This is a genomic window from Mycobacterium tilburgii (assembly GCF_902168065.1).
Lineage (GTDB): Bacteria > Actinomycetota > Actinomycetes > Mycobacteriales > Mycobacteriaceae > Mycobacterium > Mycobacterium tilburgii.
This window is the reverse complement of the sequence record NZ_LR655712.1, coordinates 1-49,862: the sequence shown is the minus strand read 5'-3', so window position 1 is coordinate 49,862 and position 49,862 is coordinate 1. Positions and strand designations below refer to the sequence as shown.

Here is a 49,862-nt window from a genome sequence, read left to right as displayed (position 1 = left end):
CTTTTTCGGCACGGTCCGGCTTACCCGGCGTACAGGTAGCCGACCGCCGCGGCGATCACACCGACACCACGAATTACAGCAGCGGCCAGGCCTTCTCGAATCGGTACTCGGCGTCGATGTAGCCGAACAGCGGATCGAAGCCAAGAAACGCGCCGAGTACCGCGTACGCCGTCCCGAGGTGATGAACTCGGGCAACAGGCAGCGGTAGTCGAAGTCGTCTCGATAGGTGATCGACGCGGCAAGCACCGCGCCGATTTTCGCGCCAATGCCGAGCGCCACAGCGATCCGGCCGTCCTCGTCGGAATCGCCGTGCGCGCCGGACCCCCGGCCCGCGATCAATCATTATTTCTACAGCAAGCGAGTGCTGTATCGTGAGGTGTTGAGCCAGACCGCGGATCAGTTGTTCGCCGCCGGGATCGCCCAGGCCGACCGGAGACGACGCTGCTGGCACGGCTCACGGGTTCATCTCGGGCGCGGTGGCGGTCAATTCCGAACACTCGGCGGCGTCGGCGTTTCTGATCAGCTCGGTGCTGGAGTCGCAACGCCACCCGGAACTGAGCGAAGCCGAGAACGACGCGATCCGGGTCTGCCGCGAGTTTTTGACCCGGGTCCTCAATGACGCCATCGAGCAGGGCGAGTTCGCCACCGCCATCGACGCGAACGCGCTGATCGAGACGCTGCTGGTGGTGCTCTGCGGTGCCGGCTTCTACGCGGGGTACGCGCAGAGAGCTATCAAGAGATGCAGGCCGTCACCGGCATGCTCGGCCAACTGCTGGAGGGTGCGCTGTTCAAGGGGCGCGGGCCGGTCGGCTGACCCCGCGGCGATCGGCAGTGAGATCGCCCACAAAGCGTATAGGCTAACTAACTTATTCGGGTACCATGGGCCTGAAATGACTGATCTCAGCGATTCCTCGGTGCAGCCACCGCTTCCAGCCTCGCTACGAACAGCGGGAGACTCGTGGGCCATCACCGAGTTGGTCGGCGCCACCGCGCTGGCGGTCGCGGCCGCGCGTGTCGCGGAGACCGGCGGACCGAACCCGCTGATTCGTGACGAGTTCGCCGCCAAGCCGGTGTCCCCGGCCGGCTCCGGCGTGGGCGCGACTGACCGATCCCGGCCTGAACTGGCTGGACGGCGACGAGCAGGGTCAGCGTGTGCACCGTCTCGGCATCGACTACCAGGCCGTGCGGACGCACTTCTTCGACGGGTATTTCGCGGACACTGCCGGCGCCGGCCTGCGGCAGGTGGTGATCCTCGCCGCGGGCCTGGACTGCCGCGCCTACCGGCTAGATTGGCCGGCCGGTACCACCGTCTACGAGGTAGATCAGCCCAGGGTGTTGGAATACAAGACCGGCATTCTCGAGTCGCACGGCGCGGTGCCCGCCGCCACTCGTCGCACGGTCGCGGTGGACCTGCGCTACGACTGGCCGGCCGCGCTTACGGCGGCCGGCTTCGACCGCACCCAACCGACGGCATGGCTGGCCGAGGGCCTGCTGCCGTACCTGCCCAGCGACGCCCAGGACTGGCTGTTCGAGAAGTTTACTCGCGCTCAGCGCACCGGACAGCCAGGTCGCCTGTTCAGGATGAATTCCAGCAGCAACACCAGCCGCTGGCAGCGGATGCGCGACCGGCTCGGCCTCGACGTCAACGTCCAGGCGCTTACCTTCCACGAACCCGACCGGTCGGATGTCGCCGAGTGGCTGGCCGGCCACGGCTGGCAGGTGACGCTCGTCGACAACCGCGAGGAGATGGCCCGATTCGGCCGCCCCGTCCCCGAACACCTCACCGACTACGCGGTACACAGCATGCTGCTGCGCGCCTGCCTCGGCGGCGCCCGCAATTGACCTGACGCACATCACAGACCGGAGCACGCGATGAGTTCACTGCGCACCCACGACGACACCTGGGACATCAAGACGAGCGTCGGCAGCACCGCGGTCATGGTCGCCGCGGCCCGCGCCGTCGAAACCGAGCAGCCCGACCCGCTGATCCGCGACCCCTACGCCCGGCTGCTGGTCAGCAACGCCGGTGCCGAGGTGTTGTGGGGGGCCATGCTCGATCTGGAAGTGGTGGCGAAGATCGAGGCCATCGACAAAGAGTCCGCCGCCCGCATCCAGCACATCCGCGGCTACCAGGCGGTGCGGACGCACTTCTTCGACACTTACTTCGCCGATGCCGTCGCCGCCGGCATCCGGCAGGTGGTGATCCTCGCGTCGGGCCTAGACTCGCGTGCCTACCGGCTGGACTGGCCGGCTGGCACAACGGTCTACGAGATCGACCAGCCGCAGGTGCTGGAGTACAAATCCTCGACGCTGGCCGAGAGCGGCGCCACGCCGTCCGCCGACCGGCGTGAGGTCGCGATCGACCTGCGGGACGACTGGCCGTCCGCGCTGCGTGCCACCGGCTTCGACCCCACCCAGCGCACCGCCTGGCTGGCCGAGGGGCTGCTGATATACTTGCCGGCCGAGGCACAGGACAAGTTGTTCACCCTGATCACCGAGCTGAGCCCGGCGGGCAGTCGCGTCTCGGCGGAGACCGCGCCCAAGCACTCCGATGAGCGGCGCGAGCTGATGCGGGAACTGTTCAGGAAGGTGGCCGATGCGATCGGCTTCGAGCAAGAGTATGTCGACGTCAGCGAGTTGATGTATTGCGACGAGCACCGAGCGGACGTCGCCGATTGGCTCAACGAGCACGGTTGGCGTGCCACGTCGCAGAACTCGGTCGACGAGATGGAGCGGATGGGTCGTCGGGTGGATAGCGTCGAGCTGGACGACGACAAGGACTCGTTCTCCGACTTCGTGATCGGTGAGCGGCTGTAAATGGCCCGCACCGCGAACGACTCTTGGGACATTGCCACCAGCGTCGGCGCGACCGCGGTGATGGTCGCGCTGGCCCGCGCGGTCGAAACCGCCAGCGACATCCCGCTGATCCGCGACCAGTTCGCCGAACTGCTGGTGTCCACACCCGAGCTCGAGGGCGTGTGCGCGCGCAGGTTTCGGCGTGGTGGACTGGCGACCCGGGCGACGCCGACGACTCCGGGGACGGGTCCCCGGACGCCAACCACATAGTCGATTACCAGGCGGTGCGCACCCACTTCTTCGACGCGTACTGCACCGACGCGGCCGCCGGTATCCGGCAGGTCGTCCTGCTGGCGGCGGGGCTGGATTCGCGGGCCTACCGCCTGGACTGGCCGGCCGGGGTGACCGTCTATGAAATCGACCTGCCCAAGGTGCTCGAGTACAAGACCCTCGAGTACAAGACCGAGACCCTGGCCGGACACGGCGTCGCCCCGATCGCCGACCGGCGCCCGGTGCCCGTCGACCTGCGCCACGACTGGCCGCAGGCGTTGCGCGACCACGGTTTTGACGCGACCCGGCCGACCGCGTGACTGGCCGAGGGGTTGCTGTCGTTCCTGCCGGCGGATGCCCAGCAGGCCATGTTCGCCGCGATCGACACGCTGAGCAGCCCCGGCAGCCAGGTGGCCGTCGAAAATTTCGGGGTTGACGGCGACAAACGCCGGGAAGCGAGCGTAGCGGTGGCAGGAGCTGCGCGCCAAGCGCGCGGCTCGCGGCCTGGACACCTCGTTCAACCCGTTCGACCTCTGGTTCGCCGACGACGGCTGGCCCGACTGCAGGGACTGGTTCGCCGCACACGGCTAGACCGTGCGCACCATGAACGCCCGCGACGAGGCGGCCCGGCTGGGTCGTGAGGCGCACACCGAAGACCGTCCGTTCGCCAACAGCTTTGTGACGGCAATCAAGGGCTTACCAGGGTGGTCGCGCCGACTCCGCGCCCTCCCCGAGGCTTTCGCCGGCCGTCGGCTTCGCCCGGCGATGTAGCTGTACTGCCCAACCGGCTGGGTGGGTTAGGATCGCGGTTATCGCTGGAAAGTGTCCGCACACACGGTCGTGGGCAACTCTGGGCAGGTGCGAGCAGGGGAAGACAACGATGACTACCGAATCGGTTGCACCGAAGACATCCGAGTCCGCCAACGGGGCCGCGTCGACGATCCCGGCGCGATCCGCAGACATCCCCGCGACGGTGGCCCGGCTGCGCCAGACCTTTGCTACCGGACGTACCCGCGACGTCGAATGGCGGCGACGGCAGCTGCTGCAGCTGGTCAAGTTGATGGAGGAGAACGAGGACGCGATCGTCGCGGCCCTGGCCAAGGACCTTGACCGCCGACCGTTCGAGGCGTTCATCGCCGATATCGCCACCACCGCCGGCGAGGCCAAGTTCGCGGCGAAGAAGGTCCGCAAGTGGACCAAGCGCCGCTACCAGCTTCTCGAGGTGCCACAACTGCCCGGCCGCGGCTGGATCGAGTACGAGCCCTACGGCACCGTGCTGATCATCGGCGCGTGGAACTACCCCTTCTACCTGACGCTGGGCCCCACGGTCGGGGCGATCGCGGCCGGAAATGCCGTGGTGCTCAAGCCTTCCGAGATCGCCGAGGCGTCCGCGCACGTGATGGCCGACCTGGTGCCGCGGTACCTCGACAGCGACGCGATCGCCGTCGTCGAGGGCGACGGTGCGGTCAGCCAGGAACTGATCGCGCAGGGCTTCGACCGCCTGCTGTTCACCGGTGGAACCGAGATCGGCCGCAAGGTTTATGAAGGCGCCGCGCCGCACCTGACCCCGTGCACGCTGGAGCTCGGCGGCAAGAGCCCGGTGATCGTCGCGGCCGACGCCGACGTGGAGGTGGCGGCCAAGCGGATCGCCTGGATGAAGCTGATCAACGCGGGTCAGACCTGCGTTGCCCCCGACTACGTGCTCGCCGACGCCAGCATCCGCGACGAGCTGGTGAGCAAGATCGGTGCGGCCGTCACGAAGTTCACCTCCGACCGGCCGGACGGACTGCGGATCGTCAACCAGTGCCAGTTCGACCGGATCAGCGGCTACCTGGCCAACACCGACGGCAAGGTCGTCGTCGGCGGCAAATGTGCCCCGGCGACCCTGCGTATCCAGCCCGCCGTCGTGCTCGACCCCGACCCGAACGGGCCGTTGATGCAGAACGAGATCTTCGGCCCGGTGCTGCCCATCATCACCGTCCAAAACCTGGACGAGGCAATACAATTCATCAACTCGCGGCCCAAGCCGCTGTCGGCGTATCTGTTCACCAAGACCCGCGAAACCCGCAAACGGGTGATCAGGGAGGTGCCCGCCGGCGGCATGCTGGTCAACCACCTCGCCTTCCAGGTGTCCACCGCCAAGCTGCCATTCGGCGGCGTGGGCGCGTCGGGCATGGGTGCTTATCACGGCAAGTTCGGGTTTGAGGAGTTCAGCCACCGCAAGTCGGTGCTGACCAAGCCGACCCGGCCCGACCTGTCCAGCTTCATCTACCCGCCGTACACCGCTCGGGCCTTCAAGATGGCCCGCCGGATGCTGTTCTGACACACTGGCGCGGCGGACTTTTAGATTTTCAACGTAGAGAGAGGAAACCGATGCCCGGAGTGCAGGATCGCGTCATCGTCGTCACCGGAGCCGGTGGGGGACTGGGGCGTGAATACGCGCTGAGCCTCGCAAGAGAAGGCGCCAGCGTCATCGTTAACGATCTCGGTGGGGCACGTGACGGCACCGGCGCCGGCCACAACATGGCCGACCAGGTGGTCCAGGAGATCAAGGACGCCGGCGGCCGGGCGGCCGCCAACTACGATAGTGTCGCCGAGTTCAAGGGCGCCGAGAACATCATCAAGACCGCGCTCGACGAGTTCGGCGCGATCCACGGCGTGGTGAGCAACGCCGGCATCCTGCGCGACGGCACCTTCCACAAGATGTCGTACGAGAACTGGGACGCCGTCCTCAAGGTGCACTTGTACGGCGGGTACAACGTCATCCGCGCCGCCTGGCCGCACTTCCGGGAGCAGAGCTACGGCCGGGTGGTCGTCGCCACCTCGACCAGCGGGCTGTTCGGCAACTTCGGCCAGACCAACTACGGCGCGGCCAAACTCGGGCTGGTCGGGTTGATTAACAGCCTTGCGCTCGAGGGTGCCAACTACAACATCCACGCCAACGCGGTGGCCCCGATCGCGGCCACCCGGATGACCGAGGACATCCTGCCCAAGGAAGTGCTGGAGAAGCTCACCCCCGAGTACGTCGCGCCCGTGGTCACCTACCTGTGCACCGAGGAAAACCCCAACACCGCTTCGGTTTTCGTGGTCGGCGGTGGCAAGGTGCAGCGCGTGGCGCTGTTCCAGACCGACGGCGTCACCTTCGACAAGCCGCCGAGTGTGGACGACGTCGCCGCGCACTGGGACGAGATCACCGATCTGTCCGCTGCCAAGAAGGCCGATTTCAAACTGGGGTGATCCCTCGGCGATTCAGCTGAGCAGTTCGTCGCGCAGGCGGTCTATACCTGCCTGCGCGATGCCTGCGCTGCTCAGGTAGGCCTGCAGCGACCCGAACTCTTCGTCGATGGTGCGGCGTGCGGCGTCCAGGTACTCCGGGCGCACACCGAGCACCCCGTCGGACAACCGCGCCGCGGTGAAGGTCTCCACCTCCGGGGCCAGTTTGACGTCCGAGCGGTGCTGGATCATGTCGTAGATGTGCTCTCGGAGTCGCGGCACTGCGGCGTTGCTGCGCAGATAGTCGGCGACGATGGTGTCGCGGTCGATGCCGATCGTCTCCAGCACCGTGGCGATGATGAAGCCGGTGCGGTCCTTGCCAGCAAAGCAATGCGTGAGCACCGGGCGTCCGGCGGCCAGCAGGGTGATGACGCGGTGCAGCGCCTGCCGGGCCCCGTTGCGGGTGGGGAATTGCGCGTACTCGTCGATCATGTAGCGCACGGCCGTCGCGTTGATGGCCTCGTCGGATTCGCCCGGCTCACCCTCGAACAATCGCCGGAAGGCGGTTTCGTGCGGGGCGTCCTCATCGCTGCTGGGCGCCTCATCAACGAGGTCGGGGACCGGCAGCAGGTGGATCTCGACGCCGTCGGGAACCAATCCCGGACCGCGGCGGGCGACCTCGCGGTTGGCCCGCAGGTCGGCTACGTCGGTGATGCCCAATTCGCGTAGCGTCGCCCGGCCGGCGTCGTCGAGCCGGCTCAGCTCACCGGACCGGAACAGCCGGCCCGGCCGCAGGGCGCGCGTACCGTCGGCGACGTCGCGAAAGTTCCACGCGCCGGACAGTTCTCGCAACGCCTCGGTCATCCCCCGGTGACCGCCGCGGCGAAGACGGAGGGCTCGCGGCCGAGTTCGGCGCGCGCGATCGTGCGCAGGTGCACCTCGTCGGGACCGTCGAAGATCCGCATGGCGCGGTGCCCGCTGTACATCCGGGCCAGCACCGTGTCGTCGCTGACGCCGGCGGCACTGTGCACCTGGATCGCGCGGTCGATGACGTCGCAGGCGATCTGCGGGGCCGCCGCCTTGATCTGCGACACCAGCAGGTGTGCGGCCTTGTTGCCATGCTGGTCAATCATCCACGCTGCCTTCTCGCAGGGCAGCCTGGCCTGATCGATTTCGTTGCGGGACTGGGCAATTGCCTGCTGCACCAGACCCTGGTCGGCCAGCGGGCGGCCGAAGGCGATCCGGTTGTTCGCCCAATGCACCATCAGCGCGAGCGCGCGTTCGGCCGCCCCGAGTGCCCGCATGCAGTGGTGGATGCGGCCAGGGCCGAGCCGGGCCTGCGCGATCGCAAAGTCGCCGCCCTCCTCGTCGAGCAGATTGGTGACCGGCACCCGGACGTTGTCGTAGACGATCTCGCAGTGCCCGGGCTGGTCCTGGTACCCGAACACCGTCGTCGAGCGGAGCACGGTCACTCCCGGGGTGTCGATCGGCACCAGCACCATCGACTGCTGTTGGTGGCTGGCCGCCTCGGGATTGGTGCGGCCCATCACGATCAGGATCTTGCAGCGCGGGTCGGCGGCGCCCGAGGTCCACCACTTGCGGCCGTTGATGACGTAGTTGGCGCCGTCACGCTGGATGGAGGTCTCGATGTTGCGGGCGTCGCTACTGGCCACCGCCGGCTCGGTCATCGAGAACGCGCTGCGGATCTCGCCGGCCAGCAACGGCTCCAGCCACTGCTTGCGCTGCTCCTCGGTGGCGAACAGGTGCAGGGTTTCCATGTTCCCGGTGTCCGGCGCCGCGCAGTTGATCGCCTCGGGCGCGAGCTCCAGGCTCCAGCCGGTCAGCTCCGCCAACGAGGCGTATTCCAAGTTGGTCAGGCCTGATTCTTCCAAGTTGGTCAGGCCCGATTCGGACGGCAGGAACAGGTTCCACAGGCCAGCTCTTTGGCCTTGATCCTGAGTTCCTCGATGATGGGAGGAACGGTGTGGTCGTCGGGGCCGGCCTCGTGGCGGTAGCTGTCATAGGCGGCTTCAGCCGGAAAGACAAACTCGGTGATGAAGTCGGACAACCGCTTGTGGTAGTCGGTGGCCTTTGCCGACATCGCGAAGTCCATTCAGCCACGATAGGACACCCATTGCGGCGCCCGGTTTCAGGTCGCCACAGCGACCCTTAACTCACGGTAAACAGCGCGGTCCCGGGTACCCGCCGCGGGCCGCGATCCAGCAGGATGGATACATGACCGATGCCGAAGCCCGTCCCCCTTCCCGCCATTCACCCGCGAAACGGCATTGCAGAAGGTCCAGGCTGCCGAAGACGCCTGGAACACCCGCGATCCCGAGAAGGTCAGCCTGGCGTATACGCCCGGACTCGCAATGGCGCAATTGCCACGAGCACGTGGTCGGGCGAGTCGGCATCGTGGCGTTTCTGACCCGCAAGTGGCAACGCGAGCTCGACTACTCGCTACGCAAGTCGCTGTGGGACTTCCACGACAACCGGATCGCAGTGCGGTTTCAGTACGAATGCCACGACGCCGACGGCCAGTGGTATCGCAGCTACGGGAACGAATTGTGGGAGTTCGCGCCGAACGGCCTGATGGCCCGCCGCGAGGCCAGCATCAACGATGTGCCGATCGAGGAATCCGAACGGCGCTACTTCGGACCCCGCCCGGCGTCGGAACACGGGCAGGAGATCCCGCTTTTGGTGACGGCCGCTAGGGTGTTCAACTCAACGTGGTCCGCACGATTGCTCAGCGAGGAAAGTAAAAGTAGATGTACGCGTCATGACAGATGCGCAGACAAAGCTTGTCACGATCGGCGCGGTCGCCGAGTCCGGGATCGATGAACGGCGCGTAGCGCTGGTACCGAAGGCGGTCGCGTCGCTGGTCAACAGCGGCGTAGCCGTCGTCGTCGAGTCCGGGGCTGGCGAGCGGGCGCTGCTTCCCGACCACCTCTACACCGAGGCCGGCGCCACGATCGGGGAGGCCTGGTCGGCCGACGTCGTCGTTAAGGTCGCGCCGCCCACCGCCGACGAGGTCGGCAAGCTGCACAGCGGCCAGACGCTGATCGGCTTTCTGGCCCCCCGCAATGCCGACAACGCGATCGGCGCGCTGCGGGCCGCGGGGGTGCAGGCGTTCGCGCTGGAGGCCATCCCGCGTATCTCGCGCGCGCAGGCCATGGACGCGTTGTCGTCGCAGGCCAACGTGGCCGGCTACAAAGCGGTGCTGGTGGCGGCCTCGGAGTCGACCCGGTTCTTCCCGATGCTGACGACGGCCGCCGGCACGGTGAAGCCGGCCACGGTGCTGGTGCTCGGCGTCGGTGTGGCCGGGCTGCAGGCGCTGGCGACCGCGAAGCGGCTGGGCGCGCGCACCACCGGGTACGACGTCCGGCCCGAGGTAGCCGACCAGGTGCGTTCCGTCGGCGCGCAGTGGCTTGACCTGGGTATCACGGCTTCGGGCGAGGGCGGGTACGCGCGCGAGCTCACCGAGGAGGAGCGCGCGTACCAGCAGGAGGCCCTGGAGAAGGCCATCGGACGATTCGACGTCGTGATAACCACCGCCCTGGTACCCGGCCGGCCGGCGCCGCGCCTGGTGACCGCGGCCGCGGTGGAGGCGATGAAGCCGGGCAGTGTTGTGGTGGATCTGGCCGGCGAGACCGGCGGCAACTGCGCACTCACCGAGTCCGGGCGCACGGTCGTCAAACACGACGTCACGATCGCCTCACCACCGAACCTGCCGGCAACGATGCCGGAGCACGCGAGTGAGCTCTACAGCAAGAACATCACTGCGCTTCTAGACCTGTTGATTACGGACGGAAAGCTGGCCCCGGACTTCGACGACGAAGTCATCGCGGAATCGTGCGTGACTCGTGCCGGCGGAGAGGACTCTTAGTAGATGTACGACGAACTATTCGCGAACCTCGCGATTCTGGTGTTATCCGGTTTCGTCGGGTTCGCGGTGATCTCGAAGGTGCCCAACACCCTGCACACGCCGCTGATGTCGGGCACCAACGCGATTCACGGCATCGTGGTGCTGGGCGCGCTGGTGGTCTTCGGTGAGGTTGAGCACCCGTCGCTGGCGGTGCAGATCATCCTGTTCGTGGCGGTGGTGTTCGGAACCCTGAACGTCATCGGTGGCTTCATCGTCACCGATCGGATGCTGGGCATGTTCAAGGGCAAGAAGGCCGTCCCTCAGGCCAAGGTCAAGGAGCCGGCCGCCAAATGAACTACCTGGTTATCGGCCTCTATATCATCTCGATCGCGCTGTTCATCTACGGCTTGATGGGGTTGACCGGCCCCAAGACCGCGGTGCGCGGCAACCTGATTGTCGCGGTCGGTATGGCCCTAGCGGTGACGGCGACGCTGATCAAGATCCGGCACAACGAATCGTGGGTGCTGATCGTCGCCAGCCTGGTCGTAGGCGTCGCCCTCGGCGTTCCGCCCGCTCGGCTGACCAAGATGACCGCTATGCCGCAGCTGGTGGCGTTCTTCAACGGTGTGGGCGGTGGCACCGTAGCGTTGATCGCCGTCGCGGAATTCCTTGAAAACCAAAGCTTTTCGGCGTTCCAGAACGGTGAATCGCCGACCGTGCACATCGTAGTGGCCTCGTTGTTCGCCGCGATCATCGGGTCGATCTCGTTCTGGGGATCGATCATCGCGTTCGGCAAGCTGCAGGAGATCATCTCCGGCAAGCCGATCGGGTTCGGCAAGGCCCAGCAGCCGATCAATCTGCTGCTGCTGACCGGCGCGGTGGTGTCCGCGATCGTCGTCGGCCTGCACGACCATCCCGGTACCGGCGGGGCGTCGCTGTGGTGGATGATCGGCCTGCTCGCCGCGGCCGGGGTGCTGGGCCTGATGTTCGTGCTGCCCATCGGTGGGGCCGACATGCCGGTGGTCATCTCGCTGCTCAACGCGATGACCGGGTTGTCGGCCGCCGCGGCCGGCCTGGCGCTGAACAACACCGCGATGATCGTGGCCGGCATGATCGTCGGCGCGTCCGGGTCAATCCTGACCAACCTGATGGCCAAGGCGATGAACCGCTCCATCCCGGAGATCGTCGCCGGCCGGTTCGGTGGTGGCGGCGTGGCACCCAGCGGCGGCGACACCGGCGACAAGACCGTCAAGGCCACCAGTGTCGCCGACGCGGCGATCCAGATGGCCTACGCCAACCAGGTGATCGTGGTGCCCGGCTACGGGCTGGCCGTCGCGCAGGCGCAGCACGCCGTCAAGGACATGGCGTCGCTGCTCGAGGACAAGGGCGTGACGGTGAAGTACGCGATCCACCCGGTGGCCGGCCGGATGCCCGGACACATGAACGTGCTGCTGGCCGAGGCCGAGGTGGACTACGACGCGATGAAGGACATGGAAGACATCAACGACGAGTTCGGTCGCACCGATGTCGCCATCGTCATCGGCGCCAACGACGTCACCAACCCGGCCGCCCGCAACGACGCCTCCAGCCCGATCTATGGCATGCCGATCCTCAACGTGGACAAGGCCAAGTCGGTGATCGTGCTCAAGCGGTCGATGAATTCCGGGTTCGCCGGCATTGACAACCCGCTGTTCTACGGCGAGGGCACCAGCATGCTGTTCGGTGACGCGAAAAAGTCCGTGACCGAGGTCGCGGAGGAACTCAAGGCACTCTAGCTGCCCCGGCTTCGGCGGGGTAGCGCCGCGACGACGGGACCGATCCACACGGTGAGCATCCGGCGTAGTTCGGTCCCGTCGCCGGTCGGCGGGGACAAGATGAACGACTGCAGGGTGCGCAGCACGATCTGCAGTATGTCGTCGATCGCCTCGGGCGGATAGGACCGACCAGTCGACGTCGCGGCGGTCCAGGATCGAACGCCCCCGCACCCGCGCGGTCTCATTGATGACGGTGACCTGCTCGGCGAACGCGCCAGTGCGCGACACCCGCAGCAGTCTCCCGCAACCTCAACCGCACCTGAGCTTCAGCGGCAATGGCGCGCACTACTGCATCGGGGCCAACCTGGCCCGCCTGGAGATCAAGTTGATCTTTCGACGAAACTCGCCGCACAGCTGCCCGACATCACCAAGCCGGCCGAACCGCAGCGGCTCCGGTCGGGCTGGGATGCGCAGACCGGGCGGGTGGCAGGCGTGGGGCGGATGTGAGTGCGGCACAGGGAAATACGTGGGACCTCAGCGGGCCGCCCGGTCGGCCGGGCGTGGTAGGCGATGGGCCGGGCGGGAATTGCTCGTGACGCGAATAAAGGGTGACTCGGGGCGTCCTAGACGGGCGGGTAGGCCTGCGGCGGGTAGCCGTTGCCGTCCTCAACGCCGCGCAGACCCCAGGTGAGGTATCGCATAAAGAATTCGATCTCGTCGCTGCCGTCGTAGTCCGGACTCGGATCCATCGCCCCACCTCTGTACTTGCGACCGGTCAGTCATCAGAGTCAATTAAATGAAGTCTAGTCGCATCTACGCCGGTGCGACAGAGACCCGAAACCGACCGAGCCCTTAAAATGTCGAACCAGTTGATTGGTATTTTGCCTACACCGGGGAAGGCCGTTGCGCCCCTCCGGCCCCGCTGGTAGCGACGATAGTTGAGTACACCATGTCATCCGACAGCATTACCCGCAACGGGTTGACGCGCCGCGAGGAGCTGCTGGCCGTTGCCACCAAGCTGTTCGCCGCCCGTGGCTACCACGGCACCCGGATGGATGACGTCGCCGACGTCATCGGCTTGAACAAGGCGACGGTTTACCACTACTACGCCAGCAAGTCACTAATCCTGTTCGACATCTACCGGCAGGCCGCCGAGGGCACCCTGGCCGCGGTCCACGACGACCCGTCCTGGACGGCCCGCGAGGCGCTCTACCAGTACACGATCCGGCTGCTCACCGGCATCGCGAGCGACCCGGAGCGGGCCGCCGTGTACTTCCAGGAGCAGCCCTACATCACCGAATGGTTCACCAGCGAACAGGTCGCCGAGGTGCGCGAGAAGGAAGCCCAAGTCTACCAGCACGTGCACGGGCTGATCGACCGCGGCATCGCAAGCGGCGAGTTCTACCAGTGCGACTCGCACGTGGTGGCGCTGGGCTACATCGGCGTGACGCTGGGCAGCTACCGCTGGCTGCGGCCCAGCGGCCGCCGCGCGGCCAAGGAAATCGCGGCCGAGTTCAGCACCGCGCTGCTGCGCGGCCTGATCCGGGACGAAAAGATCCGCACCGAGTCCCCGCTGGGGCCCTGACGCCGTAACGCCGTAACGCCCGCGCGGCGTTTTGACGTTTTGAGTAGTACTACTCAGGGACAACGCGTAGTCCTGCGCGGGTGTCCCGGCTGCTGGTCAACAAGGCTTTTCGCCATGACCACTGCACTGGGAATCCCGAGCCCGGCCGCCGTCGAAGTCATCCGGATCGTCTTGCTGGTCGGCGTCGTGGCGGGCAACACCGTGATGGCGATCAGCATCATCTTTGCCCACGTCCTCATCTGGGACAACCTGCTCACCACCTCGTCGGTATTTCAGGCGTTGACGTGGATCTTCCAGATCATGCCGCTGTTCTTCTTCGCCGGTGCCGCGGCCTGCCTGTCCTCCTGGCGGCCCGGCACCTACTGGGGCGGCTGGCTGATGAAACGCACCCGGCTGTTCCGTCCCCGTGTTCTACTACCTCGGGTTCTGGGCAGTCGCACTGACCGCGCTGTATTGGCTTCTGCCCCAACACATCTACGATCCGGTGGCCGGTGTCAGCATCCAGCTGCTGTGGTTTTGGGGGCCTACGTGCTGGCCATTGTGGCGGCACCCGCGATCACCCCGCTGGGCACGGCGGCCGCACGTCTGGTGGTGGACCGCGCTCGGCAACTCCGGGGCGATGACCCTCTACCTGTAGCACATGCCGGTGCTGCTGGGGCTGCACCTGTTCTTCGACTACGTCGTGCACCCGCGCTACCGGGCCGGCTGGATTTCCTGCCGTCAGTGTCATGCAAGTGCTTCTGATGGTCGACGAGATGGCGGTGCTGTTCCTGGTGCTGCGGCCGCTGGAGAACAACGCGCTGCCCAGCTGGGACGGCGCCGCGGCCCGCACCTCGCTCGGTCGGGACGTGGCGCTGGGCTGTCCCTGTGTGTCGCCGGGGTGGCGACCCTGGCCGTGATCAAGTGGGGCCCTGAAGGGTGACGGCCTGACCTGTGTCGCGACGATGCTCGCCGCGCTGGTGCTGGCCGGGTCGAGCCGGGAGGCGGCGTGAAATCCCCGCTGTGAACCCTGCCCGCCACCGCCACCGCGCTGCTGAGCGTTCTGGGTTCCGCGGTTCACGGCTGGGGCTTTCTGGCCAGCGACCTCCAGGTGGCGAGACTGGCAGACAGCCTGGGGCTGCCTGACGCCGTTGCTGATGGTGGGGCCGTTTGGCTTCGGTCTGCTCGCGGTGGGGGTGCTCGAAGCGGCCGCGGCGGCGGGGATGTGTGTCGGTGCGATCATACTGCTGCTGCGCCGCCGCACCGGAATCTGGGTCACGCTGGTGGCCTGCGCGCCCGCGCTGCTGGCCCGCCTGCTACTGGTGACCGGGATCGTCCCCGCCCTGCTCGTGTTTGGCAGACGATGGCCGGGCTGCCCACCGTGCCATTCGTGTGGACCATGTTCTTGTCCGCCCTCGGCGCGGCGATGGCGACCGCGGCGAGAGCGATTTCAGGGTGTCTCGCCCGGGGTGCGCTAGGGCTCGCCGTCCAGGCCGTGCTCGATGGCGTACCGGGCCAACACCACCCGATTGGCGACCTGCAACTTACGAAACATCGCCTGAATGTGATTTTCCACGGTGCGGTGGCTCAACGAAAGCCACTCGGCAATCTGCTTGGCGGACAACCCTTTCGCTGCGTGACGCAGCACCTCGGTCTCCCGCTCGGTCAGGCCGGTTCGGAATCCTTGTTCTGGGCGATGCGGCGATATTCGCCGAGCACCAGCGCCGCCAGGCTCGGGGTGAACACGGCGCGCCCGGCCGCGGTGGCCGCCACCGCCTCGTCCATCTCGGCCTGCGAGGCGCTCTTGACCAGGTATCCGGTCGCCCCGGCCTTGACCGCTTCCGGGGGCCTGCCCGGCCGCCGGCCCACCTATGCTGGGCGCGATGACCCGCACCGATCCCGATGCGGCTGCGCCGCTGTGGCGCGCGGCGCAGGTGTTCCGCGCCCGCGGGATGGGCGCCGAGCACGCGCGGCTACTCGCGACCGAGGGCGCCAATGTGGTGATCGGCGACATCCTCGACGACGAGGGCAAGGCGGTGGCCGACGAGATCGGCGACGCGGTCCGCTACGTGCACCTCGACGTCGCCCAGCCCGATCAGTGGGATGTCGCCGTGGCGACCGCGATCGGCGAATTCGGCAAGCTCGACGTTTTGGTCAACAATGCCGGGACCGTCGCGCTCGGGCCGCTCAAGAGCTTCGATCTGGCCAAGTGGCAGAAGGTGATCGACGTCAACCTGACCGGGACATTTCTGGGCATGAGAGTGGCCGTCGACCCGATGATCGCCGCCGGCGGCAGCTCGATCATCGACGTGTCCTCGATCGAGGGCCTGCGCGGCGTGCCCATGGTGCACCCGTACGTCGCATCCAAGTGGGGCGTGCGCGGACTGGCGAAGTCCGCCGCACTGGAGCTGGCTCGGCACAACATCCGGGTCAACTCGGTACACCCCGGCTTCATTCGCACCCCGATTACCAAGCACCTGCCCGACGACATGATGACCGTCCCGCTGGGCCGGCCGGCCGAGTCGCGGGAGGTGTCGACGTTCATCCTGTTCTTGGCCAGTGACGAGTCGTCCTACGCCACCGGCAGCGAGTTCGTGATGGACGGCGGCCTGGTCACCGACGTGCCGCACAAGGATCTATTATAGGGATCTCTTCGAGTCCTCGCCCTAATCCTGGCCGAACACCACTTTCTGTTCGACACTGTCCCGGCCGAGCCGAATATGGTTGGCGGGGAAGTCCGGATCCGGGGCCGCACAGGATCGTGAATTCGCCGGGGATGCTCAACTGTTCGCGTAGGACCTTCAGGATAGCCCGCGATCGTAACCCGCACACAGCTGCCCAGCTCGCGTGCGGTCAGCGCCAGCACCAGTGTCTGCAGGAACAACTCCCAGGTCCGTAACACCACAGCCCGCCGGGTCTCCTAGTCGTCGCGGGAAATGCCCATCGAGCCGTAGACCACCTTGCCGGTGTCGCTGCGGTAGTGGGCGAAGGCCTGCGGAAGCGGTGGGACCTGGGGCGGTCTGGCCCGGGCGGCGGTGAGCAACGCCGTCACCAGACGCCGTCGCGCCGCACCCGAGGCGAAGTACAGCCGCCAGGGTTGGGTGTTGGAGTTTGACGGCGCGCGAATGGCCAGCTCGAACGCCTCGCACAGCAGTTCTGAGGGGACTTCCCGATCGGGCAAAAACATCCGGATCGAACGGCGTTGGGTGATCGCGTTCTCGAGGTCGTGCATTCCACCCTCCCCGACTGCGGTGTCTCTGCAGTCGTGCAAGCCGTTGTACTGGGCGTGGATGTTGCTGCCCAGCAACGACTCTGGTGGGTCCGCGAATCGCTTGCTGAGGTGCTGGGCGTGTACGGGCCACCGCTGAAATTCGACGTGTCGTTGCCGCTGGCGACCATCCCCGCATTCGCCGCGCAAGCCGTCGCGCTGATCGGCGAGCGGGTCGCCGACGCCGTGCCGGTGCTGTTCGGCCATGTTGGTGAGGGGCAATCTGCATCTCAACGTGCTGCGCGTCCCGTTGGAACAGGAGAAGGACCTGTACGCGCCCATGATGGACCTGATCGCGCAATGCGACGGCAACGTCAGCTCCGAACACGGGGTGGGAACCCGCAAGCGGGACTACCTCGAAATGTCGAAGGATACAACGGATACCGCCGCTATGCGATCGGTCAAGGCGGCGCTGGACCCCACAGGCTACCTGAACGCGGCGGTGCTGTTCGGCTAGCCCTTTCGGCCGCCGCGAAACTGTATTCCACGACGGTGCTACTCGAGAAACGCGTAGCGAAATACAGTTTCGCGGCAGAGTGTGTTCAGCCGCTGTGCCTGCCTTCGTGCTGATTGTGCAGCCCTACCAAGGCCGCCGCCACCGAACCCGCCGGCCGGGCCTCCCGCAGGGGCTTTGCCGCCGGTGGGGCCGGCAACCGTTCCGCCCGGCGGGGTCACGGTAATGGTCCCGCCACCCGGTGGGCCGATAACCGTCCCGCCAGCGGTGCTACCACCGGCCTCCGTTCCTTCACCGCTGTCCGGCTTATCGGACCCTGCCGTTGCCGGCGGGTCTGGCAGTTTCGCCGCAGTCGATGCCGGAGCGGCTGGGTCCGTCGAGGGCGGTGGCGGAGGTGGAAACCAAAACCAGTTCGGTATGTCCCACAACGGATCATCCAGGTACCACGGCCAGATGGGCCAGATCACCGGGAAATTCTGGAACTGCTGTAGGCAGAATGCCTGAGCCTCCGGGCTGTTGTCGCCGATCAGGTTAGGGCCGATGCATTCCGGTGGCGGTGGCGCTGGTTTCCGTGTCTGCCAGATAGATCGACTGCGCCTGCCGCCCCAGCGTACCAAGTTGTGCGCCTTCGTATGCGGCAAATATCGCCGCCGCTGCGGCGCCGATCAGAACTGTTGACCTCAGTCGGGATTGCCATCCGATCCGACTGCGGATTGTGACTGGCCGAGCGGGGTCTTCCGCCGAGGCCTGCGTTCTCCTCGCTATGGTTCGGTCCTATCTGCGCCTGTGATCCAGGCTGCGTATGTAATCGACAAAACAATATTATGTAGTACAACAAAACAATATGTAGTACCCAAAGTGTGGTGAACACCCGTCGCATCGGGTCGCCGCAACAACTAGTCGACAGGTGCCTTGATCCCGACCGCGTGGCGCAGCTGTGCCAGGAACTGCTCGGCGTCGTCGCTCCGAACGATGTAGTGCGAGATGGCTAATTCGAATCACCGTCGCCGCCTTCACCGCGGCGTTGGGCTCCGGCAGATGCCGTTGCAGCCCGTCCCGCATCTGCGGGATCACGTGGGGCCGCGGCACCGCGTTCGAATTGCTGGCCGAGGCAGACGTTTTCGTGACCAACCTTCGTCCCGGGGCGTTGCACCGGCTCGGGTTGGACTTCGAATCGGTGTCCGCGCACAACCCCAGCCTGGTCTACGGCCTGATCACCGGGTATGGCGAGACCGGCCCCCGACGCCGAGCGCGCCGCCTACGATGTCGCCGCGTTCTGGTCGCGGGTCGGGCTGGCTCACCTAACTCACCGGGCCCGGCCAGACGCCGCCGTTCCAGCGCGGCGGGATGGGCGACCACTCCGCCGGGATGACGCTGGCCGCGGCGATCTGCGCGGCGCTGCTCGCCCGCCAACGCACCGGGACGAGACATCTGGTGACCACCTCCCTGTACCGACAGGGCGCCTACACCGTGAGCTTCGACCTGAACACCTATCTGCTGACCGGCCAGCCCATCGCGGTCGGGCAACTCGAAACGGTGGGCAATCGGTGCATGAACAACTACGCCGCGGGTGACGGCCGCGCGTTTCTGGATCGTCGGTCTGGAAGACGACCGGCACGGGCCGCCGTTGTGCCGCGTCGTCGGTCGGCCCGACCGTATCGACGACCCACGGTTCAGCGACGCGCGCGACCGGTTTGAGAACGGCCCCGAGTTGGACGCGATCTTCGCGACTCGCACCCTGGACGAATGGACTGAGGTCTTCGCGGCGGAACCGGATTTCTTCTGGTCGCTGATCAACTCGCTGGAAGACGTGGTGGCCGACGAGCAGTTCTACGCCGCGGGCGGCATCGTCAACGTGCCCGACGGCGACGTGGCGATCGCCACCCCGGCGAATTTCCACGGCACGCAGTGGACACCCTGTTCGGTGGCCTCGGAGTTGGGCCAGCACACCGAGGAAATCCTGGCCGAACTCAAGGTTCGCCGCGGGTCTTGACCACCCCGCAGGATCTTCACAAAAATACGCTCGAAGTGTCACGCAGTCACGAAGCGGCCGCCGGAAAATGGGCGGCGTATCTGTCCGAGGTCGGCGCCTCGGGCGAGGGCCGGATCATGTACCCTGGATCCAGCCAAGACACTAGCCCAGCTCCGCGAGGCCAACTTCACTGCGCCACTGGTGATTTAGAAATCATGCAGACCAAGCCGGGCCGCCAAGACGACTACATCCGCGAACTGGAGCGGCTCTACGTACCGTGGTCGGAGCGCACCGGGAAACGCTGGCTCGCGTTCGTTCATCACTACCTTCCGCTACAACGAGGTGATCCACTACTGGGCATTGGACGGCGGCTGGGATTGCTTTGCCAACCACTACTCCTCCTGGAAGGAGAGCCCACCGGCCGAGATCGTCACATGGATGAGTGTGGCGCCGGCCCCGGCCCGCCGATTCCGCCCGCGCCCGCGCAGCTCACCAGCACCGACTTTCCGGTCCTGTGGCCGGTCGGCACCCGTTGGGCCGACAACGACATGTTCGGCCATCTCAACAACGCGGTGTACTACCAGCTACCAGCTGTTCGACACCGCCATCAACGCGTGGATCACCCTGGGCACCGGGTTCGACCCGACTACAATGCCGGCCCTGGGTGTGGTCGCCGAGTCCGGCTGCCGTTACTTCTGCGAACTGCGGTTTCCGCAAGGACTCGAGGTCGGTCTGGCCGTGACGCGGCTCGGCCGCAGTAGCGCACCTATCGGCTCAGCGTGTTCGCCTCCCAGGCGGAGTCGGGGGACAGCACTCCCAGTGCCCCAGGGCGGCCGATCACCGCGCTCGGGCATTGGGTGCACGTCTACATCGACCGGACCAGCCGGAAACCGGTCCCCGATACCTGACCCGATCCGGTCGTTGCTGGCGACGGCCACTGTCGACGCTGGGCCTTTCGCGTCTGTCGATATGCTTCGCACATGCCCGTTTTGAGTAAGACCGTGGAGGTCGACGCGGACGCTGGCGCGGTCATGGCCATCGTCGCCGATTTCGAGCGGTACCCGGAGTGGAGTGACGGTGTCACCGGCTGCTGGGTGCTCGCGCGTTACGACGACGGCCGGCCCAGCCAGTTGCGCCTGGACGCCGCCTACCAAGGATTCGAAGGTGTCTACGTCCAGGCCGTCTACTACCCGGGCCCGAACCAGATCCAGACCGTCATGCAGCAGGGCAAGCTGTTCAAGAAGCAGGAGCAGCTGTTCAGCGTCGTCGAACTCGGCGCCTCCAGCCTGCTGACCGTCGACATCGACGTCGAACCGTCGATGCCCGTGCCCGCGCCCCTGGTCAAGCAGATGCTGAACAACGTGCTCGACCACCTCGCGGACAACCTCAAGCAGCGCGCCGAACAGCTGGCCGCCAGCTAGGGGCTCGTCCGTCAGCCGAAAATCCCGGCCCCGTCCAGCATTTCGGTGAGCCACCGGGCTGCATCGGTGAACTGCCACACCGTGTGTTCGACCACCGCCGGCGTGTCCCGGCGGCGCAGCGCGGCGATCAGCTGCGGTGATTGTCGACCGCGGCAACACCCCACTGCGGATCGCCTGCATACACCACACCGGCATGTACCGCGCCGTGTTGAGCAGGAACTTCGCCAGCTTGATACGCCCGCTGGCCTGATTGAAGACCCGGTGGAAGGAGAACTCGAGGCCCACGATCGTCTCGGGATCGCCGGTCCTGACGGGCCGTCGCCAGCGACTCGTTGATGCGTTCCAGCTCGTCGATCTCGGCCTCGGCGATGTGGACGGTGGCCGCCTGCGCGAGTTCCCGGGCGATGGTCGCCTGCAGCCAGAAGATGTCCTCGATGTCCTGGCGGGTTAACGGCAGCACCACATGGCCGCGGTGCGGCTCCAGCTGCACCATGCCCTCGCCGCGCAGCTTGAGTAGGGCTTCCCGCACCGGCGTCACGCTGACCCCGAGCTCGGCCGCGGTCTCGTCCAGCCGGATGAAGGTGCCCGGGCGTAGCCGCCCCGACATGATCGCCGCCCCCAGATGGCCCGCGACCTCGTCCGACAGCTGTGCCCGGCGAGCTTCCGCCGCCGGCCAGGGGGTCGCGTAGGAAGAGGTGCGTTCACGGGGGTGGCCAGGGCTTTCACGGTAATGGATAGGTGAATTCCAGGGCGTTTTCAGGTTTTCCGGGTCTTGTCATCAGGACGGCAAAGCCATAGTGTGACCCACACAACACGATGTTTTATGAAATATCAAGCTGTCGTAAGCGGTGCGCGAGTGGAGGGAAGGTATTTAGTTGATCGCGCAACTTGCTAGTCAACAGGCTCACGTATCACAGGCGTTATACCCGACAGAGCACCCGTATCTGGCCTGGCGGCAGAACTGGGTCAATCAGCTCGAACGGCACGCACTGATGCAGCCAAACGCCGTCGCGCTGCGGTTCATTGACCGCACGCTCATTTGGGCCGACCTGCAACATCGCGTCAGTACGTTGGCCGGTGGCGCCACCGACGGCAACGTGCTTTGCTACGAGGACCTGATCAACGAGCCCGCCGGTGCCCGCGAACCGGGGCGACATCCTGAACGACTCGCCGGCCCTGATCATGTACACCTCCGGCACCACCGGGCGTCCCGAGGGCGCGGTGCTCACTCACACCAACCTGACCGGCCAGACGATGACCGGTCTGTACACCAACGGCGCCGACATCAACAACGACGTCGGCTTCATCGGTGTCCGGCTGTTCCACATCGCCGGCGTCAGCAACCTGCTCGGCGGCCTGCTGCTCGGCCTACCCACGGTGGTTTATCCGCTTGGAGCATTCGCGCCCGGGCAGCTTCTCGACGTGCTGGCGGCGGAAAAGGTCACCGGGATCTTTCTGGTGCCCACCCAATGGCAGGCGGTGTGCGCCGAACAGCAGGCCCGGCCCCCGGGATTTGAAGTTGCGTGTCATGTCGTGGGGCGCCGCCCCCGCGCCGGACGCACTGCTGCGGGAGATGTCTGGCCACCTTCCCCGGGACGCAGATCCTGGCGGCGTTCGGGCAGACCGAAATGTCGCCGGTCACCTGCATGCTGCTGGGCGAGGACGCGATCCGGAAGCGCGGATCGGTCGGCAAGGTGATCCTGACGGTCTCGGCCCGGGTGGTCGACGAAAACATGAACGACGTGCCAATTGGCGAGGTCGGCGAAATCGTCTATCGCGCAACGACGTTGATGAGCGACTACTGGAACAACCCGGAGGCCACGGCGGAGGCGTTCGCGGGCGGCTGGTTCCACCCCGGGGATCTCATCCGGATGGACGAGGACGGCTACGTCTGGGGGGTGGACCGCAAGACCGCAAGAAGGACATGATCGTCTCCGGCGGCGAGAACATCTACTGCGCCGAGGTGGAGAACGTGCTCGCCAGTCATCCCAGTATCGTCAAGGTCGCGGTCATCGGTCGTGCCCACGAGAAGTGGGGCGAGGTCCCGATCGCGGCCGCGGCCGTCAACACCGACGGGCTGCGCCTGGACGACCTGGACGGGTTTCTCAACGAACGACTTGCGCGCTACAAGCACCCCCAAGGCGCTCGAGATCGTCGACGTGTTGCCCCGTAACCCCGCTGGCAAAGTGCTAAAAACCGAGCTGAGGGTTCGCTACGGGAACACGGCCGGCACTCAAAGCAAGGCTACTGCAAGGGATTTAACGACGGGAGAGGGAAGCTGATCGATACTGTAACGTTTGCCCGCCGTTGACGAAGGGTTAATTGTGCAGATGCGGTTCACACCTGCTTGGCCATCGGGTACATTCCTGTGGTCTCCGTTACTACCCGCCAGTAGAGAGTCGGAGGTCACACAGATGAATCGAGGGCAAGGCGGGATTGTTTCCGGCCTCCTGACGGCGAGGGGGCGAGGCGTGCGACACGATCCGCGCAGCCGGATGGCGCGCGGCTCCGCTGTGAGGGGGCACCGGTGACGTCGACCCCTACCTCGACTCCTCCGTGGACCCCTACCAATTCGCGCGGGCCGTACCTGGTCGGCTATCTGCGCGATCAACTCGAGTCGCCGCTGACCCTGATCGGTGGCTTCTTCCGGATGTGCGTGCTGATCGGCCGGGCGCTGTTCCGGCGGCCCTTCCAGTGGCGCGAGTTCGTGCTGCAGTGCTGGTTCATGATGCGCGTCGCGTTCCTGCCGACCGTCTTCGTGTCGATCCCGCTGACGGTGCTGCTGATCTTCACCCTCAACGTGCTGTTGGCGCAGTTCGGTGCCGCGGACCTGTCTGGTGCGGGCGCGGCCATCGGTGCCGTCACCCAGCTCGGCCCGCTTACGACGGTGTTGGTGGTGGCCGGCGCCGGCTCCACCGCGATTTGCGCTGACCTGGGCGCGCGCACTATCCGCGAGGAAATCGACGCGATGGAAGTGCTTGGCATCGACCCGATTTACCGGCTGGTGGTCCCCCGGGTGATCGCCGCGACCCTGGTCGCCACGCTGCTCAACGGTCTGGTCATCACCGTCGGTCTGGTCGGCGGCTATCTGTTCGGCGTGTACCTGCAGAACGTGTCGGGCGGCGCCTACCTAGCGACGCTGACCACCATCACCGGGCTGCCCGAGGTCGTCATCGCGACCGTGAAAGCGGCGACCTTCGGCCTGATCGCCGGTCTGGTCGGCTGCTTCCGCGGCCTGACCGTGCGAGGCGGTTCCAAGGGCTTGGGCACCGCCGTCAACGAAACCGTCGTGCTCTGCGTCGTCGCGCTGTATGCGGTGAACGTGGTGCTGACCACCATCGGCGTGCGATTCGGGACGGGACGCTGACATGACGAACGTAGCGGTGTTACGGGCCCGGTTCCCCCGGGCGGCCGGGAACCTCAATCGTTACGGCGGTGCCGCCGGCCGGGGCCTTGACGACCTCGGCCAGATGGCGTGGTTCGGGCTGGTCTGCATCGGTCAGGTGCCGCACGCGTTGCGCAACTACCGCAAAGAGACGCTGCGGCTGATCGCCCAGATCGGCATGGGCACCGGCGCCATGGCGGTGGTCGGCGGGACGGTCGCGATCGTCGGTTTCGTAACGCTGTCCGGTAGCTCGCTGGTCGCGATTCAGGGCTTCGCGTCCCTGGGCAACATCGGTATCGAGGCGTTCACCGGCTTCTTCGCCGCGCTGATCAACGTGCGTATCGTCGCTCCCGTGGTCACCGGGATCGCGATAGCCGCCACGGTCGGTGCGGGCGCCACGGCCGAACTCGGGGCCATGCGCATCAGCGAGGAGATCGACGCCCTGGAAGTCATGGGCATCAAGTCGATCTCGTTCCTGGCGACCACCCGCTTCATGGCGGCCTTGGTCGTCATCATCCCGATCTACGCGCTGGCGATGATCATGTGCTTCCTGTCGCCGCAGATCACCACGACGGTGCTGTACGGACAGTCCAACGGCACCTACGACCACTACTTCCGAACGTTTCTGCGCCCGGACGACGTGTTCTGGTCGTTCGTGGAGGCCATCCTCATCACGGCAGTCGTGATGATCACCCACTGCTTCTACGGATACAATGCGGGCGGCGGACCCGTCGGCGTCGGCGAGGCGGTGGGTCGGTCGATGCGCTTTTCGCTGGTCTCGGTGCAGGTGGTCGTGTTGTCCGCCGCGTTGGCGCTCTACGGCGTCAACCCCAACTTCGCCCTAACGGTGTAGCGCCATGGCCCGGCCAGGAAAAGTCAACGCCTCGCGGACCCCGCCCTATAAGCTGGCGGGTATCGGCCTGCTGGTCATCGCCGCGGTCGCCCTAGTCCTGGTCTACGGACAATTCCGCGGCGACTTTACCCCCAAGACCAAGCTGACCATGCTGGCCTCGCGGGCCGGTCTGGTCATGGACCCGGGTTCCAATGTCACCTACAACGGCGTCGAGATCGGCCGGGTGGACACCATCACCGAGATCGTGCGCGACGGCAAGCCGGCCGTCAAGTTCACCCTGGACGTCTACCCGCGTTACCTCGCACTGATCCCGGCCAACGTGAATGCCGACATCAAGGCGACCACGGTGTTCGGTGGCAAGTACGTGTCGTTGACGACGCCGCCGAACCCGTCGCCGCAGAAGCTGTCCGCACACTCGGTGATCGACGCGCGGTCGGTGACGACAGAGTTCAACACGCTGTTCCAAACCATCACCTCGATCTCGGAGAAGGTGGATCCGGTCAAGCTGAACCTGACGCTGAGCGCGGCCGCCCAATCGCTGGCCGGCCTGGGTGACAAGTTCGGTCAGTCGATCCTCAACGGCAACGCCGTCCTCGACGACGTCAACCCGCAGATGCCGCAGATCCGCCACGACATCCAGCAGCTGGCCGAGCTCGGCGACACCTACGCCAACGCCGCACCCGATCTGTTCGACTTCCTTAACAACGCCGTCGTCACCTCCCGCACGATCAACCAGCAGCAGAAGGATCTGGATGAGGCGCTGTTGGCGGCGGCCGGCTTCGGCAACACCGGCGCGGAGATCTTCGAGAAGGGTGGCCCCTACCTGGCGCGCGGCGCGCCCGACCTGGTGCCGTCGGCGCAACTACTCGACACCTACAGCCCGGCGATCTACTGCACGCTGCGCAACTACCACGACATCGAACCCAAGGCCGCCTCGTTCCTGGCCGGCAACGGGTACTCGCTGAACACCCACACGGAGGCGTTGTCCGGTCTGGGGTTGCTAGCCAACCCCGTCTCGGCGGTGGCCACGATCGCCAGCCTGGTCGGCGGGCTGGCCGGCGTGGTCGGCGGCGCGCCCAACCCCTACATCTATCCCGAGAACCTGCCGCGCGTGAACGCCCGCGGTGGCCCGGGCGGTGCGCCAGGCTGCTGGCAGCACATCACGCGTGACCTCTGGCCCGCACCCGAGTTGGTGATGGACACCGGCAACAGCATTGCGCCGTACAACCACCTCGACACCGGTTCGCCCTACGCAATCGAATACGTGTGGGGCCGTCAGGTAGGAGATAACACGATCAACCCATGAAAATCACCGGCACGCTTATCCGTCTCAGCATCTTCTCGCTGGTGCTGCTGCTGTTCACTGCGATGATCGTCGTGGTATTCGGTCAGATGCGGTTCGATCGCACCAACGCGTACTCGGCTGAGTTCAGCAACATCAGTGGTTTACGGCAGGGCCAGTTCGTCCGCGCCTCCGGCGTGGAGATCGGCAAGGTCGATTCGGTAGAGCTGGTTGACGGCGGCAAGCGGGCCAGGGTGAAGTTCAACGTCGACCGGTCGATTCCGCTGTACCAGTCGACGACCGCGCAGATCCGTTACCTCGACCTGACCGGGAACCGGTACCTGGAGCTTGAGCGCGGCGAAGGTGAGGGCGCCGACAAGATCCTGCCCCCGGGTGGTTTCATCCCGGTGTCGCGCACCTCGCCTGCACTCGACCTGGACGCGCTGATCGGCGGGTTCAAGCCGCTGTTCAGGGCGCTGGACCCGGAGAAGGTCAACATCATTGCCACCGCGCTGGTCACCGTGTTCCAGGGCCAGGGCGGCACCATCAACGACATCCTCGACAACACCGCGCAGCTGACCACCCAGATCGGGGAGCGTGACCAGGCGATCGGCGAGGTGATCAAGAACCTCAACATCGTGTTGGACACCACGGTGCGGCACCGTCAGCAGTTCGACCAGATTGTGAACAACCTCGAGGTGCTTATCACCGGGCTCAAGGACCACAAGGACCAGCTGGCCGGCGGGACAGCGCACATCAGCAACGTCGCCGGGACGGTGGCCGACCTGCTCAGCGAGGACCACGCGTTGCTGCACAAGACGATCAACTACCTGGACGGCATTCAGCAGCCGCTGATCGATCAACAGGACCAACTGCACGACTACCTGAAGAAGGTGCCGACCGCGCTGAACATGATCGGGCGGGCCATCGGGTCCTACGGGGACTTCGTGAACTTCTACGCCTGCGACATCATGTTGAAGATCAACGGTCTGCAGGCCGGTGGCCCGGTCCGCACGGTCCGGCTCTTCCAGCAGCCGACGGGTAGGTGCACGCCGCAATGAGAACGCTGGAACCTCCTAACCGACTCCGGATCGGCCTGATGGGCATCGTGGTCACGATTCTCGTGATCGGCGTCGGCCAGAGCTTCACCAGTGTCCCGGTGCTCTTCGCCAAGCCCGCCTACTACGGGCAGTTCACCGATTCCGGCGGCATCAACACCGGCGACACGGTGCGCATCGCGGGCATGGGCGTCGGCCGGGTCGAGGGCCTCAAGATCGACGGTGACCACGTCGTCATGAAGTTCTCGATCGGTACCAACACGATCGGCACCGAAAGCCGGCTGGCCATCCGCACCGACACCATCCTCGGTAAGAAGGTGATGGAGATCGAGGCGCGCGGCTCCACACCGCTTCGCCCCGGGGCCACCCTGCCGATCGGCCAGAGCACGACGCCCTATCAGATCTACGACGCCTTCTTCGACGTCACCAAGGCCGCCTCGGGCTGGGACATCGACACGGTCAAAGAGTCGCTGCACGTGCTGTCGCAGACCATCGACCAGACCTACCCGCACCTGAGCGCCGCGCTGGACGGCGTCGCCAAGTTCTCCGACACGGTCGGCAAGCGGGACGCGGAGGTCAAGCATCTGCTCGCCCAGGCCAACCAGGTGGCAAGCGTCCTCGGCGACCGCAGCGACCAGGTGGACCGGCTGCTGGTCAACACCAAGACACTGCTGGCCGCCTTCAACGAACGCGGGCAGGCCATCAACGCGCTGCTGAGCAACGTCGCCGCGTTCTCCGAACAGGTGAAGGGCCTGATCAACGATAACCCGAACCTCAACCACGTGCTGGAGCAGCTGCGCGCGATCAGCCAGATCCTGGTGGAGCGCCGCAACGACGTCGCCGACGGGCTCACCGAGGTCGGCAGGTTCCTGCCGTCCCTGAACGAGGCCATCGCGTCGGGACCGTTCTTCAAGGTGGTGCTGCACAACCTGGCGCTATACCAGATCGTTCAGCCCTGGGTGGACGCGGCGTTTAAGAAGCGCGGCATCGACCCGGAGAACTTCTGGCGCAGCGCCGGTCTGCCGGAATACCGGTGGCCCGACCCGAACGGCACCCGGTTCCCCAACGGTGCGCCGCCGCCGGCACCGCCGATGCTGAAGGGCACGCCCGACCATCCCGGTCCGGCCATCCCGCCCGGCTCGCCGTGCTCGTACACGCCGGCCAACCCCGGTGGCAACATCACCGTCGGCGACGAGGGTCTGCCGCGGCCGTGGAACCCGTTGCCGTGCGCGGGCGCCAACGTCGGACCGTTCGGCGGGCCCGGGTTCCCGGCGCCGGTCGACGTCGCGACGTCGCCACCGAACCCCGACGGACTGCCGCCCACGCCGGGCATCCCGATCGCCGGGCGCCCGGGCAACCCGCCGCCGAACGTTCCGGGCACACCGGTGCCGCTGCCGGCGCAGGCGCCGCCGGGTGCGCGCACCGAGAATCTGGCGCCGGCCGGATCGACGCCGCCGCCGTCGACGTTCGCGCCGGGTCCGCCCGGGCCGGGGAACAAGTTGCCGGCGCCGTTCATCAACCCGGGCGGATCGGGTGGTAGTGGTGTCACGGGAGGTAGCCAGAATTGAGCACCATCTTTGACATCCGCAATGTGAGGCTACCCAAGTTCTCCCGGACGTCGGTGATCGTCGGATCGCTGATCGTGGTGGTGGCCCTGGTGGTCGGCTACGTCGGCTACAGGTTGTTCGAGAAGCTGACTAACAACACCGTGGTCGCCTACTTCCCCGCGACCAACGCGCTCTACAAGGGGGACAAGGTCCAGATCATGGGCCTGCGCGTCGGCGCGATCGACAGCATCGAGCCGGTCGGCGACAAGATGAAGGTGACGTTCCACTACGCGAACAAGTACAAGGTCCCGGCCAACGCGTCCGCGGTGATCCTCAACCCCACGCTAGTGGCGTCCCGCGCGATTCAGCTGGAGCCGCCCTACAAGGGTGGGCCGGTGCTGGGTGACAACGCCGTGATTCCCGAAGAGCGCACCCAGGTACCGGCGGAGTGGGACGAGCTGCGCAACAACATCACCAACATCATCTTTAAGCTCGGCCCCACCAAGGAGCAGCCGACGGGTCCGTTCGGTGAGGTCATCACGTCCTTCGCAGATGGTCTGGCCGGAAAGAGCAAGCAGATCAACAACGCGCTGAACAGGCTGTCGTCGGCATTGACTGCGCTCAACGAGGGCCGCGGTGATTTCTTCGCGGTGGTGCGCAGTTTGGCGTTGTTCGTCAACGCGCTGCATCAGGACGACGCGCAGTTCGTCGCGCTGAATCAGAACCTGGCTGACTTCACCGGCCGGCTCGCCTCGTCCGACGGCGACCTGTCGAACGCCATCCAGCAATTCGACAGTCTGCTGACCACGGTGCGCCCGTGGCTGGACAAGAACCACGAGGTGCTGGCCACCGACGTCAACAACCTGGCCACGGCGACGAACACGCTGCTGCAACCCGACTCCCTGAACGGGCTGGAAACGGCGCTGCACATCTTGCCGACAGCGGCCTCCAACCTCAACCAGATCTATCACCCTTCGCACGGGTCGCTGGTCGCCATTCCGGCGATCACGAACTTCGCCAACCCGATGCAGTTCATCTGCAGCGCGATCCAAGGCGGCAGCCGGCTCGGATATCAGGAATCGGCGGAGTTGTGTGCGGAGTATTTGGCGCCGATCCTCGACGCGATCAAGTTCAACTACCTGCCGTTCGGCCTGAACCTGTTCAGTACGGCCGAGACGCTGCCCAAGCAGATAGCGTACTCAGAGCCGCGGCTGCAGCCACCGCCCGGTTACAAGGACACGACGGTGCCGGGTATTTGGGTGCAGGACACGCCGTTGTCGCACCGCAACACGCAGCACGGCTGGGTCGTCGCGCAGGGCATGCAGGGGCAGCAAGTGGGGCCGATCACCGCGGGACTGATGACTCCGGAATCGCTGGCCGAGCTGATGGGTGGTCCCAACATCGAGCCCGTGGAATCGAACCTGCAGATCCCGCCGGGTCCGCCGAACGCGTACGACGAGAACCCGATCCTACCGCCCATCGGGCTGCGGTCTCCGACACCGGTCCAACCGCCGGCGCCGGGACCGGGGGTGCTGCCCGGTCCGGTCGCTCCGACCCCCGCGCCGGTCGCGGCCCCGGCGCCCAATGCCGGTGGACCGCCGCTGGCACCGGCTGACGCGGGGCTGGGCCAGTGAAGCGCGCGATGAGCGGCATGGCCGCACCGATCCGCCGCCGGGCCTGGCACGGCCTGGTCCTGTTGGTGATCGCGATGCTGCTGAGCTCCTGCGGGTGGCGAGGCATCTCGAACGTCGCGATTCCCGACGGGCCGGGCAGCGGCCCGGACTCGATGACGATTTATGTCCAGGTGCCCGACACCCTGGCCATCAACGGCAACAGCAAGGTGATGGTCGCAGACGTGTTCGTCGGTTCGATCAAGGCCATTCAGCTGAAGAACTGGGTGGCGACCTTGACGCTGGGCGTGAAGAAGAGCGTCAAGCTGCCGAAGAACGCCATCGCCAAGATCGGCCAGACCTCGCTGCTGGGGTCCCAGCACGTGGAGCTCGCTGCGCCGCCCAACCCGTCGCAGGACCTGCTGCGCAACGGCGACACGATTCCGCTGAAGAACTCGTCGGCGTTTCCTACCACCGAGCAGACGCTGGCCAGCCTGTCGCTGATCTTGCGTGGTGGCGGCATCCCCAACCTGGAAGTGCTGCAGAACGAGGTCTATAACATCTTCAACGGCCGGGGCGAACAGATCCGGTCCTTCTTCGGCAAGCTGGACACCTTCACCACCCAGCTCAACGAGCAGCGTGACGACATCACGCACGCGATCGACTCGACCAACCGACTGCTGACGTACGTGGGTGGCCGGGCGGACGTCCTGGACCGTGTGCTGACCGACATCCCGCCGCTGATCAAGCACTTCGCCGACACCAAGAATCTGCTGATCAATGCCGCCGACTCGGTGGGCCGGCTGAGGCAGGCCGCCGATCAGTACCTGTCGGAGGCCCGCGCGCCGTTGCACACCGATTTGCAGGCGCTGCAATGTCCGCTGAAGGAGCTGGTCCGCGCCTCGCCGTACTTGATCGGCGCGCTGAAGCTGATCCTGACGCAGCCGTTCGACATCGACACCGTCCCGAAGATGTTCCGCGGTGACTACGTCAACATCTCGCTGACGCTGGACGTGACCTACAGCTCCGTCGACAACGCGTTCCTCACCGGCACCGGATTGTCGGGCGCGCTGCGGGCACTCGAGCAGTCGTTCGGTCGCGACCCTGAGACGATGATCCCCGACGTCCGCTACACGTCGAACCCGAATGATGCGCCCGGCGGGCCGCTGGTGGAAAGGGGGGACCGGAATTGCTGACTCCGTTCATCCGACGCCAGCTGTGGTTGTTCCTTGTCCTGACGGTCGTCTCGGTGCTGATGCTGGGCATCTACTACCTGCAGGTGCCCAGCCTGATGGGGATCGGCCGGTACACGCTCAAGGCCGAGTTGCCGGCGTCGGGCGGGTTGTATCCGACCGCCAACGTGACCTATCGGGGCATCACGATCGGCAAGGTCACCTCCGTCGAGCCGACCACGCACGGCGCCGAGGCGACGATGAGCATCGACAGCCAGTACAAGATCCCGGTCGACGCGGTCGCCAACGTGCACTCCGTGTCGGCCGTCGGTGAGCAATACCTGGACCTCGTTTCGACCGAGAACCCCGGGAAGTACCTGGCCGACGGGCAGACCATCACCAAGGGCACGGTGCCCGCGGAGATCGGGCCGGCGCTGGATACCGCCAACCGGGGGCTTGCGGTGCTGCCCAAGAACAAGATCGCCACGCTGCTCGACGAGACCGCCGAGTCGGTGGGTGGGCTGGGCCCCGCGCTGCAGCGCCTGGTCGACTCCACGCAGGCGATCGTCGGTGATTTCCGGACGAACATCACCGACGTTAACGACATCATCCAGCACTCGGGCCCGGTCCTGGACAGTCAGATCAAGTCGAGCGACAACATCGAGCGCTGGGCGCGCAATCTGAACACGCTGGCGGCGCAGGCCGCGGCGCGGGACCAGAATGTGCGAAGCGTGCTGTCTCAGGCCGCCCCGACCGCCGATCAAGTCAGCGCGGTGTTCAGCGACGTGCGCGAGTCGCTGCCGCAGACCTTGGCGAACCTCGAGGTCGTGTTCGACCTGCTCAAGCGCTACCACAACGGCGTCGAGCAGGTGCTGGTCTTCCTGCCGCAGGGCGCGTCGATCGCGCAGACGGTGGCGGCACCGTTCCCGAACCAGGCCGCCCTGGACCTGGCGCTGTCGATCAACCAGCCGCCGCCGTGTCTGACCGGCTTCATCCCGGCACCGGAGTGGCGGTCGCCGGCCGACACCAGCCTGCAGCCGCTGCCGACCGGAACGTACTGCAAGATCCCGATGGACACGCCGGCTAACAGCGTGCGTGGGTCGCGGAACATTCCGTGCGTCGACGTGCCGGGGAAGCGGGCGGCGACGCCGCGGGAGTGCCGCGATCCCAGGCCGTACGTCCCCGCCGGAACCAACCCGTGGTTCGGCGACCCGAACCAGATCCTGACCTGCCCCGCACCGGGTGCACGCTGCGATCAATCGGTGCGGCCCGGCATGGTGATCCCGGCACCGTCGATCAACAACGGCATGAACCCGGCGCCGTCCGACCGGGTGGCCGGGACCCCGCCGCCGACCAGCGACCCGTTGACCCGGCCCGGCACGGGTAGCGTGCAATGCAACGGACAGCAACCCGACCCGTGTGTCTACACCCCTACCCCCGCCGGGCCTCCCTCGGCAGTCTACAGTCCCCAGAGCGGTGAACTGGTAGGCCCCGACGGGGTCAAATACTCCGTCGAGAACTCGACCAAAACAGGAGACGACGGATGGAAGGAGATGCTGGCGCCAGCCGGCTGAACCCACCACCAATGTCGATGCTTAGTCGTCTGCGTCGGAGACGGCTGAAGATTCGCGAGGAATCGGACAGCGTCGCCGACGAGAGTAACTCCCCGGTGACGGCCGAGGATTCGCCGGAATCCGAGCCCGCCGAAGAGCAAGCGGTTACCGAGGTTGCCGTCATCGACGACACGACCGACCAGACCGCAGTCGATGCCGAGGCGGAAGCCGGGCCCACCGACGAATCGGCCGACGCCGACGCCGAACAGGCCGGTGCCGACGACGAGGCGACCGCCCGTGGCCCGTCGCGGTTGAGCCGCGGCTTGTTGGCCGGCGTCGCCGCTCTCCTGGTCCTGCTGGCCGCGGCCGTCGGGACCGGTGGCTACTTCGCGTTGCGCTACCACCACCAGACCCAGGAGATCGCGCGCAACAACGCCGCGGCGCTTAAGGCGGCGATCGACTGCGTCGTGGCGACACAGGCGCCCGACACCAACGCGATGATAGCCAGCGAACAGAAGATCATCGACTGCGGCACGGATGCGTTCCGGGCCCAGGCCCTGCTGTACACCGGCATGCTGGTGCAGGCGTACAAATCGTCGAATGTCCACGTTCAGGTTTCGGACGTGCGCGCGGCCGTCGAGCGCAACAACAAGGACGGTTCGGTCGACGTGCTGGTGGCGATGCGCGTCAAGGTGGCCAACGACCAATCGGAGAACGAAACCGGCTACCGGCTCCGGGTGAAAATGGCGCTCGACGAAGGTCAATACCGGATCGCCAAGCTCGACCAGGTGACGAAGTGACGGTGGTGGTCGAGGAAACTCAGATCACGGCCAACCAAGGGTCATCACAGAATGCCTTGGCGCCCTGGCATATTCGCCTGTGCGCCTACGCTGTCGACGTGCTTCCGGCGGCCGCGGTGGCGACGACGATGGCTTTGGTGTCGTTCACGGTGCCGGCCTGCGGCGTGTGGTGGTGGGTGTGCATCTGCGTGTTGGGCCTGGCCGTCCTGGCGCTGTTGGTGAACCGCTTGCTGCTGTCGCCGACGATCGGCTGGAGCCTGGGCCGCGCCCTGTGCGGCGTCGTCGTGACCCGGCGCGACGCTGGCGGCATCGGCGCCTGGGGTCTGCTGCTCCGCGACCTGGCGCACCTGCTCGACACCGTCTCGGTGGTGGGATGGCTGTGGCCGCTGTGGGATTCGGGTCGTCGCACCTTCGCCGACATGCTGGTGCGCACCGAGGTGCGGTGCTCGGAACCGCCGCGACTCGATATCCGCCGGTGGACGACCATCGCGGTGCTCGCCGCCGCGGGGCTGTGCCTGGCAGGCGTGGTGATGAGCTACGCGGTGGTGTACTCCCGTGATCGGGCGACCGATCAGACCAAGGCACAGATCAGGATTCAGGGACCCAAGATCGTCGCGCAGATGCTGACCTACGATCCGAAGACGCTGCACGACGATTTCAGCCGGGCGCAGTCGCTGGCGACCGACAAGTACCGCGGCCAGCTCAAAACGCAGCAGGACATCGTCGAAAAGGGCAACCCAGTCATCAACGAATACTGGGTGACCGACAGTTCGGTCGAATCGGCGTCGCCGGATTGGGCGACGATGCTGTTGTTCATGCAGGGGCGCAGGGGCGCGGCGCCCGACGAGCGTTACATCACCGCGACCGTGCGGGTGAACTTCGCCAAGGACGGCAACGGTACCTGGCGCGTCGACGATCTCGCCGTGGTGACCAAACCGAAGCCGCCGGGGAACGGAAAATGAGTCCCCGCCGCAAGTTTGCGCCCGGCGAAGAGTCGCTGCTCATCGCGACCGAACCGGAGACGGCGCAGCGGCGGTGGGGTCTGCCGGTGGCCAGTGCGGTCGCCGGGGTGCTGATGGTAGTGGCGATCACGCTGACCACGCTGATGCTGATCTTTCATCAACTCCGGGAACAAGACGCGTCGAAGACTCGCGAGGTGCTCAACTACGTGACAGGCTTCATGACGCAATTCACCTCCATCGACCCCTACCACGCCAATGACTATGTCCTGCGGGTAATGGCAGAGGCGACAGGCGATTTCGCCAAGGAGTACCACGACAAGGCCAACGAGATCCTGCTGCAGGTCGCCCGGGCGGAACCGGCCAAAGGCACCATTCTCGGCGCGGCCGTGGAGCGGTGGAACGACGACGGCAGCGCGATCGTGATGGTGGCGACCGAGGTGACGTCCAAGTCGCCCGACCAAAAGCAGGTATTCGAGAACACCAACCGTTGGACGGCAACTGCTACGCGGGAAGGGAATCAGTGGAAGATAGGCAGCCTGCAGCAGGTGATCTGACCGTCGACAAGCCGGCCGAGTCTGCCGACACGGCCACCGATGCGGCCGCAGAGGACGAAACCAACTCGGCAGCAACAGAAGTCGATGCGGAATTAGTCGACGGTGACACGGCGTTGCAGCCGGATCCCGACGCCGAAGCGCAGGCGGAAGCCGCCGCTGAGACCAAGAAGAAGCGCCGACGGCGCCGACCGCTGTCCGGAAAGTGGGCGGCCGTCGCCGTGGTGGTGGCCACCGTGCTGTTCGTCGGCTCCGCGGCGTTCGCGGGTGCCACCATGCAGCCCTACCTGTCCGACTGCGCCGCGGCGGCGACCAAGCTGAAGGTCGCGCGCACCGCGGCCAATGCGATTACGACGCTTTGGACCTACACGCCGGAGAACATGGACAGCCTCGCCGACCGCGCCTCGAACTACCTCAGCGGTGATTTCGAGGCGCAGTACCGCAAATTCGTCGACGCCGTCGTCGCGCCGAACAAGCAAGCCAAGGTCACCAACAGCACCCAGGTGACCGGGGCCGCGGTCGAGTCTCTGGACGGCCAGAACGCGGTCGTGATCGTCTACACGAACACCACCTCCACCAGCCCGCTGACCAAGAACATCCCGGCGCTGAAGTACCTGTCCTACCGGTTGTTCATGAAACACGTGCATGGGCGTTGGCTGGTGACCCGGATGACGACGGTCACCTCGCTGGATCTGGCGCCGCATCCCTAGCCGGCGCGGCACCGAAATATACTGCCCCGGTGGCTACGTCGCCGGTTTCAGAGCGGTCGGCCGTCGCGGCGTTGCTGTTGCTGCCCCTCGCCACCGGTCTGGCCGACTCGATCAGTATCTTGGTCCTCGGTCACGTGTTCGTCGCCAACATGACGGGCAACGTGATCTTCCTCAGCTTTTAACTGGCCCCGCGCACCAACATCGACCTGACGGCGGTGTCGGTAGCGTTCCTCGGCGCAACCCTGTCGCGGTTCTTCATTGCCCCGGTGTTCGTCCTGGTGGCGGCGGTGGTGGCGGTCATCCTGTTGATCTTCCAGTTCGGCAGGCCGCGTGTGAGAGTTGCTGCGGCAGAAGACGTTTAGTTGAAGGTCAGCCAGCTGGGCAGGGCTCGCTCGTGGGAGTCGCACAGCACCTGGCGAGTGTCGCAGGATCCCCGCGGCGAACCCGCGCCGGCCCACATGCCGCCGGTGTCCCGGCGCAGCACGATCGCCGAGAATCCGCTGCCGTCCAGCAGCACGGCGGTATCGCTACCCAGGCCGCGGAACAGGTCCTGCATGTTGTCAGGGGTGTAGCTGCCGCCCTCGAAGATGTACATCTCGTCGCGCTGCTTGACGTAGGCCAGCGCCGTGCGCGCCGCGCTGGGACCACTATCGTGCAGCTGTTGGGTCTGGCCGGGCCCAACAGCCCGACGCCCGAGACCGCGACGAACTTCGCGTTCTTGTTGAGCAGGTCCGCCACCACCGGGGTGGCGGCGTCGTAGTCGTTTTTGCCGCGCGGCCACACCACTTACGGGGCGTCGCCGGAGGGCAGGATCATCGTGTTCAGCGAGGACCAGTTCTCGCCGCCGGAGAGCCCTTGCTTGCCCGGGTAGACCGCGGTGCCGGTGACGGCCTGGGGTTGGCGCGGCCCTGCCCGTTGGTGTTGTCCACGAATGCACCCAGTGGCGAGCTGCTGCCGGTCTGCCGCCACGACCCGGCCATCTGCCCGCGCACGTCGAAGAAGTTGGCGTTGATGGCGCGCTGGTCGGCTGTCCCATCCGTTGCCATGCCTGCAGCGGCGTGTAGAGCTCGGATGCCTGCCAGAGCCCCTCGCCGGTGCGGGCGCCGGGGTTGTGCTCGCACCGGGCCTGGTCACCCCGGTGGGTGTCGACCAGCAGGTGCGGCGCCAGGCGTGCCGACGCGTTCTTGATGATCATCAGATGCCCGCCCAGCGACCGCTGGCATCCAGCAACGATGTGGGATGGCCGGGCCCGAAGTTGTACACCAGGTACGAGCCCTTGGTGGCGTCGATCGCGCTGGCGAGCATCTCGCGGCCGTCGGCGGCACGCGCGACGGGCGGCGCGATCGTGCTCGTAAGGACGCCGCAGGCGAACATGGCTGTCAGGCTGGCCGCCACGCGGTGCCAGCCGGCGAGTCGTGTCAGCACGGCAGCCCTTTCGGCCCTGATCCGGATACAACATCCACATCATCAGTCCATCAGTCACACTGTCAACCAAAATAACGAACGTGTGACGCTTAGGACGCGCGCGAATTACGTTTGTTCGCTTGCTTTTTCGGGATCGGAATCGGCCGGTTCGGCGTCGGTATCTGCGTCAACGTCTGCCGGTACGCTGGTGCTCTCGTGCTTGCCGGCCCGGGCCTTCTGCTGCGCCTGGTGGGCTTCGGCGATCGCCAGCTCGACGGCGCCGGGGATCCGGTGAAAACCGCTGCGGTCGTACATGCGGGTGATGATGCCGCCCACCAGCAGGCCGATCACCAGGCCGATCGCCGTCATCCACAGCGCGTGCGAAAGCCCCGCCGCTGCGGCGCCGTTGAGGTACACCAGAGAGCGCACCCCAAGGAACACCTGGTGCATCGGCTCGAATTTGGCCAGCCAGCGGAAGAACGGCGGCACCGCCTCCAGCGGAACGGTGGCGCCGGCTGACGGCAGTCCGAGGATCACGAAGACCAGCATGCTGAACAGCAGGCCCATTGAACCCAGCACGGCGATAAGTGAACTGGAGGTGACCCCGACCGCGACGACGGCGAAGACGCCGAAGGCCCACAGCTGCCAGCCATGCTGGATGGGCATGCCCAGGCCGTGCGCGATGGTAAGGTAGACCGCCGAGGTCAGCAACGCCAGCATCACCATGATCAGCCACTTCACCAGCAGCGTGCGGAAGCGAGAGATGTTGGCCTGCTGGGCAAATCGGTACACCGGCCCCCACTCGGCCGGTACGTAGCCGAGCAGCGAGTCGACCAGGGTGGACACCACGATGCTGCCGGTGAACCCGGCCAGCAATAACAACAGCGCGTAGTAGAAGGCCGAGAGTCCGTTGCCGGTGCCGTTTGGAAGCGGGTTGTACACCGCTGATTTGATGTCGACGGGGCTGGCCAGTCCCAGCTGCGCCGCCCCGGTCAGCGGCGCCCCACCGATCTGTTGCGTGAACTCGGACGAAAGATACTGTCCCACTTTGATGTTGGCGGTAGCCATGGCCTGGCACAGCGTCTGTCCGGCGATGCTGGCGCCGAGCGCGCCGGCCCGCGGATTGGTAAAGATCGTTACCGACGGCCGCTCTGCCTTCTCGGGTGTGACGGCGCTGGCACCGAAGTCGCGCAGGTTCGACGAGAACGTGGGCGGGATCAGCAGTTCGCCGTAGACCTGCGCCCGGTCCAGCATCTGCCTGGCCTCGTCGTGCGACACCACTCGGACCTCGAACTTGTTCTTGTCCAGGGCCGAAACCAGTCCATCGACGATCTTGGGCCCGGCGGTCCCGGCGTCCTGGTTGACCACCGCGATCGGAAAATGACGCAGATTGGTCTCCGGATTGAGGATGCCGCCGAGGTAGAGTGCGCACAGCGCCGACATCAGGGCGAGGGTGGCACCGATCGGTAACGCCCAGAACTTGACCGTTCGCAGTGCCTTGACATTTCGGCCGGGGTGCGGCACCGCGTGCCGCGGTTGCGCTTTCGACATGCCAGCTCCTGTCTGTCACGCCTACTCTATTAGCCGAGCTATTGGCCTAGGCGCCCAAATCTTGTGTGCATTTCCACACCAACAGGTCCGTCGGTTCGAGAGCGGTCAGCTGCGGGCCGTCGGTGTCGGTAATCCGGACCGCATCGCCGTCAGCGATCTCACCCGCCCCCTCCACGGTGAGCCGGCCCACGGCACGAAGACGTGCAGGAACGGGGCGGCGGGTGCGGTGACGCTGTCGCCGGGTCTCAATCGCGCGCCGTGTAACGCCGCACCGCGGTTGTGCACAAAGATGGCTGTATCACGTCCGGGCAGGCCCGAGGCGATGCTCACAAGTTCGGCGCCTATGTGGGCGATTTCATGCTGTTGGTAGCCGGGGAGATCCCGGTTTCGTTGGGAACCACCCACATCTGCACAAAATGCACCGGCCGCGTTGCGGAGTCGTTCTTCTCCGAATGCAGGATCCCGCTGCCCGCCAACATGTGTTGGGCGGGATAGATCACGCCGTGATTGGCCGGCCGAATCCTGGTGCGTCAGTTCGCCGTCCAGCACCACGTCACGATCTCCATGTCCCGGTGCGGGTGGGTGTCGAACCCCGATGCCGGTGCCACCAGGTCGTCGTTGTTGAACACTAGAATAGAACCCCGAAATGGGTGTTCTGCGGGTCGTAGTGGTCGCCGAAGGCGAACGAATACCGGGACTTCAGCCAGGGCGTGTCGGTGACGGCCCGATCGGCCGCACGCCGGATCTTGCAGGAGCGGGCATGACCTCAGCATAGTCAGGGTCATCGTACCCCGGGTGCCGAGCAGTCCCTGGGCGTGCGCGAGCGCGGCGAGCAGCCCGGTCAGCCGGTGGTGCAGCGACTGGTGGGTATCGTCGAATCGCCATGCGTCGTAACCGCGGAACCGGATGTCGGCGAGCACCCCGTTGCTGCTGTGCGATTTCCGGACGACTCAATCGTGGTGTCACGCCCCGCAGCCAGGCCGCCGCGAAATCGTCGTCGCGCCAGGCCATCGCGACCAGACCGAACGGCGGGTCGATCGGGAAGCGCTGGCCGACGGCGTGCTGGCCGTCGGCGCCGTGCTCCACCGCGTCGACGGTGGTCAGGTGCCGGTCACCCGATCTTCGACATCGAACAGCCCGCGCCCAGCGTGTCGTGCAGAAAGGTGAGGGCAACGCGGCCGCGGTCCAGCAGCGGGAACTGCACGCGCAGCCCGTGTATGAGGCCGAACAATCCGCTACCCAGGCAGAAGCGGCGGTCCCGCGCCGGGTCACCCACAACCGGTTCTCCAGTTCGGCGAGGACCAGCGCGCAGGTCGAGGTGCTGATGCCACAGCTGCGGGCCAGCTCCGCCGAGGGCCGGGGTCGTTGGGCGTCATCGCCCTGCGAGGCGTGTTCGACCACCCCGAACTGAGCTGACCGATCTCGTCGTGCACAGCGACACCAAAACGGGGAGGGACGCCGGGGGAGCTGTGTGGCATCGGGCCGGTGGGCGTGGTAGCTACCCAGGACCCGGGCTCGATGCTCGCCGGCTATGCCGACGCGGTGGTGTACGCCGCCGCCAACCTGCGGCCGCTCGAGGCCGTGGCCGACATGGTGTCGATCCTGCGGGCCAGGAAGAACGTCGTGTCGTGTTCGGTGGTGCCGCTGGTGTATCCCGACGCGCCGGGGCTGGATCGTGCGGCGTTCACCGATCCGCTGCGTGGGGCCGCGCTGGACGGCGGGGTGTCGTTCTTCACCACCGGCATAGACTCGGGGTTTGCCAACGACGTGCTGCCGCTGGTACTCAGCGGCGTGTCCCGGGTCATCGACTCGGTACGGGTGACGGAGATGTTCAACTACGCCACATACCCGGACCGGGCCGCCGTCTACGGGATCCTGGGATTCGGCAAGCCACCCGAGTTTCCGGCGTTCGCCGCGCAGCCGAGCATCTTCAGCTTCGGCTGGGGGCCGGTGCTGCACCAGCTCGCCGCGGGCCTGGGCGTCACGATCGACAGCATCGAGGAGAGCAACAAACGCATCCCCGCTGCCGAATCGTTCGACACTCCCACCGGGCACGTAGCGGCCGGGACGATCGCGGCCATGCGTTCAACCCTGACCGGGCTATGTCGCGGGCAAGCCGGCGTCCGTCGTCGACCACGTCACCCGCATGCGCGACGACATCGCACCGGACTGGCCCCAGCTGCGGATCAGCACCCCGCCGAAAGACCTCGGGTACGGCCCGGCGACCGGGCGCGGTGTCCACCGCGTCGAAATCGATGGCTCACCGACCATCCGCTGCGAGTTCGAGATGACCTGAGGACCACGACCTGGGTGCGCGTATCGCCGTCGCGTCGCGGATGGTCAAACCGGTCATAGGCCTTCCAGGCCCGCAAGAACGTCTCCTGCACCAGGTCCGCCGCGTCGTGCAAGGACCCGGTCATCCGGTAGCAGTGCGCAAGCAGTTCACGGCGATTAGGGTTCGGCGTGGGCCGAGAAATCACCCGCGCCGCGCCTTCCTGCGTCGCCGGTGTTCTCCGTGAGCAAGCACCCGACCGAGCCTACGCAGAGTCCCGGACAATAGCGTCCCAGGAGCCCATTACGCTGCCCCTAATGATTGAGGACTCCCCATGGACCCGCACCGAACGGAACTTCGACGGTCTGGGCGGCGTGCGCATCGTGTACGACGTCTGGACCCCGGACGAGACCGCGATGGCTCCGCCGCGCGCCGTCGTGGTGCTCTCCCACGGCCTCGGGGAGTACGCCCGGCGCTACGACCATGTCGCCCAGCGCTTCGCGGTAGCCGGCCTGGTCACCTACGCCCTGGACCACCGCGGCCACGGCCGTTCCGGCGGCAAGCGCATGCTGGTCCGCGACATCTCCGAATACACCGCCGACTGCGACACCCTGGTCGGCATCGCGACCAGGGAACATCCGGGCCTCAAGACCGTCGTGCTCGGGCACAGCATGGGCGGCGCGATCGTCTTCGCCTACGGCGTCGAACGCCCGGACAACTACGACCTGATGGTGCTGTCCGGCCCGGCGGTGGCGGCCCAGGACCAGGTCGCGTCGTTACTAGCCGTCGCGGGCAAGGTGCTGGGGGTGATACTGCCCGGGCTGCCGGTGCAGGACCTGGAGGTGCAGGCCATCTCCCGTGACCCCGAGGTGGTGGCGGCCTACCAGGCCGACCCGCTAGTTTACCACGGCAAGGTCCCGGCGGGTGTCGGGCGGGCGATGCTGCAGGTCGGTGAGACGATGCCGCAGCGGGCGCCAGCGCTCACCGCGCCGTTGCTGGTGGTGCACGGCGAGCAGGACCGGCTGGTGCCCGTCGCCGGGAGTCGCCGCCTGATCGAGTGCGTGGGATCCGCCGACGTCACGTTGAAGGTGTACCCGGGGCTCTACCACGAGGTCTTCAACGAGCCGGAGCGCGACCAGGTGCTCGCCGACGTCGTCGGCTGGATCACCGACCGGCTATAGGGCTGTGGATTTCGGATGTTGTCGGACCGCTCCCGTATTTTGGCGCTATGCCGCGTCGGCGACGATGCAGAGCGCAGCGATGAGGAGGAGCGGCGCTAGTGAGCGACGAGAAGATGTTGGCGCGCATCGCTGCGCTGCTGCGTCAGGCGGAAGGAACCAACAACGCTCACGAGGCCGACGCCTTCATGAGCGCCGCGCAACGGCTGGCGACAGCCGCATCGATCGATTTGGCCGTGGCGCGGTCCCATTCGTCCAACCGGTCCGCGGCGCAGACGCCGACACAGCGGACCATCACCATTGGCGAGGCCGGCACCAAGGGCCTGCGCACCTATGTGCAGCTCTTCGTGCTGATCGCGGCCGCCAACGACGTCAAATGTGACGTCGCATCGAATTCGACGTTCTGCTACGCTTACGGGTTCCCCGAGGACATCGACGCCAGCCACGCCCTGTACACGGGCCTGGTGGTGCAGATGGTCCGGGCATCCGATGCCTATCTGGCGTCTGGTGCGCACCGGCCCACGCCGACGATCACCGCCCGGCTCAACTTCCAGCTGGCGTTCGGCGCCCGCGTCGGCCAGCGGCTCAGCGAGGCCCGTGAGCAGGCGCGACGTGAGGCCACCGAGGACCGCAGCCGCCGGCCCGGCACAGCTATCGCGTTGCGGGACAAGGATCTTGAGCTGCGCGCCTACTATCGCACGGCGTCCAAGGCGCGCGGCACCTGGCACGCTAGCCGGGCCTCGGCCGGATATTCGTCAGCGGCGCGCCGCGCCGGCGATCGGGCCGGACAACGCGCCCGGCTCGACAACAGCGCCGATTTGCCGGGAGCGCGGAGCGCGCTGGGGAGGTGACCTCGCGGGATTCCCAGCGTGCCAAGGTGTACGCGGCCGAGGAGTTCGTCCGCACGGTGCTGGACCGTGCCGCCGAACACGGGTCTTCGGCCATCGACTTTTTCGGCACCCAGTTGACGCTGCCGCCGGAGGCGCGATTTGGCTCCGTCACGTCCGTGGAGCGCTATGTTGACCAGGTGCTTGCGATACCGGCAGTGCGGCAACGCTGGCCCGAGGTCGCGCCGCTGAGCGTGCGACCCCGCCGCGCGGACACCGCGGCGCACTACGAAAACCGGTACGGCACAGGAGTTATCGCGGTTCCGGATCGCGACACCGCGGACTGGGCGCTGCGCGAGCTGGTGGTGTTGCACGAGGTGGCACATCACCTGTGCCAGGTGCAACCACCGCACGGCCCCGAGTTCGTCGAGACCATCACCGGGCTGGCCGAGCTGGTGATGGGTCCCGAAATCGGATATGTGCTGCGGGTCGTCTACGCCAAAGAGGGTGTGCGGTGACGATCCCGACGCCCGGGCGCGCGACGTCGAGAGTCAAATGACCGACACGGAGCGCTTCACGCTGCTGGTGGCGGTGATGGGGCAATCCGACCTGTGTCCGCTGCGCGACGAACGCATCCCGCCGGGCACCCCGATGAGCGCCGGATACGTGCCGGGCATTCCGCGCCTCGGTGTGCCGGCCCTGCGGATGAGCGACGCCGGCCTCGGGGTCACCAACTCGGGTTACCGGCCGGGCGACACCGCGACCGCGCTGCTGGCCGGATTGGCGCTGACACGCCTCGTGCGCGACCCGCGCACCGGCCGCAACTTCGAATACCTTTCCGAGGACCCGCTTTTGACGGCGACGATCGTCGCGGAATCGGTCCACGGGATCCAGCAACAGGGCGTCATCTCGACAGTCAAGCACTACTCCCTGAACTGCAACGAAACCAATCGACACTGGCTGAACGCGGTGATCGACCCCGACGTGCATCGCGAATCCGACCTGCTTGCCTTCAAGCTCGCCATCGACGCTCCCAGCCCGGTGCGGTGATGACGTCCTACAACAAGGTCAACGTCCACTACGCCTCATCGAACAGCGTTCTGATCAATGACGTGCTGAGACACTTGGGGTTACCGCGGTTGGGTCATGTCCGACTGGGGCCGCCTACGCCGACGGCCGGTTCCCCAAAGAGTGGCTCTCCGATATGGTGCGGCGGATCTTGCGCTCGATGTTCGCGATCGGAATCGTCGACGACGGATCCGCGTCCGGGTGCCGTCTCCGAACCGGATATGGCCGCCCACAACGACATTGCGCTGCAAATCGCGCGTCAGGGTGCGGTGCTGCTGCAAACCGCGGAGTGCTTCCGCTGGCTCCCGGCGCGCGGATCGCCGTCATCGGCGGCCATGCGCACCTCGGTGTGCCGACCGGTTGCGGATCGAGTGCCGTTGTCACACCGGGAGGGTACGCGGCCGTGCCGTGATCCCGATCGGCGGGCCTGGGTCTGACAGGCAGCACGCGCAACCTTTACCTGCTGCCGTCCAGCCCGGTGGAGGAACTGCGCAGACTGTTCCCGGATGCGCGACTCGAGTTCGACCCCGGCCTCAGCCCGGCTGGGGCGGTGTGGGTTGCCCGCCGATCCGATGCGGCGATCGTGTTTCGGAATCAGGGTCGAGGGCGAGGGTTTCGACAGCGCCGACCTGTCGTTGCCGTGGGGACAGGACGCAGTCATCGCCGCCGTCGCGGCGGTCAACCCGAACACGGTGGTGTTGCTGGAAACCGGCAACTCGGTTGTCATGCCGTGGCGGGACGCCACGAACGCGATTCTGCAGGTGTGGTACCCTGGCCAGGCGGGTGGGCAGGCGATCGCGGATATCCTTGTGGGCCGGGTGAACCCGTCCGAGCCGCCTGCCGATCACCTTCCCGATGGATCTCGAGACACCGCGCCCGGAGTTACCCGGTGCGGATGCGGCGGTGGGCACCCCGATCACCATCAACTACTCCGAGGGCGCCGAGGTCGGATATCGCTGGTTCGCCGGCCGCGGCCACGAGCCGCTATTCGCGTTCGGACATGGGTTGTCCTACACCAGGTTTGACTACCAAAATTTGATCGTCGTCGGCGACGACACCATCAGGGCGAGCCCGGATGTCACCAGCACCGGCAAGGTTCGTGGTGCCGACGTCCCGCACCTGTATCTGACCAAAGCGGCCAGTGCGCGCCGCGTACGGCTACTGGGATTCGAACGAGTAGAGCTGGACCCAGGCCAGACGCACCGGGTCAGTATCGCGGCCGACCCCTCGGCTGCTAGCCCGCTATGACGGTGCCGCCTGGCGCATCGCTGCGGGCCGCTACCGGGTGGCGGTCGGCGCCTCGGCGGTCGCGTTACGGCTCACCGCCGAGGTCGAGTTGGCCGGCCGCGCGTTCGGGTGCTAATGGGCGAGGAGAAGGTATTGCTCGACGTGCGACCGGCCGCGAGTATTTACTTGACCGGGACCAGTGGCGAGCCGCAGGTGCAGCGGTAGTCTTCGCCCGATCCTGAGCAGTGGCAGCCAACCTCGATGCGGACGCGACAGCCGCAGCCTTCGTGACCGCACGTCAGCAGAGTACCCTCTTCGTAGTTTGCCATGTGAATCACCTTTGTTAACTGAGGGATTCCGTATCCCGTTGGAATCCGTCGATTACCTCGTCCGACGCGGGTTCTTCTCGCCTTGCTAGCCGCAGACCGCGCCGGTCGCGGCGGACTTGACCAGCTTGACGTACTTGGCCAGCACGCCGGTTTTGTAGCGCGGCGGGGGAGGGGTGAAACCTTCTCGCCGGGAGACGAATTCGTTTTCATCTACCAGTACATCGAGAGTGCCGGCAGCGACGTCGAGCCGGATCCGGTCGCCATCACGCACGAACGCGATCGGTCCGGCGTCGATCGCCTCCGGCGTGATGTGCCCGACGCACAGACCGGTCGTTCCCCCGGAGAACCGGCCGTCGGTGAGTAGCAGCACGTCCTTGCCGAGCCCGGCACCCTTGATGGCACCGGTGATCGCCAGCATCTCACGCATGCCGGGCCCGCCCTTCGGGCCCTCGTAACGGATCACCACCGCGTCGCCGTTGGTGATGGTGCCGTCCTCGAGCGCGTCCAGCGCCGCCCGCTCACTATCGAAAGCCCTTGCGGTGCCTTCGATCAAGTCCGAATCGAACCCGGCAGACTTGACCACCGCACCCTCCGGGGCGAGGCTGCCGCGCAGGATGGTGATCCCACCCGTCGGGTGGATCGGATCGCTCATGGCGCGTAGCACCTTGCCGTCCGGGTCGGGCGGGTCGATGGCGGCCAGGTTCTCGGCCACAGTCTTGCCGGTCACCGTCAGGCAATCTCCGTGCAGCAGACCCGCATCCAGCAGTGCCCGCATCATGACCGGGACGCCACCGATGTGGTCGACGTGCGTCATCACGTGCCGGCCAAACGGTTTGACGTCGGCCAGGTGCGGCACTTTCGAGCCGATCCGGCTGAAGTCCTCCAGCGAGAGATCGACATCCGCCTCGTGAGCGATGGCCAGCAAGTGCAGCACCGCGTTAGTCGAACCGCCGAAGGCCATCACGACCGCGATCGCGTTCTCGAACGCCTCCTTGGTGAGGATGTCGCGTGCCGTGATGCCGCGGCGCAGCAGTTCGGTGACGGCCTCGCCGCTGCGACGGGCGAACCCGTCCCGGCGGCGATCGGTCGCTGGCGGCGCCGAGCTGCCGGGCAGCGACATGCCCATCGCCTCGGCGGCGCTGGCCATCGTGTTGGCGGTGTACATGCCGCCGCACGCACCCTCGCCGGGGCAGATCGCGCGCTCGATGGCGTCGACGTCGTCGCGCGACATCAACCCGCGCGCACACGCGCCCACGGCTTCGAACGCGTCGATGATCGTCACCTCACGCTCGCTGCCGTCGGACAGCTTGGCCACCCCGGGCAGAATCGAGCCGGCGTAGAGGAACACCGAGGCCAGGCCCAGGCGCGCGGCTGCCATCAGCATGCCCGGCAGCGACTTGTCGCACCCGGCCAGCAGCACCGAACCGTCGAGCCGCTCGGCCTGCATCACGGTCTCGACGCTGTCGGCGATCACCTCGCGCGACACCAGCGAGAAGTGCATGCCCTCATGCCCCATCGAGATGCCGTCGGACACCGAGATGGTGCCGAACTCCAGCGGGTATCCACCGGCGGCGAACACGCCCTCCTTGACCGCCTTGGCCAGCCGATCCAGGGATAGGTTGCACGGGGTGATCTCGTTCCATGACGAGCCAACGCCGATCTGCGGCTTGGCGAAGTCGTCGTCGTCCATGCCTATTGCGCGCAACATGCCGCGGGCCGCGGTCTTTTTCAGACCGTCGGTGACGTCACGACTGCGGGGTTTGATGTCGGCGGTTGTCGCGTCGGTACTGAGGGCCATTCGTCAAGTATGTGCGGCCTGGACAAGCCAATTTCAGCACCCATACCCCGCAGGGGTATGTGGTATTCTGAATTAGAGTGACATGCCGCGTGACGCTGCGTGCGTAGCTGGGAAGGTTGATGGCAGAGACGACGAGTCCGTACGGGTATTTGCAGCAAAAGGACAACTACGCCAAACGGCTGCGGCGCATCGAGGGGCAGGTGCGGGGCATCTTCCGGATGATTGACGAAGATAAGTACTGCATCGACATCCTCACCCAGATCAGCGCCGTCAACAGCGCACTGCGGTCCGTGGCGCTCAATTTGCTGGACGAGCACCTCAACCACTGTGTGAGCCACGCGGTCACCGAGGAGGTGCCGGAGGCTCCGGAAAGAGCCCAAGTTAAGCTCGCCGACGCCTCGGCAGCAATCGCGCGGCTGGTTCGTTCTTGATCGGTGACCCAGTTGAGACGGCGTTGCTGGGTCAAGTTGAGCGAATCCGTTGTTGCGGCGCGTACGGTAAGGCAGTGTGATCGCATTAGGCACGACGACCCAGGAACGTGGGTACCCGGCCGATACCGACGCCATGACAGCCGAAACCGCAGCAACCGCCGCTACCGCGCGAACGTGGTCGCCACGGATCGCCGCGCAACTGGCGGTGCTCGCAGCAGCGGCCTTCATCTATGTCACGGCCGAAATCCTGCCGGTGGGTGCGCTCTCCGCGATCTCCCGTGACCTGCACGTCAGCGTCGTCTACGTCGGAACCCTGCTGACCTGGTATGCCCTGGTCGCGGCGCTGACGACGGTGCCACTAGTGCGGTGGACCGCGCACTGGCCGCGGCGCCGGGCGCTGATGCTCAGCCTGACCTGCCTGACCGCCTCACAGGTGATCTCGGCGCTGGCCCCCAACTTCGCCGTCCTGGCCGCGGGCCGGGTGCTGTGCGCTATCACGCACGGCCTGCTGTGGGCGGTGATCGCGCCGACAGCCACCCGCCTCGTGCCACCCAGCCACGCCGGGCGCGCGACCATGTCGATCTACGTCGGCACCAGCCTCGCACTGGTGATCGGCAGCCCGCTGACGGCGGCGCTGAGCCTGATGTGGGGCTGGCGGCTGGCGGTGGTGTGCGTGACGGGCGCGGCGGCCATCGTCACGGTCGCCGCCCGGGCGATGCTGCTGGAGATGGTCCTCACCGAGGACCAACTGGCCTGCGTGGGGCCGCGGTCGCGCCACCACCGCAACGGCCGGCTGATCACCGTGAGCCTGCTGGCAATGGTCGCGGTGACGGGCCATTTCGTGTCCTACACCTACGTATCGGTGGTCATTCGCGACGTCGTGGGCGTGCGCGGGCCGAACCAGGCCTGGCTGCTGGTCGCCTACGGGCTGGCCGGCTTGTTGTCGGTGCCGCTGGTGGCACGTCCGCTGGACAGCCGGCCCCGTAGTGCCGTCATCCTGTGCATGACCGGTTTGACTTGCGCCTTTGTAGTGCTGACCGCGCTGGCCTTCGGCGACCGCGCCACCGCGGCCACCGCATTGATCGGCACCGCCGCGATCGTGCTGTGGGGCGCCATGGCCACCGCAGTGTCGCCGATGATGCAATCCGCGGCGATGCGCAACGGCGTCGACGACCCCGACGGCGCCTCCGGGCTCTACGTGACGGCGTTTCAGGTAGGCATCATGGCGGGCTCGCTGTCCGGTGGTCTGCTCTACGAACACAGCGTCGCGCTGATGCTGACCGCCTCGGCCGGGCTGATGGCCGTCGCGCTGGTCGGCATCGCCGCTAACCGGCGGATGCTTGACGTTGCTCCGTGAAGCTCACGGGATTCATAATTCTGCTGTTCAACGCCGAGAATTGTGGCTCTGGAGGGCGCTGCGGCCCGCGCGAATTAGGTAGCTGGTAATGCTGCTATGCCAGACTGGGGCCAGCGACTGACTGGAGGTATGCATATGTCGGGCTGGACGAGGGCAAGCCTCTTTGCTGCTCTGAACGCAGCCGCAACAGCCGCGGTGCTGGTACTCGGCACCGGTCCCACGGTGGCGGATCCGGACCCCGGTGACCCGGGTCTGGTCGCCGCACCGCCCGCCCCGGCGCCACCGCCCTTCCAGCTGCCGCAGCTGCCGGGCCTGCCGCCGCCACCGGTTGACCCGGCGGTCCCGCCCCCTGTGCCCGGT

34 protein-coding genes and 23 pseudogenes are annotated in these 49,862 nt (G+C 66.4%); 41 read left to right on the top strand and 16 right to left on the bottom strand.

The genetic code is table 11. From position 1 onward, the window contains the following. Positions 1 to 26: 26 nt before the first annotated feature. Positions 27 to 303, bottom strand: a pseudogene (locus FQ389_RS10785) (chloride channel protein); the annotation flags it as partial. Between the two features lie 587 nt (positions 304 to 890). On the opposite strand from FQ389_RS10785, the pseudogene FQ389_RS10780 reads away from it, so the two are divergent. The 5 genes and pseudogenes from FQ389_RS10780 to FQ389_RS10760 all read left to right on the top strand — a co-directional run bounded on the left by FQ389_RS10780 (position 891) and on the right by FQ389_RS10760 (position 6,303). Continuing rightward, positions 891 to 1,842: pseudogene (locus FQ389_RS10780) on the top strand (SAM-dependent methyltransferase). Positions 1,843 to 1,872: 30 nt separating this feature from the next. Next, positions 1,873 to 2,817 (top strand): class I SAM-dependent methyltransferase, encoded by a 945-nt coding sequence (locus FQ389_RS10775; protein WP_144207485.1) that lies wholly within the window; start codon positions 1,873 to 1,875, stop codon positions 2,815 to 2,817. After that, a pseudogene (locus FQ389_RS22410) lies at positions 2,818 to 3,759 on the top strand (SAM-dependent methyltransferase); the annotation flags it as partial. Between the two features lie 187 nt (positions 3,760 to 3,946). Beyond that, positions 3,947 to 5,389: an aldehyde dehydrogenase family protein gene (locus FQ389_RS10765; protein WP_144207483.1), complete on the top strand. Its 1,443-nt coding sequence runs from the start codon at positions 3,947 to 3,949 to the stop codon at positions 5,387 to 5,389. 50 nt (positions 5,390 to 5,439) lie between these two features. Then, positions 5,440 to 6,303 carry an SDR family oxidoreductase gene (locus tag FQ389_RS10760; RefSeq protein ID WP_144207481.1) on the top strand — a complete coding sequence of 288 codons (864 nt, stop codon included), beginning with the start codon at positions 5,440 to 5,442 and terminating at the stop codon, positions 6,301 to 6,303. Between the two features lie 12 nt (positions 6,304 to 6,315). Here FQ389_RS10760 and FQ389_RS10755 read toward each other — a convergent pair whose 3' ends face one another. Then, a complete protein-coding gene (locus tag FQ389_RS10755; protein ID WP_144207479.1) occupies positions 6,316 to 7,143 on the bottom strand; it encodes a tyrosine-protein phosphatase in 828 nt (275 codons plus the stop codon). Continuing rightward, a pseudogene (locus FQ389_RS10750) lies at positions 7,140 to 8,380 on the bottom strand (acyl-CoA dehydrogenase family protein). The gene FQ389_RS10755 and the pseudogene FQ389_RS10750 overlap by 4 nt, the downstream one beginning before the upstream one ends. 130 nt (positions 8,381 to 8,510) lie before the next feature. On the opposite strand from FQ389_RS10750, the pseudogene FQ389_RS10745 reads away from it, so the two are divergent. The 4 genes and pseudogenes from FQ389_RS10745 to FQ389_RS10730 all read left to right on the top strand — a co-directional run. Continuing rightward, positions 8,511 to 8,976, top strand: a pseudogene (locus FQ389_RS10745) (nuclear transport factor 2 family protein); the annotation flags it as partial. Between the two features lie 82 nt (positions 8,977 to 9,058). Then, on the top strand, positions 9,059 to 10,165 hold the full coding sequence (locus FQ389_RS10740) for a Re/Si-specific NAD(P)(+) transhydrogenase subunit alpha (protein ID WP_144207477.1): 1,107 nt from the start codon (positions 9,059 to 9,061) through the stop codon (positions 10,163 to 10,165). A gap of 3 nt (positions 10,166 to 10,168) precedes the next feature. Beyond that, entirely contained in the window at positions 10,169 to 10,498 is a 330-nt protein-coding gene (locus tag FQ389_RS10735) for an NAD(P) transhydrogenase subunit alpha (RefSeq protein WP_144207475.1), read from the top strand. Then, positions 10,495 to 11,919 carry an NAD(P)(+) transhydrogenase (Re/Si-specific) subunit beta gene (locus tag FQ389_RS10730; protein ID WP_144207474.1) on the top strand — a complete coding sequence of 475 codons (1,425 nt, stop codon included), beginning with the start codon at positions 10,495 to 10,497 and terminating at the stop codon, positions 11,917 to 11,919. Before FQ389_RS10735 ends, FQ389_RS10730 begins: the two co-directional genes overlap by 4 nt. On the opposite strand, the gene FQ389_RS10725 is transcribed toward FQ389_RS10730, so the two are convergent. Beyond that, complete coding sequence (locus FQ389_RS10725; protein WP_144207473.1) at positions 11,916 to 12,143, bottom strand: hypothetical protein; 228 nt, start codon at positions 12,141 to 12,143, stop codon at positions 11,916 to 11,918. The genes FQ389_RS10730 and FQ389_RS10725 overlap by 4 nt on opposite strands. 53 nt (positions 12,144 to 12,196) lie before the next feature. Here FQ389_RS10725 and FQ389_RS19855 point away from each other — a divergent pair. After that, positions 12,197 to 12,405: pseudogene (locus FQ389_RS19855) on the top strand (hypothetical protein); the annotation flags it as partial. Positions 12,406 to 12,521: 116 nt separating this feature from the next. On the opposite strand, the gene FQ389_RS10715 reads toward FQ389_RS19855, so the two are convergent. Beyond that, positions 12,522 to 12,647: a hypothetical protein gene (locus tag FQ389_RS10715; protein ID WP_144207472.1), complete on the bottom strand. Its 126-nt coding sequence runs from the start codon at positions 12,645 to 12,647 to the stop codon at positions 12,522 to 12,524. A gap of 200 nt (positions 12,648 to 12,847) precedes the next feature. Here FQ389_RS10715 and FQ389_RS10710 point away from each other — a divergent pair, with 200 nt between their 5' ends. From FQ389_RS10710 to FQ389_RS10700, 3 genes and pseudogenes are all read left to right on the top strand, one after another. Continuing rightward, positions 12,848 to 13,483, top strand: coding sequence for a TetR/AcrR family transcriptional regulator (locus FQ389_RS10710; RefSeq protein ID WP_144207471.1), 636 nt, complete (start codon positions 12,848 to 12,850; stop codon positions 13,481 to 13,483). A gap of 114 nt (positions 13,484 to 13,597) precedes the next feature. Further along, positions 13,598 to 14,475, top strand: a pseudogene (locus FQ389_RS10705) (hypothetical protein). 144 nt (positions 14,476 to 14,619) lie between these two features. After that, complete coding sequence (locus FQ389_RS10700) at positions 14,620 to 14,940, top strand: hypothetical protein (protein ID WP_144207470.1); 321 nt, start codon at positions 14,620 to 14,622, stop codon at positions 14,938 to 14,940. Here the strand turns inward: FQ389_RS10700 and FQ389_RS10695 are convergent. Beyond that, a pseudogene (locus FQ389_RS10695) lies at positions 14,937 to 15,304 on the bottom strand (response regulator transcription factor); the annotation flags it as partial. The gene FQ389_RS10700 and the pseudogene FQ389_RS10695 overlap by 4 nt on opposite strands. 41 nt (positions 15,305 to 15,345) lie before the next feature. On the opposite strand from FQ389_RS10695, the gene FQ389_RS10690 reads away from it, so the two are divergent. Next, a complete protein-coding gene (locus FQ389_RS10690; RefSeq protein ID WP_186296359.1) occupies positions 15,346 to 16,107 on the top strand; it encodes an SDR family oxidoreductase in 762 nt (253 codons plus the stop codon). A 21-nt stretch (positions 16,108 to 16,128) separates the two neighbouring features. Here FQ389_RS10690 and FQ389_RS10685 read toward each other — a convergent pair. Further along, a pseudogene (locus FQ389_RS10685) lies at positions 16,129 to 16,649 on the bottom strand (nitroreductase family protein). A 60-nt stretch (positions 16,650 to 16,709) separates the two neighbouring features. Here FQ389_RS10685 and FQ389_RS10680 point away from each other — a divergent pair. Next, positions 16,710 to 17,187 (top strand): annotated as a pseudogene (locus FQ389_RS10680) (FAD-linked oxidase C-terminal domain-containing protein); the annotation flags it as partial. Positions 17,188 to 18,080: 893 nt separating this feature from the next. On the opposite strand, the pseudogene FQ389_RS10675 reads toward FQ389_RS10680, so the two are convergent. Beyond that, a pseudogene (locus FQ389_RS10675) lies at positions 18,081 to 18,258 on the bottom strand (TetR/AcrR family transcriptional regulator); the annotation flags it as partial. Positions 18,259 to 18,262: 4 nt separating this feature from the next. Between FQ389_RS10675 and FQ389_RS10670 the strand changes: the two are divergent. From FQ389_RS10670 to FQ389_RS10655, 4 genes and pseudogenes are all read left to right on the top strand, one after another. Continuing rightward, positions 18,263 to 19,177, top strand: a pseudogene (locus tag FQ389_RS10670) (CoA transferase); the annotation flags it as partial. A 44-nt stretch (positions 19,178 to 19,221) separates the two neighbouring features. Beyond that, a pseudogene (locus FQ389_RS10665) lies at positions 19,222 to 19,612 on the top strand (NIPSNAP family protein); the annotation flags it as partial. Then, positions 19,591 to 20,149 (top strand): annotated as a pseudogene (locus tag FQ389_RS10660) (acyl-CoA thioesterase). The pseudogenes FQ389_RS10665 and FQ389_RS10660, both read left to right, overlap by 22 nt. After that, a complete protein-coding gene (locus tag FQ389_RS10655) occupies positions 20,137 to 20,577 on the top strand; it encodes an SRPBCC family protein (RefSeq protein ID WP_144207469.1) in 441 nt (146 codons plus the stop codon). The pseudogene FQ389_RS10660 and the gene FQ389_RS10655 overlap by 13 nt, the downstream one beginning before the upstream one ends. Before the next feature lie 11 nt (positions 20,578 to 20,588). Here the strand turns inward: FQ389_RS10655 and FQ389_RS10650 are convergent. After that, positions 20,589 to 21,282, bottom strand: a pseudogene (locus FQ389_RS10650) (GntR family transcriptional regulator). Between the two features lie 170 nt (positions 21,283 to 21,452). Here FQ389_RS10650 and fadD5 point away from each other — a divergent pair. The 15 genes and pseudogenes from fadD5 (at position 21,453) to FQ389_RS19845 (ending at position 36,422) form a co-directional block, all read left to right on the top strand. Next, positions 21,453 to 22,859: pseudogene (gene fadD5, locus FQ389_RS10645) on the top strand (fatty-acid--CoA ligase FadD5). Positions 22,860 to 23,104: 245 nt separating this feature from the next. Continuing rightward, the gene (locus FQ389_RS10640) at positions 23,105 to 23,944 is read left to right on the top strand and encodes an MlaE family ABC transporter permease (RefSeq protein ID WP_407662844.1); all 840 of its coding nucleotides are present in this window, start codon (positions 23,105 to 23,107) and stop codon (positions 23,942 to 23,944) included. A 1-nt stretch (position 23,945) separates the two neighbouring features. Continuing rightward, on the top strand, positions 23,946 to 24,815 hold the full coding sequence (locus tag FQ389_RS10635; protein ID WP_144207466.1) for an ABC transporter permease: 870 nt from the start codon (positions 23,946 to 23,948) through the stop codon (positions 24,813 to 24,815). A gap of 4 nt (positions 24,816 to 24,819) precedes the next feature. Continuing rightward, a complete protein-coding gene (locus tag FQ389_RS10630) occupies positions 24,820 to 26,121 on the top strand; it encodes an MCE family protein (RefSeq protein ID WP_144207462.1) in 1,302 nt (433 codons plus the stop codon). Then, the gene (locus FQ389_RS10625; protein WP_144207459.1) at positions 26,118 to 27,158 is read left to right on the top strand and encodes a virulence factor Mce family protein; all 1,041 of its coding nucleotides are present in this window, start codon (positions 26,118 to 26,120) and stop codon (positions 27,156 to 27,158) included. The genes FQ389_RS10630 and FQ389_RS10625 overlap by 4 nt, the downstream gene beginning before the upstream one ends. Further along, positions 27,155 to 28,723: a virulence factor Mce family protein gene (locus tag FQ389_RS10620; RefSeq protein WP_144207456.1), complete on the top strand. Its 1,569-nt coding sequence runs from the start codon at positions 27,155 to 27,157 to the stop codon at positions 28,721 to 28,723. The genes FQ389_RS10625 and FQ389_RS10620 overlap by 4 nt, the downstream gene beginning before the upstream one ends. Continuing rightward, a complete protein-coding gene (locus FQ389_RS10615; protein WP_144207453.1) occupies positions 28,720 to 30,336 on the top strand; it encodes a virulence factor Mce family protein in 1,617 nt (538 codons plus the stop codon). The genes FQ389_RS10620 and FQ389_RS10615 overlap by 4 nt, the downstream gene beginning before the upstream one ends. An 8-nt stretch (positions 30,337 to 30,344) precedes the next feature. After that, positions 30,345 to 31,508 (top strand): virulence factor Mce family protein, encoded by a 1,164-nt coding sequence (locus tag FQ389_RS10610; RefSeq protein ID WP_186296360.1) that lies wholly within the window; start codon positions 30,345 to 30,347, stop codon positions 31,506 to 31,508. Further along, positions 31,502 to 33,058, top strand: a complete 1,557-nt coding sequence (locus tag FQ389_RS10605; protein ID WP_144207447.1) for a virulence factor Mce family protein — start codon at positions 31,502 to 31,504, stop codon at positions 33,056 to 33,058. Before FQ389_RS10610 ends, FQ389_RS10605 begins: the two co-directional genes overlap by 7 nt. Continuing rightward, complete coding sequence (locus FQ389_RS10600) at positions 33,028 to 33,837, top strand: Mce protein (RefSeq protein WP_144207444.1); 810 nt, start codon at positions 33,028 to 33,030, stop codon at positions 33,835 to 33,837. Before FQ389_RS10605 ends, FQ389_RS10600 begins: the two co-directional genes overlap by 31 nt. Next, a complete protein-coding gene (locus FQ389_RS10595) occupies positions 33,834 to 34,799 on the top strand; it encodes an RDD family protein (RefSeq protein ID WP_144207441.1) in 966 nt (321 codons plus the stop codon). The genes FQ389_RS10600 and FQ389_RS10595 overlap by 4 nt, the downstream gene beginning before the upstream one ends. Continuing rightward, complete coding sequence (locus FQ389_RS10590) at positions 34,796 to 35,353, top strand: mammalian cell entry protein (RefSeq protein ID WP_186296358.1); 558 nt, start codon at positions 34,796 to 34,798, stop codon at positions 35,351 to 35,353. Before FQ389_RS10595 ends, FQ389_RS10590 begins: the two co-directional genes overlap by 4 nt. Continuing rightward, positions 35,320 to 36,060 carry a mammalian cell entry protein gene (locus tag FQ389_RS10585; protein WP_144207438.1) on the top strand — a complete coding sequence of 247 codons (741 nt, stop codon included), beginning with the start codon at positions 35,320 to 35,322 and terminating at the stop codon, positions 36,058 to 36,060. Before FQ389_RS10590 ends, FQ389_RS10585 begins: the two co-directional genes overlap by 34 nt. Before the next feature lie 29 nt (positions 36,061 to 36,089). Next, positions 36,090 to 36,239: pseudogene (locus FQ389_RS19850) on the top strand (DUF1275 family protein); the annotation flags it as partial. A gap of 36 nt (positions 36,240 to 36,275) precedes the next feature. Continuing rightward, entirely contained in the window at positions 36,276 to 36,422 is a 147-nt protein-coding gene (locus FQ389_RS19845; protein WP_260860667.1) for a hypothetical protein, read from the top strand. On the opposite strand, the pseudogene FQ389_RS10575 reads toward FQ389_RS19845, so the two are convergent. From FQ389_RS10575 to FQ389_RS10560, 4 genes and pseudogenes are all read right to left on the bottom strand, one after another. Then, a pseudogene (locus tag FQ389_RS10575) lies at positions 36,419 to 37,434 on the bottom strand (phosphodiester glycosidase family protein). The gene FQ389_RS19845 and the pseudogene FQ389_RS10575 sit on opposite strands and share 4 nt — an antisense overlap. Positions 37,435 to 37,590: 156 nt before the next feature. After that, positions 37,591 to 39,015 carry a YhgE/Pip domain-containing protein gene (locus tag FQ389_RS10570; RefSeq protein ID WP_144207435.1) on the bottom strand — a complete coding sequence of 475 codons (1,425 nt, stop codon included), beginning with the start codon at positions 39,013 to 39,015 and terminating at the stop codon, positions 37,591 to 37,593. A gap of 46 nt (positions 39,016 to 39,061) precedes the next feature. Continuing rightward, positions 39,062 to 39,760, bottom strand: a pseudogene (locus FQ389_RS10565) (pirin family protein). A gap of 16 nt (positions 39,761 to 39,776) precedes the next feature. Then, positions 39,777 to 40,416 (bottom strand): annotated as a pseudogene (locus tag FQ389_RS10560) (MarR family transcriptional regulator); the annotation flags it as partial. Here FQ389_RS10560 and FQ389_RS10555 point away from each other — a divergent pair. Next, positions 40,381 to 41,366, top strand: a pseudogene (locus FQ389_RS10555) (dihydrodipicolinate reductase); the annotation flags it as partial. The pseudogenes FQ389_RS10560 and FQ389_RS10555 sit on opposite strands and share 36 nt — an antisense overlap. Here FQ389_RS10555 and FQ389_RS21235 read toward each other — a convergent pair. Next, positions 41,355 to 41,538 (bottom strand): annotated as a pseudogene (locus FQ389_RS21235) (sigma factor); the annotation flags it as partial. The pseudogenes FQ389_RS10555 and FQ389_RS21235 overlap by 12 nt on opposite strands. Positions 41,539 to 41,604: 66 nt before the next feature. Here FQ389_RS21235 and FQ389_RS10545 point away from each other — a divergent pair. The 4 genes and pseudogenes from FQ389_RS10545 (at position 41,605) to FQ389_RS10530 (ending at position 45,723) form a co-directional block, all read left to right on the top strand. Next, on the top strand, positions 41,605 to 42,468 hold the full coding sequence (locus tag FQ389_RS10545; protein ID WP_144207431.1) for an alpha/beta hydrolase: 864 nt from the start codon (positions 41,605 to 41,607) through the stop codon (positions 42,466 to 42,468). Between the two features lie 98 nt (positions 42,469 to 42,566). Beyond that, positions 42,567 to 43,316 (top strand): DUF2786 domain-containing protein, encoded by a 750-nt coding sequence (locus FQ389_RS10540; RefSeq protein ID WP_144207428.1) that lies wholly within the window; start codon positions 42,567 to 42,569, stop codon positions 43,314 to 43,316. Then, positions 43,313 to 43,810, top strand: a complete 498-nt coding sequence (locus FQ389_RS10535; RefSeq protein WP_144207425.1) for a TIGR04338 family metallohydrolase — start codon at positions 43,313 to 43,315, stop codon at positions 43,808 to 43,810. Before FQ389_RS10540 ends, FQ389_RS10535 begins: the two co-directional genes overlap by 4 nt. After that, positions 43,770 to 45,723, top strand: a pseudogene (locus tag FQ389_RS10530) (glycoside hydrolase family 3 C-terminal domain-containing protein). The gene FQ389_RS10535 and the pseudogene FQ389_RS10530 overlap by 41 nt, the downstream one beginning before the upstream one ends. Before the next feature lie 46 nt (positions 45,724 to 45,769). Here the strand turns inward: FQ389_RS10530 and mymT are convergent. Both mymT and ilvD read right to left on the bottom strand, forming a co-directional pair. Beyond that, the gene (gene mymT, locus FQ389_RS10525) at positions 45,770 to 45,916 is read right to left on the bottom strand and encodes a copper-binding metallothionein MymT (protein ID WP_044512704.1); all 147 of its coding nucleotides are present in this window, start codon (positions 45,914 to 45,916) and stop codon (positions 45,770 to 45,772) included. An 85-nt stretch (positions 45,917 to 46,001) separates the two neighbouring features. After that, on the bottom strand, positions 46,002 to 47,714 hold the full coding sequence (gene ilvD, locus FQ389_RS10520) for a dihydroxy-acid dehydratase (protein ID WP_144207422.1): 1,713 nt from the start codon (positions 47,712 to 47,714) through the stop codon (positions 46,002 to 46,004). Positions 47,715 to 47,833: 119 nt separating this feature from the next. On the opposite strand from ilvD, the gene FQ389_RS10515 reads away from it, so the two are divergent. Together FQ389_RS10515 and FQ389_RS10510 are read left to right on the top strand one after the other, a co-directional pair. After that, positions 47,834 to 48,145: a metal-sensitive transcriptional regulator gene (locus FQ389_RS10515; protein ID WP_144207419.1), complete on the top strand. Its 312-nt coding sequence runs from the start codon at positions 47,834 to 47,836 to the stop codon at positions 48,143 to 48,145. Positions 48,146 to 48,278: 133 nt separating this feature from the next. Continuing rightward, a complete protein-coding gene (locus FQ389_RS10510) occupies positions 48,279 to 49,502 on the top strand; it encodes an MFS transporter (protein ID WP_144207416.1) in 1,224 nt (407 codons plus the stop codon). Positions 49,503 to 49,862: the final 360 nt, after the last annotated feature.

Bases quoted from the DNA above. Each gene is read 5' to 3' on its own strand.
- FQ389_RS10775 (WP_144207485.1), top strand. From the start codon at position 1,873: ATGAGTTCACTGCGCACCCACGACGACACCTGGGACATCAAGACGAGC.
- FQ389_RS10765 (WP_144207483.1), top strand. From the start codon at position 3,947: ATGACTACCGAATCGGTTGCACCGAAGACATCCGAGTCCGCCAACGGG.
- FQ389_RS10760 (WP_144207481.1), top strand. From the start codon at position 5,440: ATGCCCGGAGTGCAGGATCGCGTCATCGTCGTCACCGGAGCCGGTGGG.
- FQ389_RS10755 (WP_144207479.1), bottom strand. From the start codon at position 7,143: ATGACCGAGGCGTTGCGAGAACTGTCCGGCGCGTGGAACTTTCGCGAC.
- FQ389_RS10740 (WP_144207477.1), top strand. From the start codon at position 9,059: ATGACAGATGCGCAGACAAAGCTTGTCACGATCGGCGCGGTCGCCGAG.
- FQ389_RS10735 (WP_144207475.1), top strand. From the start codon at position 10,169: ATGTACGACGAACTATTCGCGAACCTCGCGATTCTGGTGTTATCCGGT.
- FQ389_RS10730 (WP_144207474.1), top strand. From the start codon at position 10,495: ATGAACTACCTGGTTATCGGCCTCTATATCATCTCGATCGCGCTGTTC.
- FQ389_RS10725 (WP_144207473.1), bottom strand. From the start codon at position 12,143: ATGAGACCGCGCGGGTGCGGGGGCGTTCGATCCTGGACCGCCGCGACG.
- FQ389_RS10715 (WP_144207472.1), bottom strand. From the start codon at position 12,647: ATGGATCCGAGTCCGGACTACGACGGCAGCGACGAGATCGAATTCTTT.
- FQ389_RS10710 (WP_144207471.1), top strand. From the start codon at position 12,848: ATGTCATCCGACAGCATTACCCGCAACGGGTTGACGCGCCGCGAGGAG.
- FQ389_RS10700 (WP_144207470.1), top strand. From the start codon at position 14,620: ATGGTGGGGCCGTTTGGCTTCGGTCTGCTCGCGGTGGGGGTGCTCGAA.
- FQ389_RS10690 (WP_186296359.1), top strand. From the start codon at position 15,346: ATGACCCGCACCGATCCCGATGCGGCTGCGCCGCTGTGGCGCGCGGCG.
- FQ389_RS10655 (WP_144207469.1), top strand. From the start codon at position 20,137: ATGCCCGTTTTGAGTAAGACCGTGGAGGTCGACGCGGACGCTGGCGCG.
- FQ389_RS10635 (WP_144207466.1), top strand. From the start codon at position 23,946: ATGACGAACGTAGCGGTGTTACGGGCCCGGTTCCCCCGGGCGGCCGGG.
- FQ389_RS10630 (WP_144207462.1), top strand. From the start codon at position 24,820: ATGGCCCGGCCAGGAAAAGTCAACGCCTCGCGGACCCCGCCCTATAAG.
- FQ389_RS10625 (WP_144207459.1), top strand. From the start codon at position 26,118: ATGAAAATCACCGGCACGCTTATCCGTCTCAGCATCTTCTCGCTGGTG.
- FQ389_RS10620 (WP_144207456.1), top strand. From the start codon at position 27,155: ATGAGAACGCTGGAACCTCCTAACCGACTCCGGATCGGCCTGATGGGC.
- FQ389_RS10610 (WP_186296360.1), top strand. From the start codon at position 30,345: ATGAGCGGCATGGCCGCACCGATCCGCCGCCGGGCCTGGCACGGCCTG.
- FQ389_RS10600 (WP_144207444.1), top strand. From the start codon at position 33,028: ATGGAAGGAGATGCTGGCGCCAGCCGGCTGAACCCACCACCAATGTCG.
- FQ389_RS10590 (WP_186296358.1), top strand. From the start codon at position 34,796: ATGAGTCCCCGCCGCAAGTTTGCGCCCGGCGAAGAGTCGCTGCTCATC.
- FQ389_RS10570 (WP_144207435.1), bottom strand. From the start codon at position 39,015: ATGTCGAAAGCGCAACCGCGGCACGCGGTGCCGCACCCCGGCCGAAAT.
- FQ389_RS10545 (WP_144207431.1), top strand. From the start codon at position 41,605: ATGATTGAGGACTCCCCATGGACCCGCACCGAACGGAACTTCGACGGT.
- mymT (WP_044512704.1), bottom strand. From the start codon at position 45,916: ATGGCAAACTACGAAGAGGGTACTCTGCTGACGTGCGGTCACGAAGGC.
- ilvD (WP_144207422.1), bottom strand. From the start codon at position 47,714: ATGGCCCTCAGTACCGACGCGACAACCGCCGACATCAAACCCCGCAGT.
- FQ389_RS10515 (WP_144207419.1), top strand. From the start codon at position 47,834: ATGGCAGAGACGACGAGTCCGTACGGGTATTTGCAGCAAAAGGACAAC.
- FQ389_RS10510 (WP_144207416.1), top strand. From the start codon at position 48,279: ATGACAGCCGAAACCGCAGCAACCGCCGCTACCGCGCGAACGTGGTCG.